The organism is Rathayibacter sp. PhB127, assembly GCF_003751665.1.
Taxonomy (GTDB): domain Bacteria; phylum Actinomycetota; class Actinomycetes; order Actinomycetales; family Microbacteriaceae; genus Rathayibacter; species Rathayibacter festucae.
Genome location: NZ_RKHW01000001.1, coordinates 1,514,390 through 1,571,101, shown reverse-complemented (window position 1 = coordinate 1,571,101; position 56,712 = coordinate 1,514,390). Strand labels below are relative to the sequence as shown.

The window sequence follows — 56,712 nt, the reverse complement described above, 5'->3', positions numbered from 1 at the left end:
TCGAGGCCGTCCGCTCCGGCGAGCTCGTCGTCAGCGAGCCGCCCCGCCGCGCGGGCACCGCCCCCGGCCTCGACTGGCCCGGCCGCCACGAGGGCATCACCGACCGCGAGTCCGAGATCCTCGCCCTGATCACCCAGGGCAAGAGCAACGCCGACGTCGCCGCCCTCACCTACCTCAGCCCCAACACCGTGAAGTCCTACATCCGCAGCGTCTACGGCAAGATCGGCGCCTCCAGCCGCACCCAGGCCGTCCTCTGGGGCGTCGAGCACGGCTTCACCCCCGACCACCACCGCATCGACCACTGGCTCGGCGGCCCGTGACCCAGCGGCCCGACCAGGGCGAGGCGCTGCTGCAGGCGCTCTGCACGACCTCCGAGCTGGACGAGGACGGCGAGGTCGTCGCCGTCGGCGACCGGATCCGGCGGCTCGCCGTCCCGCATCGCGGCGGCTTCTTCGGCGGCGACCTCGACGAGACGCCGTGGATGCTCGACCGCTACGGCGACGCGACAGGAGCCGCCGACACGGTGTGGATCGAGGGCGTCGTGACATCCGTCGCGGCGATCCGGACCCGCATGACCCGGCGCGACGACGGCGTCTGGACGGTCCGGCCCGGCTCCGCGGTGCTCGAGCCGCTGCGCTCCACCGCGGACACGCGCAGGCCGGTCCCCGAGATCGACTGGGGGCCGCACTCGGAGCCCGACGCCGAGGGGCACGCCTACGCGATGGGCTTCGCGCGGCGGAGCGAGGGCGACGAGGAGCTGTCCGGCTGGCTGATCACGGTGCGGCGCGCCTAGGGTGAGCACACCGCAGCACGAGGGGGACGCGATGCCACGGAACCACCCGCACAGAAGAGCCACCGCCGCCGCGATCGCGCTGCTCGCCCTGCCGCTGCTCGCGGGCTGCGCGGGACCGACGCCCTACTCCGACTTCGACCGGACACGGGACGAGCGGGACGTGCTGCCGGATCTCGGCGACGTGAGCGAGCAGATCGAACCGGATTCCGTGCGCTTCGTCGGCAGTGCCGAGGGCGTGGACGTCTATCTCGGCTCGTCGATCCGCGGCGACGACCACTGCGTGATCATCGACGGCGACGACGGGCCCGTGAGCGGCTGCGGCGGAGGCGGCGACCTGGAGGTGTCGCAGCGCACCTCGGTGGTGGTGCAGGTGCATCCCGACGGCGTCGAGCCGGAGGACTCCCCCGGTCTCGACTGGACGGCCCTCGGCCAGAACGTGTCGGTGCGGTCCTACGACTGATCGCTGCGCCGCCTTCGGTAGGTCGCCAGCGCCACTCCGCCGGGCAGCGCGCGCAGGTCGACGGCCTCGAGCGCCACCGGCTGCGGGAGCCCTCCGAAGAGGGGGACCCCCGCGCCCAGCAGCAGCGGCGAGATCTTCACCTGGATCTCGTCGATCTCCTCGATCAGCTGCGCCGCGAGGTCGCCGCCGCCGCAGAGCCAGATGTCGCGCCCCGGCTCCCGCTTGAGCGCCGCGACCTGCGCCCGGACGTCGCCCGCCATCGTCTCCACCCGGTCGGAGGCAGGCAGTTCGCCGTGCGTCACCACGATCTGGCGCAGGTGCGGGTAGGCGCCGTCGACGAGCCCGGCGTCCACCGCGGGAGCGTGCGTGCGGCGGCCGAGCAGCACGGTGTCGAACCGGCGCGGCGACGCGGCGACGCCGAGCGCCGCGCGCAGGTGCGCCGGGCAGGTCTCCGGATAGCGCTCGAAGAGGTCGGCGAGGGTCTCCGGCGCGGTCGGGAACGCGGAGACGTCCCCCTCGGGATCCGCGAGGAAGCCGTCGAGCGAGGTGGCGATGTAGTAGACGAGGTCGCGCATGCCACCGCACGGTACCCCTCGTCGGCGGGGGTCTTCTAGCCTGGAGGGAGAGGAGGCCCCATGTCCGAAGCCAGGGATCGCGCCGCCCGGTACGCCGCGGAGCGCGCGACCGGCGGCCGTTCGGAGACCGGCGACGAGCGCATCGGCTCCCTCCCCGAGAACCCCGAGGACCGTGCCGCGTTCATCGAGACGTCGATCCAGCAGGCGATCCGCCGGGGCGAGTTCGACGGTCTGCCGGGCGCTGGCAAGCCGCTCGAGGGGCTCGGCGAGCACCACGACCCGGACTGGTGGATCCGCCGCAAGATCGAGCGCGAGAACCTCACCGGCATCGGTCCCGCCGCGTTCCTCCTCCGCGCCGAGGACCGGCGGCTGGACGAGCAGCTCGACCGCCTGATCCGCGAGTCCGAGGTGCGCGCGGTGCTCGCCGACTTCAACAAGCGCGTCGTCGAGGCGCGCCGCCAGCTGCTCGGCGGCCCGCCGGTGGTCACGCCGCTCCGCGACATCGACGCGGAGGTCTCCGCCTGGACCGAGCGCCGGAACGCGCGGTTCGCAGCGCCCGAGCCGCAGGAGCCCGCGCGGCCCCGCCGCCGGTGGTGGCGCCGGCGCTGACCGCTCCGCGCACGAGCGCGCCGATCCGCATCACTATGCTGGGAAACTCCGCGAGGGAGGGTCGGATGAAGGTTCCGCGCACCGCGACGACCCGCGTCGTCACCGAGATCAACCGGACGGCGATCGTCGACGCCCTCCGCCTGCACGGCCCCTCCTCCCGCAGCGCCATCGCCCGGCACACCGGCCTCAGCCCCGCCACGGTCGAGCGGCTCTGCTCGGCCCTGCTCGGCGAGGGCGTCATCGTGCTCGACGGCCGCGAGCGCTCCTCCGGCGGCCGGCCGTCCTCGCTCTACCGCTACGCCGGCGACGCCCGCGTGGTCGCCGCGATCGAGGTCTCCGAGACGCAGGCGCACGGCCGCCTCGTCGACTTCGACGGCAAGACCGTGCGCGACGAGGTCCTCGCCTTCGACCTCTCCGGCGACGGCTCCGACGCCGACCGCCGCCTCGCCGGCACCATCGAGATGGTCGACCTGCTGATGGCCGCGTCGAAGCGGATCCGCAAGCCCTGCGCCGGCGTCGGCGTCACCATCCCGGGCATCGTGCACGGTCCGGAGGGCCGGGTCACCAACACGATCGAGCTCGGCTGGAGCGACGTCATGCTCGGCAGCATCCTCCAGGCCCGCGTCGGCGTGCCGGTGCTGGTCGAGAACGATGCGAACGCCATCGGCTTCGGCGAGTGGTCCCGCGGCGCCGGCCGCGGCGCGCAGAGCCTGGCCACCTACGTCCTCGGCGTCGGAGTCGGCGCCGGCATCGTGCACGACGGAGTGCTGCTGCGCGGGTCGCGCTCGGCCGCGGGCGAGATCGGCTACCTGGTCACCGAGCGCTCGCACCTGGAGCGGCCGTACACGACCCAGGGTGACCTGGAGTCGCGGATCGCCGGGATCTCCCGGAGCTACGCGCGGGAGCACGCGGCCGATGCGGCGAACCCGCTCGGCGCCCTGCTCGACGCGGCCGCGGCCGGCGAGGAGTCCGCTCGGGCGCCCGCCGCCGAGGTCTTCGACTACATCGGCCTGTCCTGCATCGCGCTCTGCACCGTGCTGGACCCCGAGCTGATCGTCCTGGCCGGCCACCTCTCACGCCAGCCCGAGTACGCGATCCAGGAGGTGACCCGTCGCCTCGTCGGCCGGATCACCATCCCGCCGCGCATCGCCACCGCCGAGCTGGGCACCGACGCGGCGCTCGTCGGCGTCGCGCAGCTGATCATCGCCCGCTCGCGGACGGCGACCTACCTCAGCTGAGGGGCCGCTCGAACGCCGAGGCCGCCTCGCGGTCGAGCAGCACCGTGACGTCCGGATGGCCCTGCAGCGCCGAGGCCGGGCAGTCGACGTCGACCGGGCCGAGCAGCGCGCGGGCGACGGCGTCCGCCTTGGCCGCGCCCGAGGCGAGGAGCACCAGCGAGCGCGCGGCGAGGATCGTCGCGATCCCCTGCGTGATCGCCGACTCCGGCACCAGCTCGAGACGACCGTCGAAGAAGCGGGCGTTCGCCTCGCGGGTGCTCCGCTCGAGCCTGACGACGTGCGTGCCGACGTCGTGCGGGGTGCCGGGCTCGTTGAAGCCGATGTGGCCGTTGCCGCCGATGCCGAGGATCTGCAGCTCGACGCCGCCGGCCGCGCGGATCGCGGCGTCGTAGTCCCGGCCCGCCTGCTCGCCGTCCGCGCGGGTGCCGTCGGGGACGTGCACGGCGCCCATCCGCAAGGGGACGCGCACCTCGCGGTCGAGGACCGCGCGGTAGCTCTCGGGGTGCCCGGGATCGATGCCGACGTACTCGTCGAGCGCGAAGGCGCTCACCCCGGAGACGTCGATCCGGCCCGCCGCGACCCGGCCGGCGAGCTCGCGGTACAGCAGCGAGGGCGTCGAGCCGGTCGCGACGCCGAGCACCGCCCGCGGGTCGGCGAGGACGCGCTCGGCGACCAGGTCGGCCGCGGCGCGCGAGGCCGCGGCGAAGGAGTCGAAGACGCGGACGGTGGTGCCGGGCGCGAAGGCGGTGCTCCCGCGCGTTCCGGTGAGGCTCACGAGGCCACCTCCGAGAGGGTGCGCTCGGCGGCGGCGAGGGCCCTGGCGTGGGCCATCGCGCCCACCACCGGTGGCCGCCGCACCACGACGAAGGCCAGCTGCGGCGCTTCCTCGGCCAGCCGCTCGCGGATCCGCCGCTCGTAGGCGGGCTGGTTCACGATCACGCCGCCGCCCGCGACGACGAGCGAGCCGATCGCCCCGCGGCGCACCAGCGAGGCGACGCCCGCGGCGAGCGCCCGCGCGGCGTCCTCGACGATCCGACCGGCGAGAGCCGAGCCGGCGGCCGCCTGCTCGAAGACCAGCGGGGCGAACGCGCCCCAGGCCGCGCCGCCGGCGATGCGCGTCGCCTCGGCAGCGAGCGTCGCGGCGTCGCTCGCGCCGAACGCGGTGAGGACGGCGCCGATCAGCGGGTCCGACGCCCCACCGCCGGGGGCGATGCCGCGGTCGCAGGCCACGAGGGTCTCGCGCAGCGCCGTCGACACGAGGTCGTGCGCGCTGCCGCGGTCGCCGAGCGGCCAGCCGTGGCCGTCGACGGTGATCCGGACGCCGTCCGCGGTCGTCCCGCAGATCACGGCGCCGGTGCCGACGATCATCTGGATGCTCGGCTCCTCCTGCTCCGCGAAGCCGAGCAGCTCGGCGTCGTTGACGACCGTCACGGGCCGGCCGAGGCGGAGCGACAGCGTCGCCGTCGCCTCGCGCATCTGCCCCGGGGTGTCGCAGCCGTGCACGCCGAGGACCACCACGGCGTCCTCGGCGAGCGGGCGCAGGCGCAGCAGCACGTCGGCGAGCCGGGGCAGGTTCTTGGGGTCGGCGAAGAGCTCGCCCGTGCGCCAGGCGCTCGAGGGGAGGACCAGGTCCTCCTCCGCCCCGACCGTGTCGAGGAGGCGGACGTGGGTCTTGGTGCCGCCCACGTCGACACCGACGAGATGGGCTGCGGCCTGCGGAGGATTTTGCGTCACAGTGGCATGAAAGCATCTCCGGCCCCGCGGGACAAGGCGGCTGGCGCGGGATGCAGCCCCTCGCACACCTCCGCGTTACGGCGCTGTTTCCGCGAGTTACGGCCCGATCACGACTTCCGGCCCCCGGAAGATTCTTGTTGACCTATATGGGTCGTATTGATAAGAAAGCACTACCGCCTCGACGACGAAGCGCCCGCGCCTCGTCGACTGACAGACACATGAAAGGTGTTCCGTTGAAGAAGACAGCACGCGCCACCCTGGCGCTCCTCGGCACGGGAGTGCTGATCGCTTCTCTCGCCGGGTGCGCGAACGGCTCCTCCGGAGCCGGCGCCTCCGACCCGCTCCAGTTCGTCCTCTCCGGCGACGGGACCCAGGGCGGCGGCTACCAGAAGATGGCCGATCTCTACCAGGAGCAGACCGGTGTCGAGGTCGAGATCGTCGACGTCCCGGGCGACGACCTGACGACCCGCCTGCGCAACAGCGCCCAGGCGAACGACCTGCCGGCCCTCGCCGCCGCCGCGAACGTCGACCCGCTGTGGAAGGACCAGATCCTCGACCTCTCGCAGATCGCGACCGACCAGGACATCCTGCCGCTGCTCGCCGTGCCGGACCCCGAGGACGGCAAGGTCAAGGCGCTGCCCACCAGCCTCACCTCGGTCGGCATGTTCATCAACAAGTCGCTCTTCGACGAGGCGGGCGTCTCGTACCCCACCGACGCGACGCAGAGCTGGACCTGGGACGAGTTCGTCGCCAAGTCCGAGGAGGTCCAGGCGGCCACCGGCGCGCAGTACGGCATGGTGATGGACAACTCCGCGCACCGCCTCCGCTCCTTCCTCTACGAGTTCGGCAGCGAGGGCATCGTCGACGACGGCGGCACCTTCACCGCCAACGCCGAGACGAAGACGGCGCTGGAGTACTTCAAGAAGCTCAACGACGACGGCTTCATGCCCAAGTCGGTCTGGACCGCGGGCGAGGACGCCAGCGCGACCTTCAAGAGCGGCCAGGTCGTCTCCTACTACTCCGGCGTCTGGCAGATCGCGGACTTCCAGTCCAACATCACCGAGTTCGAGTGGGCCTCGGTGCCGACCCCGCAGCAGCCCGTCAAGGCGACCAACTACGGCGCCGCCTCGTGGATCGTCGCCTTCGACGGCACCGGCCAGGAGGAGGAGGCCCAGAAGTTCATCGACTGGCTCTACCAGCCCGAGCAGTACTCCGCGTACTGCGAGATCGCCGGCTGCCTGCCCGCCGTCACCGGCCTCGAGATGAACTACCCGGCCAACCAGGACGCGTTCGCGCTCTACAACGCCGAGATCGCGGCCTCGCCCGCCGTCTCCTCGCTGCAGACCGTCGACCAGCTGATCGGCGGCTACGAGGGCAAGTTCCTCCAGTCGGAGCCGCTCAAGGACGAGACGATCAAGTACCTCAACGACCAGCAGAGCGTCGACGAGACCATCGACAACATCCTGTCGACGACCCAGGCCGCTCTCGGCGAGTAGGTCCCCCCGGCGGTGCGGGGTCCTCTCCCCGCACCGCCCTCCCCCTCGCAGGATCACCCGATCAGGAGAGCATCATGACCGTCCAGCCGCTCGTCACTCCGTCCTCACCACCGGAGACGGTCCTCACGGTCCCCGGCGCAGGTCGCGGATCGAAGGGCTCGCGCAAGCGCCCCGTGCGCCGCCCCCGCTACGTCGTCAGCACCGTGCTGCTGACGGTCGGCGTCGCGATCCTCTTCGCCCTCTTCTTCGTCTGGCCCGGCGCCCTCGGCGTGATGTACTCCTTCACCTCGTACCGGGGCTTCGGCGACATCGAGTTCGTCGGCCTCGACAACTACACGGCGCTCGCGCAGGACCCGGTGTTCTACGCCGCGGTCGGCCGCACGCTCGTCTACGCGCTGTTCTCCGTGCCGTTCGCCTGCGGCCTCTCGCTGCTGATGGCCGTCGCGCTGAACAACGCGCGGGCCAAGGGCAAGATCGGCGCCCGCATCATCTTCTTCCTGCCCTGGCTGGTCTCCCCCATCGTCGCGGGCGTCATCTGGCGCTGGATGTTCGGCGAGAGCTTCGGCTTCGTCAACTTCGCGATCACCTCGCTCGGCGGCGGTGCCGTGCCGTGGTCCTCGAACGCCGACCTCTCGCTCTTCGTCGTGATCCTCGCCTCCGCCTGGGGCGGAGCGGCCTTCAACATGCTGCTGTTCATCGCGGCGCTGAACAACGTGCCGGTCTCGCAGTACGAGGCGGCCGAGCTCGACGGCGCGAACCCCTGGCAGCGCTTCGTCTCGATCACCCTCCCCGGCATCGCGCCGACCACGCTGCTCGTGGTCCTGCTCTCGACGCTCGGGCACATGAAGGAGTTCGCGATGATCCAGGCCCTCAACAACGGCGGCCCGGGCACCGAGAACCAGCTCATCGTCCAGTACATCTTCCAGACCGGATTCGCGCAGTCGAACGTCGGCTACGCCAGCGCCGCCTCGATGGTGCTGCTGGTGATCCTGCTGATCGTCGCCGGAATTCAGCTCGCCATCAGCAAGAGGAGCCAGGCATGGTGACCACGACCCCCGCCCCCGCCCGCACCACCCGCCCGAAGCGCACGCCGGCCGCGCCCGCGCCGATGACCCGGAAGAAGACCGGCGAGTTCCGCCGCTCGATCGGCCCGACCGCGATGCTCTGGGCGATCGCGATCCTCACGCTCTTCCCGCTGCTCTGGTTCCTGCTCAGCTCGTTCAAGGGCGGCGGCGACCTCTTCACCTACCCGCTCTCGCTGCTGCCGCGCGAGTGGACCCTCGACGGCTACCAGCGCGCGCTGGAGCGGGTCGACTTCGTCCGCTACTTCTCGAACACGTTCGTGGTCGCGACGCTGACCACGCTGCTCACCGTCTTCTTCAGCGCGACGACCGGCTACGCCCTGGCGAAGTACAAGTCGCCGTGGCTGAGCGTGCTGGCGCTCTGCATCCTCGCCACCACGATGCTGCCCGGCGAGGTCATCCTCAACCCGGTCTTCACCGTGGTCCGCGACCTCGGCATGTACAACACGCTGATGGGCATCATCATGCCGTCGATCCTCACGCCGACCGGCGTCTTCATGTTCCGGCAGTTCTTCATCACGGTGCCGGACGAGCTGCTCGACGCCGCCCGGATCGACGGGGCGCGCGAACTCTCGATCTTCTTCCGGATCATGCTGCCGCTGTCGAAGCCGATCATCCTGACGCTGTCGATCATCTCGTTCCAGTGGCGCTGGAACGACTACATCTTCCCGCTGATCATCCTCAGCGACCCGAAGAACTTCACCCTGCAGATCGCGCTGCGCCAGCTGATCGGCGCGCAGAACATCGACTGGGCGATCCTGCTCTCGGCCTCGGTGCTCTCGATGCTGCCGCTGGTGGCGATCTACCTGGTGTTCCAGAAGTACATCACCGGGTCCGACATCAATGCGGGGCTGCGCGACTAGAGATGCACCACGACGAGATGCGCCCCGAAGACCTGAAGGCCGCCGCCCGCGTCGACCGCTTCCTCGCCGAGCGCCTCCCCCTCGCGGTGACGGCCGAGCACCTCCCGCTCGCCGTCGCCGCGTGGACGGCGGTCGGCGAGCCGGTCGGCGTCGAGACCGCGACCGACCCGCGGAACACGTACGAGACGATCGAGCCGGGAGCGCCGTGGGGCGCCGCCTGGGACACCACCTGGTTCCGGGTGACCGGGACGGTGCCGGAGAGGTGGGGCCACACGGGCCGGGTCGAGGCGGGCGATCGGTTCCGGATCGAGCTCTCCCTCGACCTCGGCTTCGACCGGGCCAAGCCCGGCTTCCAGTGCGAGGGCCTCGCCCGCGCCGCCGACGGCCGGGTGCTCAAGGGCCTCGAGCCGCGCAACCATCACGTGCCGCTCGACGCGGCTCCCGGCGAGGAGTTCCTCGTCTGGGTGGAGGGCGCCTCGAACCCGGACCTCACCGGCGGGAACGACTTCGCCGGCCCTGGCGGCTTCTCGCCCACCCCGTTCGGCGACCGCGCCACTGCGCCCGTCGAGCCGCTCTACCGGCTCGGCCGCTTCTGCGTCGTGCTGGTCGACACCGTCGCCGAGCGGCTCGGCCTCGAGCTCGGCGTCCTCCGCGGGCTGCACGACGAGCTGCCGGTCACCGAACCGCGGAGGCACGAGATCCTCGCCGGGCTGACCCGGGCCCTGAACGCCCTGGACCCCGACGACCTCGCCGGCACCGTCGCCGACGCGCGCGCGGTGATCGCGCCGCTGCTCGCCGCACCGGCCGCGCACTCCGCGCACCGGATCTCGGCGACCGGCCACGCGCACATCGACTCCGCCTGGCTCTGGCCCACCCGCGAGACCGTCCGCAAGTGCGCGCGCACCTTCTCCAACGTGCTCGATCTGATGGACCGCGACCCGGACGCCGTCTTCACCTGCTCCTCCGCCCAGCAGTTCGCCTGGATGAAGGAGCACCACCCCGGGATCTTCGCCCGCATCGTCGAGCGGGTCCGCGAGGGCCGCTTCGTCCCGGTCGGCAACATGTGGGTCGAGTCCGACGTCACCATGCCCTCCGGCGAGTCGCTGGTGCGCCAGCTGCAGCAGGGCGCGCGGTTCTTCCAGGAGGAGTTCGGCGCGATCAGCGAGGTCGGCTGGCTGCCGGACTCCTTCGGCTACCCGGCCGCGCTGCCGCAGCTGCTGCGGAAGGCGGGCCTGCGCTGGTTCTTCACGCAGAAGATGTGCTGGAACGAGACCAATGCGATGCCGCACCACTCCTTCGTCTGGGAGGGGCTCGACGGCTCGCGGATCTTCACCCACTTCCCGCCCTCGAACACCTACAGCGGCGACCTGCGGCCGACCGAGCTGGCGCGCATCGTCCGCAACTTCCAGGAGCACGGGCGGGCGACTCGCTCGCTGATGCCGTTCGGCTACGGCGACGGCGGCGGCGGGCCGACCCGCGAGATGATGGCGCTCGCCCGGCTGCAGTCCGATCTCGAGGGCTCGCCGCGCCTCGAGTTCTCCTCCGCGCACGACTTCTTCGCGGCCGCCGAGGCCGAGTACGCCGACCCGCCGGTCTGGTCCGGCGAGATGTACCTCGAGTTCCACCGCGGCATCCTCACCTCGCAGGCCCGCACCAAGCAGGGCAACCGGCGCAACGAGCGGCTGCTGGCCGAGGCGGAGCACTGGGCGAGCGTCGCGTTCCTGCGGCACGGCGTGCCGTTCCCGTTCGACGAGCTCGACGCGCTCTGGCGGCGGGTGCTGCTGCTGCAGTTCCACGACATCCTCCCCGGCACCGCGATCGCCTGGGTGCACCGCGAGGCCGAGCGCACGCACGCCGAGGTAACGGCGGCCCTGGAGCGGATGATCGACGAGCGGCTCGCGGTGCTCGTCGGGCCGGGCGAGCGGCGGATCGCGCTGAACGCGGCGCCCGTCGTCGTCGGCGGGGTACCGGCGCGGGGCGGGGCCGCGGTGGAGGCTGTGGTGGCGGCCGCCGAGGGTCTCTCCGTGCGCGCCGAGGGCGAGGGCTTCGTCCTCGAGTCGCCGCGCCTCGTCGTCGTGGTCACCGCCACCGGGCAGCTGTCGAGCATCCTCGACCGCGACTCCGGGCGCGAGCTGCTGCCCGCCGGTCGCGTCGGGAACCTGCTGCAGCTGCACCGTGACGAGCCCAACCAGTGGGACGCCTGGGACCTCGACGCCGCCTACCGCGACACCGTCGTCGACCTCGTCGACGGCACGGTCGAGCTCGACGAGGACGGCGCCGGCGTCGTCGTCCGCCGGAGCTTCGGGCGCGGCGGCAGCACGGCGACCCAGACCATCGCCCTCGATCCGCGCGAGCCCGCGGTCCGGATCCGCACGGTCGTCGACTGGCACGAGCGGCGGAAGCTGCTGAAGCTCGCCTTCCCGCTCGACGTGCACGCCGAGCACTCCTCGGCCGAGACGCAGTTCGGCCACGTCCGCCGCCCGGTGCACACCAACACCAGCTGGGAGGCGGCGAAGTACGAGATCTGCGCGCACCGCTGGCTGCACGTCGGCGAGCCGGGCTTCGGCGTCGCCGTGGCCTCCGACGCGGTCTACGGCTACGACGTGCAGCGCACGATCGACGACGGCCGCGTGAGCACCGTGGTCCGCCAGTCGCTGCTGCGCGCGCCGACCTTCCCCGATCCGGAGGCGGACCAGGGCGAGCACGAGTTCCTCAGCACGCTCACGGTCGCGCCCGGCATCGCCGACGCCGTCCGGGCCGGCTTCGCCGCGAGCACCGCGCCGCGCGTCGTCCTCGGCGGCTCGATCCCGGAGGCGCTCGTCACCGTCGAGGACCCGACCGTGGTCGTCGACACCGTCACCCTCGCCGCCGACCACAGCGGCGACGTGATCGTGCGGCTGCACGAGGCGCTCGGCGGCCGCGTCCGCACGGCGCTGGTCGTCGCGCATCCGCTCAGCGGCGTCCGCGAGGTCGACCTGCTCGACCGCGACGCCGAGGGGACGGCGCTGCTGGGCGTCGACCACGGCCGGATCGCGCTCGAGCTGCGGCCGTTCGAGGTCGTGAGCCTGCGCCTCTCCCCCGCTTCCGTTCCTTCCCCCGCTTCCGATCCTTGCCCCGTGGAGACCCCGTGATCACCGTCGACGACGCCCCCTACGCCGCCCGGCTGATCGCGGACGCCCGCGTGCGCGGCGACGAGTTCGTCGCGCGCGCCCGGCGGCCGCTGACCGGGCTCGGCCCGCGACCCACCATGCGCGCCATCACCTCCCTGGTCGCCCTGGCGATCGCCGAGGGCGACGAGGGTCCGGAATCGCGGGACGCCGCCGAGACGTACCTGCGGCACCTCGCCGCCCAGCAGCTCGACAGCGGCCTGTTCTCGAGCAGCGGCAATCTCGCCTCCCCGCCCGACACGGCGTTCACGATCAACGACCTCTGCGGCTGCGTCGAGCTGCTCGACCGCCACCTGCCCGCCGGTTTCGACGCGGTCCGGGAGGGTCTCGCCGCGATCGCCGTCGCCGCCTCGCCCGCGATGCTGGCCGGCGGCGTGCACACGCCGAACCACCGCTGGGAGCTGGCGAGCGCACTCGCCGCCCTCGCGGTGCACGTGCACGGCGGGCGCTCGGCGGCCGGCGCGTCCGGGGCCCTCGCCGCCGCGCTGCTCGACCGCGCCGACGTCTGGCTGGCCGAGGGCATCGACATCGACGCCGACGGGCAGTACAGCGAGCGCAGCGCCGTCTACGCCACCGAGGTCACGAACGCGAGCCTGCTGACGCTGGCGCACGACCTCGACCGGCCGTCCCTGCTCGAGCCGGTGCGGCGGAACCTCCGCGCGATCGCCGGCCTGGTCGAAGACGACGGCGAGATCGAGTGCGTGCACTCCCGCCGGCAGGACCAGACCATCCCCTACGACGTCGAGAACCTGCTCTCGCCCTACCGCCTGCTCGCACTCGAGGACGGCGACCGCGACGCCGCCCGGATCGTCGGGCAGATCCTCGGTCGCACACTGCGCGAGCCGGAGCGGCACCTCGCCGAGCTGCTGCGCCGCCCGGAGATCGGCGGACTCCTGCCCGAGCCGGCCGCGACGCCCGGCTCGGTCACGCGCAGCTATCCGGTCAGCCGGTTGCTCCGCCGCCGCGAGGGCGCGCTCTCCGTGTCCGTCTCGGCCGGCAGCGACTTCGCGAGCACCGGCCGGATCGGCTCGGGCCTCGCCAACTCCGCGACCCTGCTCCGGGCGCGCGCGCACGGGCTCGTCCTCCGCTCGCTGCGCGTCTCCCCCGCGTTCTTCTCGCTCGGCTGCGCCCGACCGCAGACCCTCGAGCCGACCGAGCGCGGCGCGGTGCTCGTCGAGCGGCGGGTCTCGGGCTACTACGACACGCTCGGCGCCGACGCGCCCGCGGTCACCGCCGTCCCGGACAGCGAGGGCCGCTTCTTCTCGGTGATGGACTTCGCCCGGCGCGAGCGCTTCGACGTCGAGCTGCGGACGGAGGTGGCGGTCGAGGTCGACGAGACGGGCATCGACGTCACGGTCTCCTTCACCGGACTCGAGACGCGCTACGCGCTGGAGCTCGTCGTCGACGGCGACGCACTCGTGTCGGGCGCCGTGGCGCTCGAGGACGGCTGGTGGCTCGACGGAGCCGTCGCGACCGTCGCCACCGACGCCGCCGTGCTCTCGATCGACACCGATCCCGGCGACGGCGTTCCGCCGGTCTTCGACGACGGCGAGATGTTCACGTACGTCGGCGGCGCCGATCGCGTCGCCGGCACCCGGATCCTGCTCGGCGGCTCCACGGCCGAGCCGCGCCGCCTGCGGCTCGCGATCGCGCCCCGATGAGCACCCCGGTGGACACCGACGACGGCTCCGGAGGCTTCCACGGCAGCACCGAGGCCAGGACCTGGGAGACCGGGGTGATGGTCGGCACCGGGACGACGGGCGCGGCGCTGTACGAGGGCCCCGACAGCGAGGGAGACGGCGGCGAGGGAGACGTCGGCGGCGGCGCGGTCGTTTCGCTCTCACACGAGCGGCTCCGCCTGCCGGTCGACCCGCTGGTCGGGCCGCCGCTGCTCGCTCCCCTGCTGCCGGCGATCCGCGCGCTGCTCGACCGGGCGCCCGTGAGCGACGCGGACGCGGAGCGGATCGAGGAGTGGCAGACCCGCGCCTGGGCCGAGGAGGGGCACGACGGCTCGCTCCTCAACGCCGACCCGCTGGTGCCCGCGGGAGTCCTCCGGCTCGAGCTGGCCACCGGGTCGTCCGGCGGCACCCGTGAGCGCTCGGTCGACTACCCGACGGGCACCGCTGCCCTGACCCTTCCGACGGGACTCACGGTCAGCGTCCGCGCCGACCGCGGCGCCGACCGGCTCCTCGTCACGGTGCGCGCCGACTCGCCCTTCTCCGGCCTGCTCCGGCTCGCCCCGGCCGACGAGCCGACCGAGCCGACCGAGCCCGATCTCGGCCCCGACGCCCCGCGCGACCACCGCGAGCACGCCCTCGTCCGCGCGGTCGACGGCGGCGAGACCCTCGCCCTGGAGACCGTGCCCCGCCACCCGCGCCCCACCGGTTTCCGCTCCGCCCTCGTCGTCGCGCGCCTGCTGCGGGGCCAGGAGTCCGCCGTGAGGGAGCGCGACGCGACCTGGCCCGCCTGGCGCGTCTCCGGCGCCCGCGAGCTGGAGCTGGAGCTGCGCGTCTCGGTGACCTCGACCGCGCCCGCACCCGTCACTCCGCCGGTCCTCGCCCGCTACCCCGCCGCGACCACCCCGCACGAGCGGCTCGTCGGCGCCTGCTCCTTCTCCCTCGGCGCCGCGACCCCGCGCAGCATCGAGGAGGTGCGCGCCGACCCCGCGGCGAGCGACGAGCTCGTCGAGCGCGCCTTCGCCGCCGGCCGGCACGCGATCATCGCGGCGACGGGCGAGCTGCCCGCCAGCCTGCAGGGCGTCTGGGCCGGCTCCTGGGCGCCGGCCTGGTCCTCCGATTACACGCTCAACGGGAACGTGCAGAACGGCGGCGTCGCCTCGCTCGGCACGACCGGCACGCCCGAGCTGCTGCGCTCGTTCTTCACCGCCGTCGCCGAGTTCGAGGACGACTACCGCCTCAACGCCGAGCGGATCCTCGGCGCGCCCGGCTTCCTGCTGCCCACCCGCATCTCCGGGCACGGCCGCGCCAACCACTTCACCGCCGAGTACCCGCTGCAGTACTGGCTCGGCGGCGGCGGCTGGATCCTCCGCCTCGCCTGGGACCACTGGTCGAGCACCGGCGACGAGGAGTTCCTGCGCGGCTGGGCCCGGCCCTTCGCCCGCGAGGTCGTCGCCTGCTACCGGCACGCCCTGGTGATCGACGCGGACGGGACGGCGCACGTCTCGCCCGGCTACTCCCCCGAGAACCACCCGGGCGACCAGGAGACGCCGATCACCCGGGACGCCACCTCCGAGGTCGCGATGGTCCGGGACGCGCAGCTGATCGCCGCGCGCATCGAGCGGCTGCTCGGCACGGACGAGGACGCCGCCGAGTGGGAGGCACTCGCCTCCCGGCTCCCCGGCTACCGCGTCAGTCCCGACAGGCAGCTCGCCGAGTGGCAGGACCCCGCGCTCTCCGACCGCCCGGAGCACCGGCACGCCTCGCACCTGTACCCCTGGTGGTACGAGGGCGACCCTGCCGCCGCCGATCCCCTGCTCGGTGCTGCGGCGCTCGAGGCGGTTCGCGCCCGGCTGCGCTGGCGCGCCGAGGAGCCGACCGCCCCGCCCGGCCGGATGGAGATGGCGTTCGGACTCGTGCAGGCCGGCGTCGCCGCCGCGACCCTCGGCGACGCGGACGCCGCGCTGCAGTGCGTCGACTGGCTCGCCCGCCTGCACTGGCGCCCGAACATGATGCCCACCCACGACGCCGACGCGATCGTCAACGTCGACGCCGCGGGCGGACTGCCCGCCCTGGTCGCGCAGATGCTCGCCCGCTCGGACGGCACGACACTGCACCTGCTGCCCGCACTGCCCGACCGCTGGGCGGCGGGACGGATCACCGGCCTGCACCTGCGCGGCGCCCTGCGGGTCGAGTCGCTCTCCTGGAGCCCGGAGTCCGTCGAGTGCCTGCTCCGCAGCCCCCTCGACGCGGCGGCGGCGCGACTGGGCGAGCGCGTGCTCGTGCGGCTGCCGTTCGACGTCGAACTCGAGGAGGGCACGCCCGGAGCGCTCCAGATCGACCCGCGCACGCTGTCGGTGGACCTGCGGGACGGCGCGCCCCTGCACCTCGCCCTGCGGAGGCTCTAGGCCGTCACCACCGGCTCACCCGCGGCCCACACCGCCCGCACCTGCAGGGCGTCGTCCAGCAGGACCACGTCGGCCGCCCGGCCGACCGCGAGCGCGCCGAGCGCGCCCTCGGCGCCCAGCACGCGCGCCGGCGTCGCGCTGACCGCGCCGACCGCGGCCTCGAGCCCCAGACCGACCGACGCGACCGCGCGGCGGAGTGCCGCGTCGAGCGTCAGCGTGGAGCCGGCGAGTGTCTCCGTGCCCTCCAGCCGGGCGACGCCGCCCTGCACGTCGACGCGCAGCCGGCCGATCCGGTGCGCGCCGTCGCCCGCTCCCGCCGCCGCCATCGCGTCGGTGACCAGCGCGATCCGTCCGGGCGCCGACGCGAATGCGATGCGCGCCACGTCCGCGTCCACGTGCTCGCCGTCCAGGATCAGCTCGAGCACCACCCGCTCGTCGGCCAGCGCCACCGGGATCGGCCCCGGCGCGCGGTGCCCGATGCCCGGCATCGCGTTGAAGGCGTGGGTGACCAGCCGCGCCCCGCGCTCGATCGCCGCCCGCGTCGTCGTCGCGTCCGCCTCGGTGTGCCCGACCGCGACGACGACCCCCGCGCCGGTCAGCCGCTCGATCGCCGCGAGGGCTCCCGGCAGCTCGGGAGCGATCGTGATCTGCCGGAGGCTCCCGCACGCTGCGTCGAGCAGCCGCTCGACCGCCTCGGGCGTCGGCGCGATCAGGGCGGCCGGATCGTGCGCCCCGCAGCGCGACGGCGCGAGGAACGGCCCCTCCAGGTGCGCCCCGAGGACGAGCGGATCCTCCGCCGCCAGCGCGGCGACCACGTCGAGCGACGCCTCCAGCTGCGCGAGCGGCGCCGACACCAGGCTCACCAGCGAGCGCGTCGTCCCGTGCGCGCGGTGCAGCGCGAGTCCCGCCCGCATCCCGTCCGCGCCCTCGTCGAAGCTGCGGCCCGCCCCACCGTGCACGTGCAGATCGACGAACCCGGGCGTCGCGGTCAGCCCGGCCGCGTCGTGCACCCGCGCACCCTCCGCCGCCCGCTCCCAGCCGCCCCCGGCCCCGACCTCGACGATCACCCCGTCGTCCGCGACCAGCCAGAAGTCCTCGACCGTCCCGCCCGCGTCGACCTTCCGCGCGCCGTGCAGCACCCGCCTCCCGGTCCGCTCCATGTCCGCTCCTCCTCGTCCCGGGGCCACCGCCCCCTCGGCTCCTGCTGTCCGCCCACCCGCGCAACTCCTGCCCGCCGACCACCGCCGCAGCGGCCCGTCTCATGCTGGTCGAGTAGCCGCGCAGCACGCCCTGCATGCTGGTCGAGTAGCCGCGCAGCGGCGTATCGAGACCCGCCCCGCCAGCACTCAGCCGCCCCGCCCCCAGCTCGCCTCGATCTCCTCCGCACCCAGTACCCGGTCCGCGAGCAGCACCTGCCAGCTCCAGCTCGCCTCCGCCCCCGCGTCCAGCGTCCACGTCGCGCCGAAGAACGGCGCCGCGCACAGCATCGGCGTCCCGCTCGTCCGCACGAACCACGTCGACGGATCGACGGGACTCCCCTCGTCCGCCCGCAGCGCCACCGTCGCGCTCCCGTCCGCCACCGCGAGCCAGCGCGACACCATCCCCATCGGCTCCGCGACAGCCCCGTCCGGCCCGCGCACGACACTCCCCTCGAACGACGGATCCAGCCGCAGGAACAGCCCGCCGTACCCCGCGTCCGGCCGCCCGGCCGTGGTCGGCGAGCCGAAGACGAGCCGCTCCCCGAGCGCGCGCCAGCGGCTCTCGATCCGCAGCACCGTCACGTCCCCGAGCCGCCGCACGCTCAGCCGCCGCCGCTCGTCGAGGAACCGCCGCCCGCGTGCATCGAACCACCCCAGCGCGAGATCGCCCGGATCCGCGCCCTCCGGCCGCTGCGAGCCGTTGTTGTCCACCTGCCGGTAGCCCGTCCCGGTCAGCCAGGTCGGCCCGCCCCACAGGTTCGTGTCGAGCTCGTCCTCGCCGATCGTGATGTTCGACACGGCGAGCGACAGCCCGAGATGCCAGTCGTGGTCCGCGGGCCGCAGATCGCTGACGACGCGCCCGGCGGGCGTCCGCAGCGGATGCAGATACGGCCGCGGCGAGTCCTTCGGCGGCGTGTCCGGATCGACGAGGACGAGGCGCCCGACCCCGTCCGGCAGTTCGACGGAGGTCGGCGAGTCCTGATCCATGCGGCCGACGGTACACGCTTTCCCGGGCTACAGTGCGACGATGCCCCGCACCGGAACCCCGCCCCGATCGCCGCGCCGATGACCGCCGTCCGCTTCGTCTCGATCGGCGACTCCTTCTCGGAGGGCGTCGGCGACGAGCTCCCCGACGGCACCGCCCGCGGCTGGGCCGACCTCACCGCGCAGGGCTGGGCGGATGCGCTCGGCGAGCCGATCGAGTACGCCAATCTCGCCATCCGCGGCCGCCTCATCGACCCGATCGTCGACGAGCAGCTCGAGCCCGCGCTCGCCCTGCGGCCGACCCACCTCTCCTTCAACGGGGGCGGCAACGACATGCTCAGACCGCGCGCCGACATCGAGCGCATCGCGGACCGCTACCTCGAGGTGCTCGCCCGCTGCGACGCCGAGGGCGTCGTTCTGATCGCCCTCTCCGCCCCGGACCCGTCCGCGCGGCTGCCGCTAGGCCGCCTGATCAAGCGTCGCGGCGACGCCCTCACCTCGGCCGTCCTGCGCCGCACGCGGCAGCGCCCGGACATCGTCGTCGCCGACAACTGGACCGACCCGGCCTTCGCCGACCCGTCGCTCTGGTCCGAGGATCGCCTGCACCTCGGCCCGCGCGGTCACCACCGCGTCAGCGCCCGCGTGCTCGGCTCCCTCGGCCTGCCCGTTCCGCCGGCCACCGAGGAGGCGCCCGAGCGGACCGCCGCAGCGAGCGGAGGCTCCGCGCAGTACTACCGCACCCACGTCGCGCCGTGGCTGCGCCGCCGGCTCACCGGCACGTCCTCCGGCGACGGCCGCACGGCCAAGCACCCGGAGCTCGTGCGCATCGCCCCGAGCGCCTAGGCGGGACCGCCGGAGGTCGGCGCCGGCTCAGCGCCAGCCGTACCGCGCCGAGACGACCCGCGCGACCGCGTCGAACCGCGCCCGCTCCAGCGCCGCGCCCTCGCGCCGCATCCCCGCGGGGTGCACGCGGAAGACCCGCTCCGGGTCCGCGAAGCTCGGCCGCCCCTCCGGATCCCAGGGCCCCGCACCGACCGCGAGGTAGCCGTCGTGCTCCTTCGAGCTCAACCGGATCGCCAGCGCCGTGCCGGCCTTCTCGACCGCGAGGACGAGGACGGGGCGGTCCTTGCCGCGGCCGTCGTCCTCCTCGTAGGGCACCCAGGTCCAGACGACCTCGCCCGGATCGGGATCGCCGTCCGGCGTCGGCGCGTAGCCGAGGTGCACGCCGCGCAGCCGGGTCGGGTCGACCTCGGAGGTCCTGCCGATCCCGTTCGCGCCCGGGGTGGGCGCCGTGGTGCTCAGGTACGGCCGCTGCGCGGGGGCGCCGGCGTCGGCGCGCGGAGCGCTCGCGCGGCCGAGCAGTCGGAGGAGCAGGGACACGACCGAGCGTGAGGAGGGCACCTGAAAACCCTAGCCCGGAAACGAGAAGAGCCGGCTCCGAAGAGCCGGCTCCCCCGGGGTGGCGCGTCGAGCGCGGAACCCGTCAGCGAGGACTAGTCCGCGAGGACGTAGCCCGCCTCGCCGTGGATGGCGGTGTCGATGCCGGCGATCTCGTCCTCGTTCTTCACGCGGAAGCCGATCGTCTTCTGGATGACCCAGCCGATCGCGTAGGTGAGGACGAAGGAGTAGATCAGGACGGTGAAGGCCGCGAGGGCCTGCTTGCCGAGCTGGCTGGCGTCACCGGTGAGGAAGAGGCCGACATCGGTGCCGAAGAAGCCGATGTAGAGCGTTCCGATCAGACCGCCGACGAGGTGCACGCCGACCACGTCGAGCGAGTCGTCGTAGCCGAGCTTGTACTTGAGGTCGATCGCCAGGGCGCAGACGGCACCGGTGATCAGGCCGAGCACGATCGCCCAGAAGGGCGAGAGCACGGCGCAGGCCGGGGTGATCGCGACGAGACCCGCGACGGCACCGGAGGCGGCGCCGATCGAGGTGGGCTTGCCGTCCTTGATCTTCTCGATGATCAGCCAGCCGATGATGGCGGCGGCCGGTGCAGCGATGGTGTTGAGGAAGGCGATCGCGGCGATGCCGTCGGCGGCGAGCTCGGAGCCGGCGTTGAAGCCGAACCAGCCGAACCAGAGGAGGCCGGCACCGAGGAGCACGAACGGCGGGTTGTGCGGCTGGTGCGCGCCCTTGGTGAAGTTCACGCGCTTGCCGAGGACCAGAGCGAGGGCGAGGGCCGCCGCACCGGCGTTGATGTGCACCGCGGTGCCGCCGGCGAAGTCGATCGCACCGACGTTGTAGGCGATCCAGCCGCCGTCCGAGGTGGCGCCGGTCTCGGGGTCGAGGGCGAAGTTGAAGACCCACGAGGCGACCGGGAAGTAGACGATGGTCGCCCAGACGCCGGCGAAGACCATCCACGCGCCGAACTTGGCGCGGTCGGCGATCGCACCCGAGATGAGCGCGACGGTGATGATCGCGAAGGTGGCCTGGAAGGCCGCGAAGGCGAGCGTCGGGTACGCGGACTCGATGTCACCGCGGGCCTCGGCGTAGGCACCGGCGAGGCCGAGCTGGCTGAGGTCGATGCCGAGGACGCCGTCGATGCCGACGAAGTCGCCCACACCGGCGTTGGAGAAGGTGATCGCGTAGCCGTAGAGCACCCACAGCACGCCGATCAGGCCCATCGCGCCGAAGCTCAGCATCATCATGCTGATGACGCTCTTCGCTCGGACCAGACCGCCGTAGAAGAAGGCGAGCCCGGGGGTCATGAGCAGGACCAGCGCCGCCGCCAGGAGCAGGAACGCGGTATTGCCTTGATCCATTGTTGAACCTCTCGTGAGTAAGCAGAGTCGTGCAGGAGTCGTGAGTGAGGGCAGTGCAGAGCCCGATGCGGGCCGGCAGTCGCTGCACGACCCCGAAGACACGGCGTCTCGGAGGACGCGGGGTGTCGGGTCACCTCGGGTAGCCGACAGTCTGGCCGCGCGACGTTACGACCCGTGCGGCACGAGGTTTCGCGGATGTTACGAGCACGGCTCCCGTGTGAACAGTGCGTTACAGCGCGCCGCGGATCCCCCGCGCACGAGCCGGGGAGATGCCGCGGAGGACCGACGCCGCGCGCCGTCGCGTCGTCGGGCGCCGGTCCGTCGTCAGCAGCCGGTCCGTCGTCAGGCGAACGGCCGCATCGAGGTCAGCGCGATCAGGCGCGACATCGAGCGGAGGTACTTCTTGCGGTAGCCGCCGCTGAGCATGTCGCCGCCGAAGACCTCGTCGAGCGCGACACCGGAGGCGAGCACCGGGATCTGCGCGTCGTAGACGCGGTCGATGAAGGCGACGAGGCGCAGCGCGTCCGTCTGGTCGGTGAGAGTGGCGACGTCGCGGAGCACGATGGCGTCGACCCCGTCGATCACCTTGATGTAGCGCGAGGGGTGCACGGAGCCGAGGTGGTCGACCGCCGCCCGGAAGGAGTCGTCGGTGACGACGGCGCCGGAGGGAGCCGTGGCGACGAGCTCGTCGATCTCGCTGTCCGAGCGGGTGACCGCGTGGCCCTCGATGTCGCGGCGGCGGTAGTCCGTGCCGTCGATCCGCATGGTCTGGAAGTGCTCCGCCATCGCGTGGATCTCGCGGAGGAAGTCCGCGGCGGCGAAGCGCCCCTCGCCCAGCGCGTTCGGCGGCGTGTTGGAGGTCGCCGCGATGCGGGTGCCGGAGGCGACCAGCTCGCCCAGCAGCCGGGTCATCAGCATCGTGTCGCCCGGGTCGTCCAGCTCGAACTCGTCGATGCAGAGCAGCGCCGAGCCCTTGAGCAGGGACACGGTCGCCGCGTAGCCGAGGGCGCCGACCAGGGCGGTGTACTCGATGAAGGTGCCGAAGTAGGTGCGGCCGGGCACCGCGTGCCAGATCGCCGCGAGCAGGTGGGTCTTGCCGACGCCGAAGCCGCCGTCGAGGTAGACGCCGGGCTTCACCGCGGGCGCCTTCCTCCGGCCGAAGCCGAGGAACCCGCCGCCGCCGCCCTTCGAGCCGCCGCCGGCCGCGAACGCCCGCAGCGCCTCGACGGCCTCCGCCTGCGAGGGGTACTCCGGGTCCGGCCGGTAGCTCTCGAAGGTCGCGCCCTCGAACTGCCGCGGCGGCACCAGGGTCGAGGCGATCTCGTGGCCGCTGATCTGCGGCGAGCGCGCGGTCAGGCTGCTCGTCGAACGGACGTCGTCGGGGGTCACGCGGTCTCGCATCCAGGGTCGCAGTACTGTGTCGAGCCGCACGGCGGCGGACGCCGGCGGCACTGTGTCGAACTCTTACGGGGCCGTCCGTGCACCCGCGCACGAGGGCGCGTACTGTCGCTGAGGGCGGTCTCCAGCGTAGCCCGCCCGCACCGCCGCCCATCCGAGAACCACGTCTGCGCCCCGCGCACCATCCTGGAGGTCCCCCTTGCCCGTTGAACTCGATCCGTCGCCGAAGTTCGCCGCCTACGCGCACCCCGAACGGCTCGTCAGCGGCGAGTGGCTCGAGCAGCGCCTCGGCACCCCCGGCCTCGTGGTCGTGGAGTCCGACGAGGACGTCCTGCTCTACGAGACCGGCCACATCCCCGGCTCGGTCAAGATCGACTGGCACACCGACCTCAACGACCCGGTGCAGCGCGACTACATCGACGGCGCCGCCTTCGCCGCGCTCGTCGGCGCCAAGGGCATCGCCCGCGACAGCACCGTCGTCATCTACGGCGACAAGAACAACTGGTGGGCCGCCTACGCCCTCTGGGTCTTCACCCTCTTCGGCCACGAGGACGTCCGCCTGCTCGACGGCGGCCGCGACAAGTGGATCGCCGACGGCCGGCCGACCACCACCGACGCCTCGAGCCCGGCCACGGCCGAGTACCCGGCGGTCGAGCGCCACGACGGCGACATCCGCGCCTTCAAGGAGGACGTGCTCGCCCACTTCGGCAACCCGCTGATCGACGTCCGCTCCCCCGAGGAGTTCTCCGGCGCCCGCACCACCGCGCCGGCCTACCCGGAGGAGGGCGCCCTGCGCGCCGGCCACATCCCCAGCGCGCAGAACGTGCCGTGGGGCAAGGCCGCGGCGGAGGACGGCACCTTCCGCTCCCTCGACGAGCTGAACGGCATCTACCGCGACGGCGCCGGCCTCGCCGACGGCGACACCGTCATCGCCTACTGCCGGATCGGCGAGCGCTCCTCGCACACCTGGTTCGTGCTCACCCACCTCCTCGGCTTCGAGGGCGTCAAGAACTACGACGGCTCCTGGACCGAGTGGGGCAGCGCCGTCCGCGTCCCGATCGTCCAGGGCGCCGAGCCCGGCGAGGCCCCCGCGCCCCGCTGACCGGCCCGCTCCGACTGTGACCCGAGGGCCCCGTGCACACCTGTGCCGGGGCCCTCGGCGTCCTGCCCCGTCGTCCCCGCGTAGGGAAGAATGGAAGCGATGACCACCGACACCCCCGCCACCGACCTGCTCGGCCCCGCGCTCCGCGAGATCCGCGACGAGTTCCTCGCCCTCGAGAAGCCGGAGCGCCTCCAGCTCCTCCTCGAGTTCTCGAACGACCTCCCCGAACTGCCCGAGCGCTACCGCGATCACCCCGACCTGTTCGAGCGGGTCGAGGAGTGCCAGTCGCCGGTCTTCATCGTCGTCGAGTTCGACGGCGACGTGATCCACCTGCACGCGACCGCGCCGCGCGAGGCGCCGACCACCCGCGGCTTCGCCTCGATCCTCGCCCAGGGCCTCGACGGCCTGACGCCCGAGCAGGTGCTCGCCGTTCCCGACGACTTCCCGCAGACCATCGGCCTGTCCGAGGCCGTCTCGCCGCTGCGGCTCCGCGGGATGAGCGCGCTGCTCGGCCGCACCAAGCGCCAGATCCGCGCCCACCTGGCCGCCTGAGTCCCGCGCGAGAGCCCGGCACCGTGATCCTGCAGCCGCTCGTCCCCGCCGGCGAGCCGATCCGCCTCGGCGAGGACGGCGCGCGAGCGGCGATCGAGGCGGCCTACCTCCCCGGCGCCGCCGTCCGCGTGCGGCTGAACATGATCGCGAGCGTCAACGGCTCGAGCATCGGCTCCGACGGCACGAGCGAGACGCTGACCAACCGCGTCGACCGCACGATCCTCGGCGTCATCCGCGCTCAGGCCGACGTCGTCCTCGTCGGCGCCGCGAGTGTGCGCGCGGAGGGCTACCGCGTGCCCCAGCGCGCGCCGCTCGCCATCGTCTCCTCCTCCGGCGACCTGGCCGGCCACCGCCTCGAGGTGCAGGAGGGCGCCCGCGTGCTCCTGCTGCTGCCGGAGGGGCTGGAGGCTCCGGGCGATCTCCCCCGCGGCGTCGAGGTCGTCCCGGTGCCCGCGACCGGCGGGCGGATGAGCGTCGACGCGATCCTCGCGGCCCTGCGCGCCCTCGGTCTCGAGCGGGTCGTCTGCGAGGGCGGCGCCTCGCTGTCGGGCCAGTTCCTCGCCTCCGGCCGCGTCGACGAGCTCTGCCTGACGACCGCGCCCCGCGTCGTGCTGCCGGGCCTCCCCGTCGCGTCGACCGGCCGGCGGATCGACGACGCCTACTCCCTGACGTCGCTCGCCGCGGACGACGCCGGCTTCACCTACGCGCGCTGGACCCGGACCGGCTGAGCGCCCGCTCCGCCAGCCAGCGCTCGACCGACGCCTCCCAGAGCTCCGGGTCGTCGTTCCAGAGCCGGGTGTGCCCGGCCCCGTGGAAGAGCACGAGCTCGACCAGATCGGGCCGCGCCGCCGCCAGGGCCTCGGAGGGGCCGCTCGGCACGAAGTCGTCGTCGACGCTGTGCAGCAGCAGGACCGGCACGGTCAGCTCGGCGGCCCGCTCGACCAGGTCCATCGCCGCGAGCGGGACGTGACTGCTCTGGCCGGTCAGCGCGGCCGACCACGGCCGCTGCATCGCCGTGAGCGCGAGCGCCGCGATCGGCGCCGGGATCCGGTTCAGCCGCGCCTGCTTCCGCAGGGTCACCCGCCAGTCGATCACCGGCGAGTCGAGCACCAGCCCCGCGATCAGCTCGCGGCGGCTCGAGCGCAGCGCGGTCTGCAGCACGATCGCACCGCCCATCGACCAGCCGACGAGCACGACCCGGCGCGCGCCGCGCCGCTCGGCGAACCGGATCGCGGCGTCGACGTCGCGCCACTCCGTCTCCCCCAGCGCGTAGCGCCGGTCCGGGCTCTCCGGAGCGTCGCCGTCGTTGCGGTACGAAAGGACCAGCGAGGTGACCCCCGCCCGGTGGAACGCCGCGATCCCGCGCAGCGTCTCCTCGCGGGTCGTCGCGCGGCCGTGCACGTGGATCGCCCAGACGCCGCCGTCCTCCTCGGCCGGGAAGAGCCAGGCCGGAGCCGCGCCGAACTGCGTCGGCACCTCCTCCGCCGTGAAGGGCAGCCCGGTCTCGCGCGGCGAGAGCAGCAGCCAGCCGTTCAGCCGGCCGCGGGCGCCGGGCCGCAGCGTCCCGCGATCGACGGCGCCGAGCTCCCGCACGACCCGGCCGCGCCCGGTCGCGAGCAGCCGCCCGATCCGCGCGTGCCCGCGCCCGTGGTCGAACCAGAGGCTGAAGCCGCCGCGGACCGCCGTGTCGACCGACGCCGACAGCTCGATCTCGTGCACGTCCGGCCGCACGGCGAGGACCCGGACGTCCTCCGCGCGCCGGGAGGGCGGAGTGACCACCCCGCGGAGGAAGGCCGTCCCGAGCGCGGCGCCGCCGAGGGCCGTCAGAGCGGCGAGGGCGGGGGCCGCGAGGACCGCGGCGAGGACGACACCGGTGTGCGCGCTCTCCGCGGCGTGCCTGCGGGCTTCGAGCATGCGGGAACTCTAGTCTGCGACCGTGCCCGAATTCCCAGCGCCGTCCCAGCTCCCGGAGGAGTTCCGCGCCGCGGTCGACTCCCTGCGCCGCGCGACGACCCGCTCCGAGCTCACCGTCTCCGAGATCGCGTCGCCCGCCGGACTCGCGCCGTACGCCGTCGCCCTCTCCGGCGACGTCTCGCCGCGCGCCCACGGCCGCGACTCCGAGCTGGGCACCGGGCGGTTCATCCTGCTCTACGACCCCGAGGAGCCGGAGCAGTGGGGCGGCCCGTTCCGCGTCGTCTGCTTCGCCCAGGCCCCGCTCGAGATCGAGATCGGCACCGATCCCTTCCTCGCCGAGGTCGCCTGGTCCTGGCTGATGGACGCCCTCGAGGTCCGCGGCGCCTTCTACACCGCCGCCTCCGGCACCGCGACCAAGGTCCTCTCCACCGGATTCGGCGAGCTCGCCGCCCAGGGAGACGGCGCGCAGATCGAGATCCGGGCCTCCTGGAGCCCCGAGGATGCGCAGCTCGCTCCCCACGTGGAAGGCTGGGGGGAGCTGTTGTGCATGCTCGCGGGCCTCCCGCCCGTATCGGGCGACGGTGTGACCTCGCTCGCCTTCCGACGGAACAACCGTGACTGATTACCGTGTCCTCTCCACCCCCGACGAGTTCCTCGCCGCGGTCGACGCCCTCGCCGCCGGCGAGGGTCCCGTCGCCGTCGACGCCGAGCGCGCCTCCGGCTTCACCTACTCGCAGCGCGCGTACCTGATCCAGGTCTACCGCCGCGGCGCCGGGGCGTTCCTCTTCGACCCGCCCGCGATCGGCCGGATGGACGCCCTCCAGGCCGTGATCGGCGAGGAGGAGTGGATCCTGCACGCCGCCAGCCAGGACCTCGCCTGCCTGCGCGAGGTCGGCCTCGACCCGGTGCGCATCTTCGACACCGAGCTCGCCGCCCGCCTGCTCGGCCTGCCCAAGGTCGGTCTCGGCGCCGTCGTCGAGGACCTGCTCGGCATCCACCTCGCGAAGGAGCACTCGGCCGCCGACTGGTCGACCCGCCCGCTCCCGCAGAGCTGGCTCGTCTACGCCGCGAAGGACGTCGAGCTGCTGCCCGACCTGCGCGACCGGATGGCCGAGATGCTGGTCGAGGCCCGGAAGACCCGGATCGCCCGCGAGGAGTTCGAGGCGACCCTGGCGCGGCAGCCCAAGCCGGTCCCGGCCGAGCCCTGGCGCCGCCTCTCGGGGATGCACGCCCTGCGCGGTCCGCGCGCCCTCGCCATCGCCCGCGAGCTCTGGCTGGCCCGCGACGCCTTCGCGCGCGAGCGCGACATCGCGCCCGGCCGGCTGATCCCCGACTCCTCGATCATCGCCGTCGCTCGCAACGTCCCCACGAGCCTCGGCCAGCTCTCCGGCCGCCGCGACTTCACCGGCCGCGCCAGCCGCGGCGAGGTCGAGCGCTGGTGGGCCGCGATCGAGCGCGGCCAGAGCACCGAGGACCTGCCCGGCCCCGTCCGTCCCGCCGCCGACACCCTGCCGCCGCCGCGCGCCTGGGGCGACCGCAACCCGGCCGCCGACGCCAGGCTGAAGGCCGCCCGCGCCGTCGTCGGCGAGATCGCCGAGCTGCTCTCGCTCCCGGTCGAGAACCTCCTCACGCCCGAGCTGGTCCGGCGCCTCGCCTGGAACCCGCCGGAGCCGCTCGACCGGGACTCCGTCGCCGCCGAGCTGGAGCGCGCCGGTGCCCGCTCCTGGCAGATCGACGCGACCGCCGGCTCGCTCGCCACCGCGTTTGTGGAAGCCGGGCAAGCACCCGTCGAGGGCACGGAACCCGCTTCGTAGGAAGAAGCAAAGGATTCCGGCGCCCGTCGCCGCCTTCCTACGATCGGAAGGACGTCCGGTTTCCGAGAGGGCGTCCCGTTTTCAGGAGGCACTGTGGCCGAGAGATCCGAAGTCGTGTTCGTCGACGGAGTCCGTACTCCGTTCGGGCGAGCCGGTGAGAAGGGCATGTACTGGCAGACCCGGGCCGACGACCTCGTCGTCAAGGCCATGATCGGGCTGCTGGAGCGCAACACCGCCCTGCCCAAGGAGCGCGTGGACGAGGTCGCCATCGCCGCGACCACCCAGCAGGGCGACCAGGGCCTGACCCTCGGCCGCACCGCGGCGCTGCTCGCGGGCCTGCCGAAGTCGGTCCCCGGCTACGCGATCGACCGCATGTGCGCGGGCGCGATGACCTCGGTCACCACGACCGCCGGCGGCATCGCCTTCGGCGCCTACGACGTCGTCATCGCCGGCGGCGTCGAGCATATGGGCCGCCACCCGATGGGCTTCAACGCCGACCCCAACCCGCGCTTCCTCTCCGAGCGCCTGGTCGGCGAGGAGGCACTCAACATGGGCAAGACCGCGGAGAAGATCCACGACCGCTTCCCGCAGCTCACCAAGAGCCGCTCAGACCACTACGCCCTGCGCAGCCAGCAGAAGCTGGCCGAGGCCTACCGCAACGGCGACATCCAGCCCGATCTCGTCCCGGCCGCCACCCGTAGCGCCGCCGGCTGGGGCCTCGCCACCGCCGACGAGGCGCCGCGCCCCGAGACCACGCTCGAGGGGCTGGCCACTCTGCGCACCCCGTTCCGCCCGCACGGCCGCGTCACCGCCGGCAACTCCTCGGGTCTGAACGACGGCGCCGCCGTCTCGCTGCTCGCCAGCGCGGACGCCGCGAAGGAGCTCGGCCTCCCCGAGAAGATGCGGCTCGTCAGCTTCGCCTTCGCCGGAGTCGAGCCGGAGATCATGGGCATCGGCCCGGTCCCCTCGACCGAGAAGGCGCTGAAGAAGGCCGGGCTCGGCATCGAGGACATCGGCCTCTTCGAGCTCAACGAGGCGTTCGCCGTGCAGGTGCTCTCCTTCCTCGACCACTTCGGCATCGACGACGACGACCCCCGGGTCAACGAGTACGGCGGAGCGATCGCGATCGGCCACCCGCTCGCCTCGTCCGGCGTCCGCCTCATGATCCAGCTGGCCCGCCAGTTCGAGGCCCACCCCGAGGTCCGCTACGGCCTGACCGCGATGTGCGTCGGTCTCGGCCAGGGCGGCTCGGTCATCTGGGAGAACCCGCACTTCGACGGCAAGCGCGCACGACGGAAGGGACGCTGACCCATGCTCGAAGGATTCGAGGACTTGCTCGATCTCGCCGAGGGCGAGATCGTCACCCACTCCTACGTCCGCGACGTCCCGCTGCCCAGCGGCCGTGTGCTCGCGCTGATCACGCTCGACAACGACCGCGACCACACCCGGCCGAGCACGTTCGGCCCGGCCGGCCTGTTCGAGCTGGCCGACGTGCTGCTCGCCCAGCAGGCGCGCGCGAAGGCCGGCGAGATCCAGGCGGTGGGAGTGACGGGCAAGCCGTTCATCCTCGCCGCCGGCGCCGACCTCAGCAAGGTCGGCAGCATCCCGAGTCACGAGACCGGCCGCCAGCTCGCTCGCCTAGGGCACACGACCCTCGGCCTGCTCTCCGAGCTCGGCGTCCCCTCGTTCGTCTTCATCAACGGGCTCGCGCTCGGCGGCGGCACCGAGATCGCGCTGAACGCCGACTACCGCACCGTCGACGCCTCGATCCCCGCGCTCGGGCTGCCCGAGGTCTTCCTCGGCATCATCCCCGGCTGGGGCGGCGCCTGGCTGCTGCCGAACCTGATCGGCATCGAGAACGCCCTCAAGGTGATCGTCGAGAACCCGCTGAAGAACAACCGGACCCTCAAGGGCCAGGACGTCTTCGATCTCGGCATCGCCGACGCGATCTTCCCCTCCGCGAGCTTCCTCGAGAACTCGCTGGTCTGGGCCGACGGCGTCCTCGGCGGGACCGTCGAGGTGAAGCGGCCGAACGTCCCCGGGAAGATCGAGCGCCTGGTCAAGTGGGACGCCGCGATCGCGATCGCCCGCAAGCAGCTCGAGTCCAAGATCGGCACCGTCGCCGCGTCGCCCTACCGCGCGCTCGACCTGCTGAAGGCAGCCAAGAGCAGCACCCGCGAGGAGGGCTTCGCCGCCGAGGACGAGGCGCTGGCCGACCTCGTCTCCGGGGATCAGTTCCGCGCGAGCATCTACGCCTTCGACCTGGTGCAGAAGCGGGCGAAGCGCCCCGCCGGCGCCCCGGACAAGAGCCTCGCCAAGCCGGTCACCAAGGTCGGCGTCATCGGCGCGGGCCTCATGGCCACGCAGTTCGCGCTGCTCTTCGTCCGCCGCCTCCAGGTCCCGGTCGTCATCACCGACCTCGACCAGGAGCGCGTCGACCGCGGCGTCGCGAGCATCGTCGGCGAGATCGACACCCTGCTCGCGAAGGGCCGCCTCTCGCCGGACGACGCGAACCGCCTCCGCGGTCTCGTAACCGGCACCACTGACCGCGCCGACTTCGCCGACGCCGACTGGGTGATCGAGGCCGTCTTCGAGGAGCTCTCCGTCAAGCAGGAGGTCTTCGCCGACATCGAGCGCTACGTCTCCCCCACCGCTGTCCTCGCGACCAACACCTCCTCGCTCTCGGTCGAGCGGATCGGCGAGCGGCTGCAGCACCCGGAGCGCCTGGTCGGCTTCCACTTCTTCAACCCGGTGGCCGTGATGCCGCTGATCGAGGTCGTGAACACGCCGCAGACCGACGACGAGACGCTGTCGACGGCGATGGTCACGGCCGCGAAGCTGAAGAAGAACGCGGTCATCACCCGCGACACCCCCGGCTTCGTGGCGAACCGCGTGCTGGCCAAGGTCCTCGGCGAGGCGATGCACGCCGTCGACACCGGCACTCCCTTCGAGGTCGTCGAGGCCTCGCTCGAGCCGTTCGGCCTGCCGATGACGCCGTTCGAGCTGCTCGAGCTCGTCGGCCTCAAGGTCGGCGCGCACGTGCTCGACACCCACCACGCCGCCTTCCCGGACCGCTTCTACGACAGCGCCAACCTGCACCGCCTGGCGGAGCTCGGCCACGTCTTCGAGCGCGACGCCAAGGGCCGGGTGAAGGGCGTGGACAAGCGCGCCGTCGCCATCGTCAAGGGCGGCTCCGACCCGATGACGGCCGAGGAGCTGCGGCTGCGCGTCGAGACCGGCCTCGCCGACGAGGTGAAGCGGATGCTGGACGACGACGTCGTGCACGCCGCGGAGGACATCGACCTCTGCCTCATCCTCGGCGCCGGCTACCCGTTCCAGATGGGCGGCCTGACGCCCTACCTCGACCGCGTCGGCGCGAGCGAGCGCGCCTTCGGCGGCACGTTCCACCAGCCGGCCATCCGCGGGGTCCAGTAGCCGCAGGGACGGCGAGAACGCAGGAGGGCGCCCACCGGTCCGGTGGGCGCCCTCTCCCGTGCGTGGTGCGCGGTCAGTCCTTGCGCGCGTCGTCGTGCGCCGCGACCTCTTCGGGCAGCGGGCGCGCGACCGGGATCTTGCTGCCGAGCACCTGGGCGACGACGTCGCGGGCGATGTGCTGCGGAGTCAGTCCGACGTCCTCGAGGATCTCCTCGCGCTTCGCGTGGTCGAGGAACTGGTCCGGCAGCCCCAGCTCGGTGACGGCCGTGTCGACGCCGGCCTCGCGGAGGTCCTGGCGGATCCGGGTGCCGATGCCGCCGACGCGGACGCCGTCCTCGATCGAGATCACGAGGCGGTGCTCGGCCGCCAGGTCGATGACGCTGCGCGGGACCGGCACGACCCAGCGCGGGTCGACGACGGTGGCGCCGATGCCCTGCGCGGCGAGCCGCTGCGCGACGTCGAGGCCCATCGCGGCCATCGGGCCGACGGTGACGATCAGCACGTCCTGGCGCTCCGAGCGCAGCAGCACGTCCACGCCGTCGTCGAGGCGCTCGAGCGCGTCGATCTCGTCGCCGACGTTGCCCTTGGAGAAGCGCACGACCGTGGGAGCGTCCTTCACGCCGACGGCCTCGCGCAGTTCCTCGCGCAGCCGGACGGAGTCGCGGGGCGCGGCGAGGCGGATGTTCGGGACGACCTGGAGGATCGCGAGGTCCCACATGCCGTGGTGGCTCGGGCCGTCGGGGCCGGTGACCCCGGCGCGGTCGAGCACGAAGGTGACGCCGGCGCGGTGCAGCGCCACGTCCATCAGCACCTGGTCGAAGGCGCGGTTCACGAAGGTCGCGTAGAGCGCGACGACCGGGTGCAGACCGCCGAAGGCGAGTCCGGCGGCCGAGGTCACGGCGTGCTGCTCGGCGATGCCGACGTCGAACACGCGGTCCGGGTACTTCTCGGCCAGGCGGTCGAGGCCGACCGGGCGGAGCATCGCGGCGGTGATGCCGACGATCGTCGGGTCCTCGTCCGCGAGGGTGACGATCTCCTCCGCGAAGACCGAGGTCCAGGAGCGGGCGCCGCTCGCGCTCAGCGGCTCGCCGGTCTCGGGATCGATCTGGCCGACCGCGTGGAACTGGTCGGCGAGGTCCTGGACGGCGGGCTCGAAGCCCTTGCCCTTCTGCGTGATCGCGTGCACGATCACCGGCGTGCCGTAGTCCTTGGCCTGCTGGAGCGCCTCCTCCATCGCGGTGAGGTCGTGTCCGTCGATCGGGCCGAGGTACTTGATGTCGAGGTTGGAGTACAGCGCCTCGTTGTTGATGAAGCGGCTGAGGAAGCCGTGCAGGCCGCCGCGCACCCCGCGGTAGACCGCGGCGGCGGGGCCGCCCAGGCGTTCGGAGACGGCGCGGGAGCCGCGGTGCAGCGTCCGATAGGTGCGCCGGGTGCGGACGCCGTTGAGGAAGCGCGCCATGCCGCCGATGGTCGGGGCGTAGGAGCGGCCGTTGTCGTTGACGACGATGACGAGCCCGCGGGAGTTGTCGTCGCTGATGTTGTTCAGCGCCTCCCAGGTCATCCCGCCGGTGAGCGCGCCGTCGCCGACGACGGCGACCACGTGGCGGTCCGTCTGGCCGGTCATCGTGAAGGCGCGGGAGATGCCGTCCGCCCAGGAGAGCGAGCTCGACGCGTGCGAGCTCTCGACGATGTCGTGCGGCGACTCGGAGCGCTGCGGGTAGCCGGCGAGGCCGCCGCGCTGGCGGAGGCCGGAGAAGTCCTGGCGACCGGTCAGCAGCTTGTGCACGTAGGACTGGTGCCCCGTGTCGAAGATGATCGCGTCGTGCGGCGAGTCGAAGACGCGGTGGATCGCGATGGTCGTCTCGACGACGCCGAGGTTCGGACCGAGGTGGCCGCCGGTCTTGGACACCTCGCGCACGAGGAAGTCGCGGATCTCCAGCGCCAGCGTCTCGAGCTCGGTCCGGGTCAGGCGGTCGAGGTCGCGCGGTCCGGAGATGGTCTCGAGAACAGCCATTCGCGCCGCCTTTCCGGGGGATGTCTGAGGAGTGTGGACGTCTCCCGAGTCTACGCACGGGGTCCGGTGGAACAGGTGCGCGCCTCCCCGGCTTGCAGGGAGGCGCGCAGATCTGTTCGGAATCAGACCAGAGAGCGCAGCACGTACTGCAGGATCCCGCCGTTGCGGTAGTAGTCCGCCTCACCGGGGGTGTCGATGCGGACGACCGCGTCGAACTCGATCGGCTGCTTGCCCTCGGGCGAGTCGGACGTCGGCGTGGCGACGACGTGCACCGTCTTCGGGGTCACGCCCTCGTTCAGCGCCTCGATGCCCGAGATGCTGATCGACTCGGTGCCGTCGAGCCCGAGCGAGGCCCAGGTCTCGCCCTGCGGGAACTGCAGCGGGACGACGCCCATGCCGATCAGGTTCGAGCGGTGGATCCGCTCGAAGCTCTCGACGATGACCGCCTTGACGCCCAGGAGGCTGGTGCCCTTGGCCGCCCAGTCGCGCGACGACCCGGAGCCGTACTCCTTGCCGCCGAGGATCACCAGCGGGGTGCCCTGCGCCTGGTAGTTCTGCGACGCGTCGTAGATGAACGACTGCGGGCCGCCCTCCTGCGTGAAGTCACGGGTGTAGCCGCCCTCGACGTTGTCCAGGAGCTGGTTGCGCAGGCGGATGTTCGCGAACGTGCCGCGGATCATCACCTCGTGGTTGCCGCGGCGCGAGCCGTAGGAGTTGTAGTCCTTGCGGTCCACGCTGTGCTCGGCGAGGTACTGGCCGGCCGGGCTGTCCGCCTTGATCGAGCCGGCGGGGCTGATGTGGTCGGTGGTGACCGAGTCGCCCAGCTTGGCGAGCACCCGGGCGTCGGCGATGTCGGTGACCGGGGTCGTCTCCATCGTCATGCCGTCGAAGTACGGGGGCTTCCGCACGTAGGTGGAGTTCTCGTCCCACTCGAAGATCGAGCCCTCGGGGGTCTGCAGCGAGCGCCAGCGCTCGTCGCCGTCGAACACGCCGGCGTACTGCGTGTCGAACATCGACTTGTCGATCGAGGAGTCGATCGTCGCCTGGACCTCGGCCGCGTCGGGCCAGATGTCCTTGAGGAAGACGTCGTTGCCCTCGGTGTCGGTGCCGAGCGCGTCGACCTCGAAGTCGAAGTTCATCGAGCCGGCGAGCGCGTAGGCGATGACGAGCGGCGGGCTCGCCAGGTAGTTCATCTTCACGTCGGGGTTGATGCGGCCCTCGAAGTTGCGGTTGCCCGAGAGGACGGCCGTGACGGCGAGGTCGTTCTCCTGCACGGCGGTCGAGATCTCCTCGAGCAGCGGGCCGGAGTTGCCGATGCAGGTGGTGCAGCCGTAGCCGACGGTGAAGAAGCCGAGGGCCTCGAGCGACTCGGTGAGCCCGGCCTTCTCGTAGTAGTCGGTGACGACCTTCGAGCCCGGCGCGAGCGTGGTCTTGACCCACGGCTTGGCCTTGAGGCCCTTCTGAGCGGCGTTGCGGGCCAGCAGGCCGGCCGCGAGCATCACCGAGGGGTTCGACGTGTTGGTGCAGGAGGTGATCGCCGCGATCGCGACGGCGCCGTGGTCGATGGTGAAGCTCTCGTGGCCCTCGCCCAGCTCGACGGTGGTCGGCTTCGACGCGGTGGTCGGCGCGTGCGAGCGGTGGGTGTGCGAGTGCGAGCTGTACTCGTCCTGCGGCTGGAGCTCGCCCGGGTCCGACGCGGGGAACGACTCGGCGAGGGTGAGGTCGACGATGTCGTGGGTGACGTCGGTGTAATTGTTGAGGTCCGACTCGAACTGCGTCTTCGCCGAGGTGAGCTCGATGCGGTCCTGCGGGCGCTTCGGCCCGGCGATCGAGGGGACGACCGTGCTGAGGTCCAGCTCGAGGTACTCGCTGAAGACCGGCTCGACCGCGGGGTCGTGCCAGAGCTTCTGCAGCTTGGAGTACTGCTCGACCAGGGCGATCTGCTCGTCGCTGCGGCCGGTGAGGCGCAGGTAGTCGAGGGTCACGTCGTCGATGGGGAACATCGCGGCGGTCGAGCCGAACTCGGGGCTCATGTTGCCGATGGTCGCGCGGTTGGCGAGCGGCACCTGGGCGACGCCGGCGCCGTAGAACTCGACGAACTTGCCGACGACGCCGTGCTTGCGCAGCATCTCGGTGATCGTCAGGACGACGTCGGTGGCGGTCACGCCGGCCGGGATCGCTCCGGAGAGCTTGAAGCCGACGACCTTGGGGATGAGCATCGAGACGGGCTGGCCGAGCATGGCCGCCTCGGCCTCGATGCCGCCGACGCCCCAGCCGAGCACGCCGAGGCCGTTCACCATGGTGGTGTGCGAGTCGGTGCCGACGCAGGTGTCGGGGTAGGCGCGGAGGACGCCGCCGACCTCGCGGGTCATGGTGACGCGCGCCAGGTACTCGATGTTGACCTGGTGGACGATGCCGGTTCCGGGCGGGACGACCTTGAAGTCGTCGAACGCGGTCTGGCCCCAGCGGAGGAACTGGTAGCGCTCGCCGTTCCGCTCGTACTCGAGCTCGACGTTGCGCTCGAGGGCGTCGGGGGTGCCGAAGAGGTCCGCGATGACCGAGTGGTCGATGACCATCTCGGCGGGCGCGAGCGGGTTGATCCTGTTCGCGTCGCCACCGAGGGCCGCGACGGCCTCGCGCATGGTGGCGAGGTCGACGATGCAGGGCACGCCGGTGAAGTCCTGCATCACGACGCGCGCGGGCGTGAACTGGATCTCGGTGTCGGGCTCCGACTCCGGGACCCACTCACCGAGGGCGCGGATGTGATCGGCCGTGATGTTGGCGCCGTCCTCCGTGCGGAGCAGGTTCTCGAGCAGCACCTTCAGGCTGAACGGGAGCTTCTCGTGACCGGGGACCCGGTCGATGCGGAACACCTCGTAGTCGGTCGAGCCGACCTTCAGGTTGTCTTTCGATCCAAAGCTGTCTACCGCGGACACGTCGCCCTCTCCTTCGCTGACGTGGGCTCCGCCGACGGGCGCACCCACATATCCGTCTCCATCTTGGCGACCGCGCACAGCGCCCCGCCACCAAGGAGGACCTAACTATTTATCTTGACGTCGAGACAACTCTACGCGCGTTCGGCGGGCGGAGCCGCCTCGTCCCGCTCCGCCGCGCCGCGGTACTCCGCGCGCACGGCCAGGACGGTGAGCACCAGCAGCGGCGCGTAGAGGGGCAGGCCGAGCACGAGCTTCCAGGTGCCCAGCGCCGTCGCGTCGCCGGCGAGGAAGAGCGGGTACTGCACCGCGAGCCGGACGAAGAACAGCGCCGCCCAGGCGAGCGTCAGCAGCGAGAACAGCCGACGCTTCCGGCGGTCGTCCCGCCAGGCCGTGCCGTCGCCCATCAGGTAGCCGGCCGCGACGCCGATCAGGGGCCAGCGCGCGAGCACCGACACCAGGAAGACGAGGCCGTAGACGAGGTTGGTGATCAGGCCGGGCACGAAGTTGTCGACCGCGCGGCCGGTGATCAGCGCGAGGGCGGCCGAGATCACGACGCCGAGCAGACCGCCGACCGCCTGGATGACCGGGGTGCGCCCGAGGATCCGCGCGACGGTGAACAGCACGGCCATCCCGACCGAGGCGACCAGCGAGAGCACGAGCTCGCCCGTGATCGTGAAGAGGAGGACGAAGGCGACTCCGGGCACGACGGCCTCGAGGATGCCGCGGACGCCGCCCATCGAGCCGAGCAGTGCGCGGCCGTCGAACGGCTCGCCGTCGGCGACGACGCCGAGTCCGGAACGGCGGGCGGCCTTCGCGATGGCCTCGCCGACCTCCGGCTGACCAGCGCGCTCCGGCTGCTCGCGCTGATCATCGCGCTCCGGCTGCGGGTCGCCCTCGGCGCCCATCCCGCTCAGCTCGCGCTCTGCTGGGTCTGGCCGCTGTCCGGCATCTTGAGCGGGATGAGGTCGCGCGGGGGCATCGGACCGGAGCCGCGCACCACGACGACGCTGCGGAAGAGGTCCTCGACGGCGGCCGCGGCCTGCTCGTCGGTGGCCCCCGCGCCGGCGATCACGCCGCGGAGGAACCAGCGCGGACCGTCGACGCCGACGAAGCGCGCGACGCGCACGCCGCCGCCGGCCAGCGGGAGCTGCGCGACGATCTCCGGGCCGAAGACGCCCTCGCGCTCCTCGGTGCTGCCGCCCTGGCGGCCGATCTGCTCCGCGATCTGCCCGCGGATCTCGTGCCAGAGGCCCGAGGAGCGCGGCGCCGCGAACGGCTGCACCTGGAGGGTGGACCCGGCGTAGTCGAGGCCGACGGCGATGACGCGCTTGGTCGCCTCCTCGACCTCGAGGCGGATGTGCATGCCCTCGCGGGGCAGCACCTTCACCCCGCCGAGGTCGATGTAGGGGCGGACCGGGTTGGCCTCGCGCTCGTCGAGCGGGCCGGCCTCGGCGCGGTCGGCGGGCGCGGACTTCTCGAAGTCCTGCGCGGCGGTCTCGACGGCCACGTCCTCGGGACCGGCGGGCTGGATGTCGCTCATGCGTTCTCCTCGTTGGTGCGGACGTCTGCTGGTGCTGCGGCGGCGTAGCCGGTCGAGCCGAAGCCGCCGGTGCCGCGGACGGAGTCCGGCAGCTCCTCGACGGCGGTGAAGCGGGCCCGGACGACGGGCAGGATCACGAGCTGCGCGATCCGGTCGCCCGCGGCGATCCGGTACGGCTCGCGCGCGTCGGTGTTCAGGAGCGCCACGCGGATCTCGCCGCGGTAGCCGGCGTCGATGGTGCCCGGCGCGTTCACGATCGTGAGGCCGTGCTTGAAGGCCAGCCCGCTGCGCGGCACGACGAAGCCGACATGCCCGTCGGGCAGGGCGATCGAGACCCCGGTGCCGACGCTCGCCCGCTCGCCGGGAGCGAGCACGAGCTCCTCCGTGGAGCGCAGATCGGCTCCGGCGTCACCGGGGTGGGCGTAGAACGGGACCTCGTCCGCGCGGATCGGGACGTCGACGGTTTCGTTCACGTGACGAGGGTAGACCAATCGTCTGATGCAATAGGGACATGCCGTCCTACCGAGAGAGGCTGTGGCCCGCGCCCTGGCTCTTCGTCTCCACCGCCCTCGTGATCCCCGCCAGCATCCTGGTCTTCGCGCCGATCAACCTGTCCGTCGGCTTCCTCGTCGCGCTGGTGCTCTACGGCGGCACCGTCGGCACGCTGCTGGCCACGTCGCCGACCATCGAGGTCGTCGACGGCGAGCTGCGGGCCGGCCGCGCGCACATCCCGCTCGAGCTGGTGGGCGACGCGGTCGCCTTCACCGGCGAGCGGGCGTTCGCTCAGCGCGGACCGCGATTGGACGCCAGGGCGTTCCTCGTCATCCGCGGCTGGGTGCGCGACGTCGTCCGGGTCCCGATCGAGGACCCCGCCGACCCCACGCCGTACTGGCTGCTGTCGAGCAGGCGCCCCAACGACGTCGTCGCCGCGATCCGGCAGGGATCACGGCGACGGGGCGCTGGTCTTTCGGAGCCGGGAGAGGCCTAGGCGGCGCACTCCAGGCAGATCGGGCCGAGCTTCTCCTCGTGGTCGATCTGCGAGCGGTGCTTCACCAGGAAGCAGCTGACGCACGTGAACTCGTCCGCCTGCGGCGGAAGGACCACGACGTCCAGATCGAGGTCGGACAGATCGGCACCGGGCAGTTCGAATCCGCCCGGGTTGTCGGCGTCATCGACGTCGACGACACCGGACATCTTGTCGGGGACTCGCTCCTTCAGGGCCTCGATCGACTCGGAGTCGTCATCGGTCTTGCGGGGGGCGTCGTAGTCCGTAGCCATTCCCATCCACTTCTTAAATTCAGTCGTTCAACAAATCGGCGGGGACAGTGTGCATCAAGAAGTATCGATGCGCAAACCGCTTCGAACGCGTCTTGACAGCCGCTGCCGCGCCCTCCTCCGCACCAACTTTCGACCCGCCCGCGGTATTCCCGGGGAACGGCCCGTCGGCGTGCGATCCTGAGCCGGTTCGCGGCAGGCACGGGCTCGTCCGCGGCCAGAAGGAGGTCCAGCACGATGATGGAACTGAAGGTGATCGGCGTCGAGAGCGGATCGCTCGTCCTCGTCTCGGACGGCGGTGAGCGGTTCTCCGTCCGCATCGACGAGACGCTGCAGAGCCAGCTGCGCCCGCGCGTGCACTCGCTGCCCCCGCGAGAGAAGCGCGTGTCCCCCCGCGAGATCCAGTCGCACATCCGCTCGGGCCTCTCCGCCGAGGAGGTCGCCGAGCTCACCGGCGCCGACCTCGACTACGTCGCGCGCTTCGAGGGCCCGGTCACGGCCGAGCGCGAGCACATCGTCGCCTCCGCCCTGGCGGTCCGCGTCTACACCAGCGCCGACCCCGACCCGCTCGAGGAGGGCACGCCCTTCGGCGACGTCATCCGCGAGCGCCTGGGCGCCCTCGGCGCCGACGGCGAGCAGTGGTCGAGCTGGAAGGAGGAGGAGGGCTGGGTCGTCAAGCTGCTCTTCCGCTCCGACGAGATCGACCACGACGCCCGCTGGCGGTTCGACCCCAAGAAGGCGCTCCTCTCCCCCCTCACCGCCGAGGCGACCACGCTCTCGCAGCAGGGCGAGATCCGGCCGACGCTCATCCCGCGCCTGCGCGCCGTCATCCCCGCCGCGGTCGACGAGCTGGCGACCCGCTTCGACACCGACGCCTTCGCGAAGCCCGCGGAGCCGTCGCGCCCCGAGCGCCCGGGCTCCGAGCGAGCGGGCTCCGAGCGCCAGGGGCCCTCGCGCCTCCCGCACTCCCGTCCCGCCGCCTCCCGGCCCTCGGACACCGAGCCGCAGCCGGCCCTCTCGGACACCCAGCGTCCGGTCTCGACGCTCCCCCGCCCGGTGACCAGCACGACCGAGCAGCGCGAGCGCAACCTCAACGACACGGCCGATCTCCTCGACGCGCTCCGGCGCCGGCGCGGCGAGCGCGACCACGCCTCCTCGGCGCGGGTGCGCGAGGAGCCGCAGCCGGAGGCGCCCGCGGTCGTCGCCCCGAAGGCGCCCGAGCCCGAGCGCCCCGCGGCACCCGCTGCCGATCACCCCGCCGCGAGCGGACGCACCTCAATGCGCCGCGGCCGGGCCGCCATCCCCAGCTGGGACGAGATCGTCTTCGGAGCCCGCAGCGACGACTGACCGAGCTGCGGCCGATCGGGCGAGCGCGCTCCCGGGACTCAGATCCCGGAGAGCGCGCCGAAGCCGAGCAGCGGCACCTGGGTCTCCTCGGGGGTGAGCGAGCCGTGCTGGCCGATCATCGACCGGCCGGAGGCGTCCTCCGCGGAGTAGTAGGCGATCGCCTTCCGAGCGGCGACGAAGACGTCGCCCATCCGCTCGGCCGCCGGCGCACCGATCTCGCCGAACCAGCCGCTCGCCGCGACCTCGTCGCGCGTCGCGATCCAGGCCCGGGAGCCCTCCGCCTCGCTCCAGCGCGCCGCGACCGCCGCGGGATCGACCCCGGCCTCGAGGTGCAGCTGCAGGCAGCGCGGTTCCCCGGCCAGGTGGCGGACGCCCTCGAGGAGCGCGGGATCCCGCACGAGGACATGCGACGAGGCGGGCACGTCGAGCACGCCGTGGTCGGCGGTGACGAGCACGCCCTCGCGACCGGAGAGTCCGCGGACGAACTCCGCGACCTCGCCGTCGAGCTGCTCCAGGGCCGTCGTCCACTCCGGCGACTCCCAGCCGCGGGCGTGCGCGGTCATGTCGAGCTCGGGGACGTAGAGGTAGACCAGCTGGCGGCCGCCGCGGTCGAGGAGGTCGCGCGCCGCGGCGAAGCGCTCGGCGACTCCCCCGGCGATCCGGTACTCGGCGCCGCGCAGGATCGCCCGGGTGAGCCCCGAGTGCGCGTAGCGGGCGGCGCCGATGACGCTGGCCGCGACACCCGCCTCGACGGCGCGCTCGAAGACGGTGGGGTGCGGCTGCCACTGCTCGGGGACCATCCGGTCGTCCCAGCCGGAGAGCTGGTTCACCAGGCGGTCGTGCGCCCGGTCGAGCACGCGGTAGCCGACCATCCCGTGCTCCCCCGGGCGCCGGCCCGTGGTGAGGCTCGCGAGGGCCGCCGCGGTCGTCGTCGGGAAGCCGGAGGCGAGGGTCGTGGCCTTCGTGAGCGCGGGCGCGAGCGTCCGGGCGTGGCCGGCGCGCTGCCGCAGGTTGGCCGCTCCGAGCCCGTCGACCAGGACGACGACGATCCGCTCCACGCGCGGCGAGCCGAAGGTCCCCGGGCGGCCGAGGAGGGCGTCGAGAGCGCCGGGGAGGACGTCGGCGAGGCTCCGCCGACCGGCGGGGACGGCCGGTAGCATGGGGGTCATCGCGCTCAGTTTCGCACGCTGCGCCCCTCCGCGGAGCGTGCCCCGCCGTGCCCGCGCCCGCTACCGAAGTGAGACATGAACGCTGCACCCCCTCCCTCCGGATCCTCCCTGACCGAGCGCATCGAGGACGTCGACGTCTCGGCCGAGATGGAGGGGTCGTTCCTCGAGTACGCCTACTCGGTGATCTACTCCCGCGCCCTGCCCGACGCCCGTGACGGTCTGAAGCCCGTGCAGCGCCGCATCCTCTACATGATGAGCGAGATGGGCCTGCGCCCCGATCGCGGCCACGTGAAGTCGGCCCGCGTCGTCGGCGAGGTGATGGGCAAGCTGCACCCGCACGGCGACGCCTCGATCTACGACTCGCTCGTGCGCCTCGCGCAGCCGTTCACGCTCCGGGTCCCGCTCGTCGACGGCCACGGCAACTTCGGCTCGCTCGACGACGGCCCCGCCGCCGCCCGCTACACCGAGGCCCGCCTCGCCGCCGCGGCGACGGCGATGACCGAGCACCTCGACGAGGACGTCGTCGACTTCGTCCCCAACTACGACAACTCGCACGACCAGCCCGAGGTGCTCCCCGCCGCGTTCCCGAACCTCCTGGTCAACGGTGCGAGCGGCATCGCGGTCGGCATGGCCACCAACATGGCCCCGCACAACCTGATCGAGGTGATCGGAGCGGCGCGGCACCTGATCGCGCACCCCGACGCCTCGCTGGACGACCTGATGTCGTTCGTCCCCGGCCCCGACTTCCCCAGCGGCGGCACGATCGTCGGGCTCGCCGGCGTCCGCGACGCCTACGCGACCGGCCGCGGCAGCTTCAAGACCCGCGCGCGCGTCTCGGTCGAGAGCATCACCGCCCGCAAGTCCGGCCTCGTCGTCACCGAGCTGCCCTACCTCGTCGGCGCCGAGAAGGTCATCGACAAGATCAAGGACGGCGTCCAGAACAAGAAGCTCAGCGGCATCGCCGACGTCACCGATCTCACCGACCGCGACAACGGCCTGCGCCTCGTGATCGGGATCAAGACCGGCTTCAGCCCGGAGGCGGTGCTCGAGCAGCTCTACCGCTACACCCCGCTCGAGGACGCCTTCTCGATCAACAACGTCGCCCTCGTCGACGGCCAGCCCCGCACGCTCGGCCTCAAGGAGCTGCTGCAGGTCTACGTCGGGCACCGCCTGACCGTGGTGACCCGCCGCTCCCGCTACCGTCTCCGCAAGCGCCAGGAGCGGCTGCACCTGGTCGAGGGACTGCTGATCGCGATCCTCGACATCGACGAGGTCATCCAGCTGATCCGCGCGAGCGACGACACCGCCGCCGCCCGGGCCCGGCTGATCGAGGTCTTCGACCTCAGCACGATCCAGGCCGACTACATCCTCGAGCTGCAGCTGCGCCGCCTGACGAGGTTCTCCCGGATCGAGCTCGAGACCGAGCGCGACACCCTGCTCGCCGAGATCGCCGAGCTCGAGGCGCTGCTGGCCAGCCGCAGCCGCCTCGAGGCACTCGTGTCCGACGAGCTCGACGACGTCGCGCAGCGCCTCGGCACGCCGCGTCGGACGCTGCTCACCGAGGCGCGCCCCTCCGTCGCCACGACCGGCCGGAAGACCGCCGCCGTGCTCGAGATCGCCGACCTGCCGTGCCGCGTGCTGCTGAGCACCACCGGGCGGATGGTGCGCATCGACCGCGACCCGGAGGCCGCGCCGCACCCCGAGCGCGCGACCCGCCGCAGCAAGCACGACGCGGTGCTCAGCACGATCGACACCACCACGCGCGCCGAGATCGGCGCGGTGACGACCGCGGGCCGCCTGCTGCGCTTCTCCCCCGTCGACGTCCCGTCCGTCCCGTCCTCCTCGGTGCAGCTCGGCGCGGGCGTCCGGATGAGCGACTACCTCAGCCACCTCGCGAAGGACGAGCGCGTCCTCGCCCTGGTCGCCCTCGACGACCCGCGCCCGATCGCGCTGGGCACCCTGCAGGGCACGGTGAAGCGCGTCGCCCCGGGCGACCTGCCCAACCGCCCGGACATCGAGCTGATCGCCCTGCGGCCGAAGGACGCGGTCGTCGGCGCCGCGCCGTCGGCCGACGAGGACGAGCTCGTCTTCGTCACCGGCGAGGCCCAGCTGCTGCGCTTCTCCGCCTCGGCGGTGCGTCCGCAGGGCCGGACCGCGGCGGGCATGGCCGGCGTCAAGATCAGCGAGACCGACGAGGTCGTCTCCTTCGCGGTGGTTCCGGAATCCGAGCGCGACGAGACGGTCGTCGCGACCGTCGCCGTCGACAGCTGGGCACTGACCGGCACCGACACCGGCAGCGCCAAGGTGTCGGCGTTCTCGGAGTTCCCGCCGAAGGGCCGCGCGACCGGCGGCGTCCGCGCCCAGCGCTTCCTCAAGGGCGAGACCGCTCTCGGCGTCGCCTGGGTCGGCCCCGGCCCGGCGCACGCGCTCGAGGCCGACGGCAGCGTCGCCGCGCTGCCCGACTCCGGGATGAAGCGCGACGGCTCCGGCGTCGCCCTCGCGGCCCCGGTCGCCAGCATCGGCGCGGCTCCCGAGCAGTTCTAGACCGTCGTCCCGCGCCGCCCCGGCGCGGGACGGGCCTCAGACGTCGATGCGGTCGCGCGAGAGCGTCTCGGAGCCGCGGACGATGAACTCCTTGCGCGGCGCCACCTCGTTGCCCATCAGCAGCTCGAAGACCCGGCCCGCGTTCTCGGCGTCCGAGACCTTCACGCGCCGCAGCGTCCGCCGCGACCGGTCCATCGTCGTCAGCGCGAGCTGGTCGGCGTCCATCTCGCCGAGTCCCTTGTAGCGCTGGATCGGGTCCTGGTAGCGCCGGTTCGCCTTCGACAGACCGGCGAGGACGCCCTGCAGCTCCTTCTCGGAGTAGGTGTAGATCGTCTCGTTCGGCTTCTTCCCCGAGTTCATCACCACGACCCGGTGCAGCGGCGGCACGGCGGCGAACACCCGGCCGGCCTCGACCAGCGGCCGCATGTAGCGGAAGAACAGGGTGAGCAGCAGCGTGCGGATGTGCGCGCCGTCGACGTCGGCGTCGCTCATCAGGATGATCTTCCCGTAGCGCGCGGCCGGCAGCTCGAACGAGCGGCCCGACCCCGCCCCGATCACCTGGATCATCGAGGCGCACTCGGTGTTCGAGAGCATGTCGGCGATGCTCGCCTTCTGCACGTTGAGGATCTTGCCGCGGATCGGCAGTAGCGCCTGGTACTCGCTGTTGCGGGCGAGCTTCGCGGTGCCCAGCGCCGAGTCGCCCTCGACGATGAACAGCTCGCTGTTCTCGACGTCGTTGCTGCGGCAGTCCACCAGCTTGGCCGGCAGCGAGGAGGACTCGAGCGCGTTCTTACGGCGCTGGGTCTCCTTGTGCGCCCGCGCCGAGATCCGCGACTTCATCTCGGCGACGAGCTTCTCGAGCAGCTGCGACATCTGCGCCTTGTCCTCGCGCTTCGTCGAGGCGAAGACGGCGCCGAGCGTCGAGGTGATCGTCTGCGCGACGATCGCGCGCACGGCCGGCGTGCCGAGGATCTCCTTCGTCTGCCCCTCGAACTGCGGCTCGGGGAGGCGGACGGTCAGCACCGCGGTGAGACCCGCGAGCGCGTCGTCCTTCTCCAGCTTGTCCGAGCCGGCCTTGAGCTTCCGGGCGTTCGCCTCGACCTGCGCACGGAGCAGCTTCAGCAGCCCCTGCTCGAAGCCGGTCTGGTGCGTCCCGCCCTTGGGCGTCGAGATGATGTTGACGAAGCTGCGCAGCACGGTCTCGTAGCCGGTGCCCCAGCGCAGTGCGATGTCGACCTCGCAGGTGCGCTCGACCTCGGTCGGCACCATCGCGCCGCCGGGGGTGAGCACCGGCACGGTCTCGGTGAAGGTGCCGCTGCCGGTGAGCCGCAGCACGTCGGTGACGGCCGCGTCCGGAGCGAGGAACTCGACGAACTCCGAGATGCCGCCGTCGTAGCGGAACATCTCGGCGCGGCGCTCCTCCTCGCGGTCGTCGACGATGTCGATCGTGAGTCCCGGCACCAGGAAGGCGGTCTGCCGGGCGCGGGTGACGAGGTCGTCGGTCTGGAAGGCGGCGCCCTTCGTGAAGATCTGCCGGTCGGCCCAGTAGCGGACCCGCGTCCCGGTGACGCCCTTCTTCACCTTGCCGACGATCTCCAGCTCCGAGCCGTTCTCGAACGGCGAGAACGGGGCGTCCGGGGTCGGCTCGCCCGAGTCCGCGAAGCGGCCGGGCTCGCCGCGGTGGAAGGACATCCGGTAGGTGCGGCCGTCGCGGTCGACCTCGACGTCCAGCCGCTCCGACAGCGCGTTCACGACCGAGGCGCCCACGCCGTGCAGGCCGCCCGAGGCGGCGTACGAGCCGGAGCCGAACTTGCCGCCCGCGTGCAGCTTGGTGAAGACGACCTCGACGCCGGTGAGACCGGTCTTGGGCTCGATGTCGACCGGAATGCCGCGGGCGCGGTCGCGGACCTCGACGCTGTCGTCCTTGTGCAGCACCACGCTGATCTCGGTGCCGTGCCCCGCGAGGGCCTCGTCGACAGAGTTGTCGATGACCTCCCAGAGGCAGTGCATCAGCCCGCGGGAGTCCGTCGAGCCGATGTACATGCCGGGGCGCTTGCGCACCGCCTCGAGGCCCTCGAGGACGGAGAGGTGCCGTGCGGAGTAGTCGGTGGAGGCCATCCGCTCAGTCTAGGTTCGAGGGCCGACACCCCGGCCGCGGCGCGGCGGAGCGCGATCACGGTGCTCAGGGCCTGGGAAGTGCGCCGGGGGACCTACGCGCAGAGCGAAATGCCACGGGATCGACTCTGCCGGGAAACATCCGCGTGCTTTGATGGTTGGACCAAGGGAAGGACGGAGCCGAGAGGCCGAGTCCACCGAAGTCGAAGACCCGAGCGCAGGAGGCCACGTCATGTCGACCACAGCAACCCAGAACGGCGTGGACGAGCTCGCTGGATCGCAGCAGCTCTCCGCGGCAGACCGCTGCGACAGCTGCGGAGCCCAGGCCTACATCCGTGTCGTGGTGAACAGCGGAGAACTGCTGTTCTGCGCGCACCACGGCAAGAAGTACCAGGAGAAGCTCTCCAGCATCGCCCAGAGCTGGCACGACGAGTCGGCGCGCCTCTTCGAGGAGCAGCGCCCCTAGTCAGTCCGCTCACCTCGCCGGTGGGGAGCGGGACTCCCTACCGGCCGACTCCGAGCCGCTTCGCGATCACTTCGCGGGCGGCTCGAGCTGTCTCGTCCGCCGCGCGGATCCGCTCGTCCCGGGTCGAGTAGAGCAGCCCGCGCCGCTCGACCACCCGGTGCAGGATCGCGTCGGCGAGGACGGGGTTCTTCGCCAGCACGGGACCGTGCAGGTGCGTGCCGAGCAACGACCCCGCGGCGTAGCCTTCCACTCCCCCGCCGTCGCCGGTGCCGTGCAGCACCCGGCCGAGGACGTGAGCGGGGTCGATGCCGTCGAATCGCCGGGCGTGGTTCTCGAAGCCGACGAGGATCCCCGCGCTCGACTCGACGACGAGGTCGTCCGTCGACCGCTCGGCGGTCACCGCACGACCCGGCAGCACCCCGATGCCCGCGATGACGGCCTGAGGGGTCGCGAACGACTCGGCGAGCAGCTCCCAGCCCGCGCCGACGGCGACGACCTCGGTCTCGTCGCGCACCCAGCCGTGGACCGTGTCGCCGACGGCGCGGAGGAGGTCGAGCACGGCGGGCAGGTCCTCGTCCGCTCCCGTGCCGGCCACGAGCACGTCGGGCCGCTCGGCGAAGTCGGCCTCCTCGCGCAGCGCCAGGACCCGGGCGTCGAGACCGGCCCAGCCGGCGCGTGCCGCGAGGACGCGGGCGTTCGCCGCGTCGCCGTTGCTGTCCAGGACGTCGGGGGCGAGCACGCCGATCAGCAGGGTGGTCACGCGGTCTCCTCGCGGTTGGAGGCGAGCTGGAGGTGGGCGCGGGTGCGCCGCATCGAGTCGGCGGAGAAGACGATCGTCTTCCGCCCGTGGCTCGGAGCGGGCAGCGCGAGGAAGGCGTCGAGCGCACGACCGAGGTCGTCGTCGACCGCGTCGATCGCGACCCCGTCGTAGCGCAGCTGCAGCGCGGCCTCGTGCGCCTTCGAGCCGGAGACGACCCGGACCCGCCCGAGGCGGGCGGTGTCGACCGGCCAGAAGTAGGACGGGTCGCGGACGTCGGAGCCGATGGCGAGCATGATCTGCTCGGTGCCCTCGGGGATCTCCGCGATGTTCAGGCGGTAGCTCGCCGGGTTCTGCACCAGGACGAACTCGACCTCCTGGCCGCGCACCGTCACGATCTCGCCGCGCCCGAAGACGGGGTCGATCGAGGAGAGCGCCTCCGCGGTGGTCGCGGCGCGGAAGCGGGTGCCGAGGATCGCGCGCGCCGCGGAGACCGCCGAGGCGGCGTCGACCGCGTAGTGCACACCGCGGGCGGGGAGGCGGACATCGAGGACGTCGGCGTCGCTTCGGATCGTCGCGGCGGCACCGGCCGTGGTCTCGACGACGGTCGTCGCTCGACCCTCCTGGCCCTCGGCATCGGCCGCGTAGCCGAGCCCGCCGACAGCCGCGCCGCGGACGGCGGAAGAGGTGCCGTACCAGCGGAGGCGATCGCTCGGCAGGCTCGTCGCGATGTCGGCGACGTGGCGGTCGTCCGCGTTGAGGACGACGGGGCCCGTGGCCCGGGTCGCGATGGTCGCCAGCATCCGGGCTACCATGGCCGGGTCGAAGAAGCGGTCGATCTGGTCGACGACCACGTTGGTGAGCAGCACGACGCGCGGGCTCATCCGCGGCGCGAGCCGGGCGCCGTGGCCCTCGTCCATCTCGAGGATGGCGATGTCGGCGTCGATCCGCCCGCGGAGGTCGGTGCGCTCGAGCAGCGCCGAGGTCAGCCCCTGCGCGATGTTCGCGGTCGAGGGGTTGGTGAAGACGCGCAGCCCGTGGGCACGCAGGACAGCGACGAGCATCTTCGTCGTCGTGGACTTCCCGGCCGAGCCGGTGACGACGACGAGGCCGTCGGTGAAGCCGTCGAGCACGGCCGGGAGGAAGCCCGGCGCGAGGCGGTTCACGACGAGTCCGGGCACGGCGGAGCCTCCGCCGGGCTTGCGGACGCGCGCTGCGAACCGGGCGGCCCTCCCGAGGAGGACCGCCGGTGCGTAGCGGATCACCGGCTTACTCGAGGTAGTCGCGGAGCGACTGCGAGCGGGACGGGTGGCGGAGCTTGGCCATCGTCTTGGACTCGATCTGGCGGATGCGCTCGCGCGTCACGCCGAAGGTATCGCCGATCTGGTCGAGCGTCTTGGGCATGCCGTCGCCCAGGCCGAAGCGCATGCGGATCACGCCGGCCTCGCGCTCGGAGAGGGAGTCGAGCAGCGACTCGAGCTGCTTCTGCAGCATCGTGAAGCCCACCGCGTCGGCCGGCACGACCGCCTCGGTGTCCTCGATGAGGTCGCCGAACTCGCTGTCGCCGTCCTCACCGAGGGGGGTGTGCAGCGAGATCGGCTCGCGGCCGTACTTCTGCACCTCGATGACCTTCTCGGGGGTCATGTCGAGCTCGCGGGAGAGCTCCTCGGGCGTGGGCTCGCGGCCCAGGTCCTGCAGCATCTGGCGCTGGACGCGGGCGAGCTTGTTGATGACCTCGACCATGTGCACCGGGATGCGGATGGTGCGGGCCTGGTCGGCCATCGCGCGGGTGATCGCCTGGCGGATCCACCACGTCGCGTAGGTCGAGAACTTGAAGCCCTTGGTGTAGTCGAACTTCTCGACCGCGCGGATCAGACCGAGGTTGCCCTCCTGGATCAGGTCCAGGAACTGCATGCCGCGGCCGGTGTAGCGCTTGGCGAGGCTGACCACGAGGCGGAGGTTCGCGCCGAGCAGGTGGCTCTTGGCCCGCTGCCCGTCCTTCGCGACCCAGCGCAGCTCGCGGACGAGCTCGGGGCTGAGGTCGCTCGAGTTCGCGAGCTTGTCCTCGGCGAAGAGGCCCGCCTCGATGCGCATCGCGAGCTCGACCTCCTCGGCCGCGTTCAGGAGCGCGACCTTGCCGATCTGCTTCAGGTAGTCCTTGACCGGGTCGGCCGTGGCGCCGGTGATCGCCGTCGAGTAGACGGGGACCTCGTCGTCGTCGCCGCCGAAGGAGAGGACGAGCGCGCCGCTGGGCAGCGGCTCGGCCGGAGCGGCGGCCGCGACGACCGGCGTCTCGGTGTCGTCCTTGGCCTCGGTCTCGGTCTCCTCGACCACGACCGCGGTCTCCTCCTCGGCGTCGGCGTCGCCGTCGACGTCCTCGGGCTCGGTGGGCTCCTCCTCCGTCGCGGCGGGAGCCGCGGCCTTGGTGGTCGCGCGGGCGCGGGTGGTCTTCGCCGCCGGCTTGCGCGCGGCGGGCTTCTTGGTCGTCGTCACGTCGTCGTCGACGGCGTCGAGCGTTGCGGTCTTGGTAGCTCTGGTGGCCATGGCGGCACCTCTCCATCCGTTGCGTCCCGGCTGCGGGCGAGGCCGGGAGGCGTCGTCCGTCGGTGGGCATTACGAGGACCCATGTCAAGTCGAGGGGATCGCACGCCCGACGTGGGCGCCGTGCTCCTCGACCCGAACGGGTCCTATTGACAATTATTGCACGCCTGAGTAGTGCGGCCGTGCGCTCAGGGCTTCGGCACTCCGGGAGGAGTCCGACGCGAGACCATGCGGGGCCTCGCGGGAGGACGGGGAAGGGCGGGTCCGACGGTCAGCGTCCTGCGCGGCCACGACGGAGACGGTCGTTCAATGCAACCCACAGAGGGGCCACCGTTATTCCCTCGTCCTCGGCGAGCCGGCGCCGGGTCCTGCGGCGCGCCGTGATCAGCCCGATCACGCCCGCGCCGACGACGACGTACTGGATGCACCAGGCGAGCCGGAAGTGGTCCATCGAGTAGAGCCGGGCGGAGTCCGCGCCCGGCCCTGCCAGCGAGTCGAGCAGCAGCCCCATCAGGAACATCATCGTGAAGCTCGCGAGGAAGCCGCCGACGTTCACCACGCCGTTCGCGGCGCCGAGGCTCCGGGACGGGTTGAAGGTGCGCGCGAAGTCGAAGCCGATCATCGAGCCCGGCCCGCCGGCGCCGATGACGATCAGCAGCAGGACGATCAGCCAGTACGGCGGCACGCCGGGCCAGAGCAGGACGACGGTCCAGGCCACCGCCATCGCCGAGACGATGCCGAGCACGAGGTTGCTCCGCCGCATCGGGTGCCGGGCGGTGAGGACGCCGAGGATCGGGCCGACGACGATGCCGGCGACCACGACGATCGTCAGCGTCGGAGCGGCGACGCCCGGCTCGAGGCCGATGGCGTACACGAGGAACGGGTAGCCCCAGAGCAGTGTGAACACGGTGCCGGAGGACTGCGTCACGAAGTGCGACCAGAAGCCGAGCTGCGTGCCCGGCCGGCGCAGGCTCACGCCCAGTTGCGTGATCGTCGCGCGGAGCGTCGGCGGCACCAGGACGATCGGCTCGGTCCGCGGCGGGACGTCGGTGATCAGCAGGAGCACGCCGAGGAACGCGACGGCGCCGATCCCGGCGACGGAGAGGAAGGCCGGCGTCCAGCCCGCCGCGTGCAGGATCGCGGCGAACGGCAGGGCGGAGAGGATCTGCCCGACCTGGCCGATGTTGCCGATCCACTGCGCGAGCTGCGGGACGATCGGTCCGCTGAACCAGGTCACGGTCAGCCGGATCACCGAGGTGAAGATCGCCGCGTCGCCCGCACCCACCAGGATCCGGCCGACGATCGCGACGCCGAGGGACGGCGCGAAGGCCAGGACGATCTGGCCGACCATCATCAGCGCGGTGCCGCTGAGGATCAGCGTCTTCGGGCCGAAGCGGTCGATCAGGATGCCGACCGGGATCTGCATGCCGGCGTAGACGATGAGCTGGACGACGGCGAGCGAGGAGAGCATCGCGGCCGAGATGCCGAACCGCTCCGCCGCGTCGACCCCCGCTACTCCGAGCGTCGTGCGGTCGAGGACGGCCACCAGGTACGCGAAGGCACCGGCACCGAAGACGAACCAGGCTCGACGAGATCGCACTCGGCAGAGACTACCAAGCACCGCCCGCCTGCTACGGAGCGGTGGGCTCCTCGCCCGGGCGCTTGATCGCGAGGAACTTCTCCAGCTCGGCCGCGAGCGCGTCGGCGGTCGGGACGAAGCCGTCCTCGTCGGTGAGCGGCGAGCGCAGGCTCGTCCCCTCCATGTATGTGTCGTGGCGCGACTCGAGCGCCGCGACCAGCTTCTGCAGCTCCTCGTTCGAGCCGACCTGCTCGTCGACCTTCGAGAGGAACTCGCGGCCGCTCTCGCGGAGGCTGTCGGTCGGGAAGATCAGCCCGGTCGACGCCGAGATGCTCTCGAGCGCGGCGACCGCCGCCTGGGGGTAGGCGGTGTCGGAGAGGTAGTGCGGGATCAGCAGGGCGAAGCCGACGGCCGGGAGCGCCCGGTCGTAGAGGCGGAGCTCGAGCAGGTGCAGGACGTTCGCGGGCACCTGGGTGACCGGCTTCCAGACCGACATGGCCTCGATCAGGTCCTCGCGGTTGCCGCTGACGGTCACGCCGACCGGTCGGGTGTGCGGGACGGGCATCGGGATCGCGTGCACCCAGGTGGTGCTCGCGACCTCGAGCCGGTCGATGAGCTCGAGCACGGCCCGGGTGAAACGCTCCCACTGGTAGTCCGGCTCGAAGCCGGTGAGCAGGAGGAACGGCTGGTGCAGCTCGTCGTGCGCGAGCGAGAGGCGGAGGCTCGCCGGGGTGTAGTCGGTGAGGTGGTCCTGATCGAAGGTGATGATCGGCCGGCGTGCGCGGTAGTCGAGCAGCTGGTCGGGATCGAACTCGACGACGGTCCGGTGCTCGAGCGTCCCGTGCAGGTGCTCGGCGAGCTGGCCGACCGCACCTCCGGCATCGGCGAACCCGGTGAGGCCGGCCACGAGGTGGAGGCCCCGCGGGACGTCGGAGAGGTCGCCCTCGATCGCGAAGAGGTCTGCAGGATCCGGCATGCGATCCAGCCTAGACGGCCCACCCGGGCGGCTCCCCGGCGGCGCTGAGCCCTGAGCGAACAGCCGCGACGGGGCGGCCGAGCGCCGTCCCGGCCGCGCCTAGCATTGCGCTCATGCCCCTCTCCTCTCTCGAGTACACGACCGTCCCCGCCTCCGATCTCGACACCGGCGCTCTCGTCCTCGGCGTCGCGCCCGGACCGGACGGCCCCCGTTTCGTCGGGGTCGACGGCTTCGACGACCTGGTCGCCGCGCTCCCCGCGCTCGGGGTCACCGGCTCCGCGGAGTCGCTGACGCGGGTCCCCTCCTCCGTCCGCGCCGGCGTGGTCGTCCTCGTCGGCCTGGGCTCCGCGGAGCCGAGCGCCACCGTGCTGCGCACCGCCGCCGGACTCGCGGTCCGCAGCCTCGCCGGCACCGCCTCGGTCGCCCTCGCCCTGCCCACCGGAGACGAGGACGCGCTCGCGGCCGTCGCCGAGGGAGCCGCGCTCGGCTCCTACAGCTACACCGCCTTCCGGCACAGCACCCTCGACGCCTCGAAGGCTCCCGTCGAGCGCGTGCTCCTCGTGACCTCCGACGAGTCCGCCGACGCGGCCGTCCTCGAGCGCGCCCTGGTCGTCGGTCGCGCCGTGTCCGCCGTGAAGGACCTGGTCAACGCCCCGCCGTCGCACCTCTACCCGCAGACCCTGGCCGAGGCCGTGCAGGAGGGCGTCGAAGGGCTCCCCCTCGAGGTCACGGTCTGGGACGAGTCGGCGCTCGAGCGCGACGGCTTCGGCGGCATCCTCGGCGTCGGCAGCGGCTCGTCCCGCCCGCCGCGCCTCGTCAAGATCGCCTACACGCCCGAGAGGACGCCGGAGTCGGCGACGGCGAAGCACCTCGCGCTGGTCGGCAAGGGCATCACCTTCGACAGCGGTGGACTCTCCCTCAAGCCGCCGGCCTCGATGATCGGCATGAAGGACGACATGACCGGCGCGGCGACGGTCTACGCGGTCGTGCGCGCGGTCGCCGAGCTCCGCCTGCCGGTGCGGGTCACCGCCTGGCTCTGCATCGCCGAGAACATGCCCTCCGGCACGGCCATCCGCCCGAACGACGTGCTCACGATCCGCGGCGGGAAGACCGTCGAGGTCCTCAACACGGACGCCGAGGGCCGCCTCGTGCTCGCCGACGGCCTCGTCGCCGCGAGCGAGGAGCAGCCCGACGCGATCGTCGACGTCGCGACGCTGACCGGCGCCGCCGTCGTCGCGCTCGGCAACCGCTACACGGGCGTGTTCGGCGACGACGAGCTGGTCGCCTCCGTGCTGGAGTCGGCGCGCAGCACGGGCGAGCTCTTCTGGCACATGCCGCTCCCCGCGGAGCTCCGCCCGCTGCTCAACTCCGAGATCGCCGACATCGCCAACATCAAGCCGGGCAACACCGCCGGCGGCATGCTGATCGCCGCGCACTTCCTCCAGGAGTTCGTCGGCACCCGTGGCGAGGGCCCGGACGCGGCGCGCATCCCCTGGGTGCACCTCGACATCGCCGGCCCGGCGAACAACGGCGGCGGCGGGTACGGCTTCACCGGCACCGGCCCCACCGGGGTCTCGGTCCGCGCCCTGCTCGCCCTGGCCGAGGGCCTGGCGAGCGCGTAGTAGGGTCGACGGGGCGGGATCTCCCGCCTCGTCCCCCCTCCGACCGGCCCGCGCACAGGCGTGGAGATCCGCGGAGGCGAGGGGAACCGCACGTCGCAAGGGAGTCACTGGGTGTCGGAAGAGCGCTACGACCTGGTCGTGCTCGGAGGTGGCAGCGGCGGGTACGCGGCGGCTCTGCGCGCGACCCAGCTCGGGATGAGCGTGGCGATCGTCGAGCGCGACAAGCTCGGCGGCACCTGCCTGCACCGCGGCTGCGTCCCGACCAAGGCCCTCCTGCACGCCGCCGAGCTCGCCGACGGCGCCCGGGACGCGCAGAAGTACGGCGTCCTCGCCGGCTTCCAGGGCATCGACGTCCCCGGGGTCACGCGCTACCGCGAGGGCGTCGTCGCCGGCAAGTACAAGGGACTGCAGAGCCTCGTCTCCGCCCGCGGCATCACCGTCGTCTCCGGCGAGGGCCGGCTGACCGGGCCGACGACGGTCACGGTCGGCGAGCACGTGCTGCACGGCGGCTCGATCGTCGTCGCGACCGGCTCCGCCTCGCGCACGCTCCCGGGCATCGAGATCGGCGGCCGGGTGATCACCAGCGACCAGGCCCTCGAGCTGGATCACGTGCCGGAACGGGTCGTCGTGCTCGGCGGCGGTGTCATCGGCGTCGAGTTCGCCAGCGTCTGGCGCTCCTTCGGCGCCGAGGTGTCGATCGTCGAGGCGCTCCCCCACCTCGTGCCGAACGAGGACGAGAGCGTCAGCAAGCAGTTCGAGCGCGCCTTCCGAAAGCGCGGCATCTCCTTCACCCTCGGCTCGCGCGTCACCGGCGTCGTGCAGACCGACGACGGCGTCTCGGTCTCGCTCGAGAGCGGGGCGAGCGTCGAGGGCGACCTGCTCCTCGTCGCGGTCGGCCGCGGCCCGGTCACCGCGGGGCTCGGCCTCGAGGAGATCGGCGTCACGCTCGACCGCGGCTACGTGATCACCGACGAGCGCCTGCAGACCTCGGTTCCCGGCGTCTACGCCGTCGGCGACATCGTCCCCGGCCTGCAGCTCGCGCACCGCAGCTTCCAGCAGGGGATCTTCGTCGCCGAGGAGATCGCGGGCCTGAAGCCGCAGACGGTGGCCGACCTCAACATCCCGAAGGTCACCTACAGCGACCCCGAGGTGGCGTCCGTCGGTCTGACCGAGGCGCGGGCCGTCGCCGAGTACGGCGCCGAGCGTGTCGCGAGCTACGACTACGGTCTGGGCGGCAACGCGAAGAGCACGATCATCGGCACCGCCGGCTCCGTCAAGGTCGTCCGCGTCGTCGACGGGCCCGTCGTCGGCGTGCACATGATCGGCGCCCGCGTCGGCGAGCTGATCGGCGAGGCCCAGCTCATCGTGAACTGGGAGGCGCACCCCGAGGACGTCGCCCCCTTCGTGCACGCGCACCCGACCCAGAACGAGGCGCTCGGCGAGGCGCACCTCGCGCTGGCGGGGAAGCCGCTGCACGCCCTCTAGGACCATCGCGGGACGGCGACCGGCCGTTCCCGCCTCACTAAACTGAAACCACGTACACAAGCGTCTTAAGGAGACAGGCTCATGAGCGAATCCGTCAGCCTCCCGGCACTCGGAGAGAGTGTCACGGAAGGAACGGTCACCCGCTGGCTGAAGAACGTCGGCGACCGCGTCGAGGTCGACGAGCCGCTGCTCGAGGTCTCGACCGACAAGGTCGACACCGAGATCCCTTCGCCCGTCGCCGGTGTCATCGAGGAGATCCTCGTCCAGGAGGACGAGACCGTCGAGGTCGGCGCCGAGCTGGTGCGCATCGGCGACGGCTCCGGAGCCGCGTCCGCGCCCGAGGCCCCCGCCGAGGAGCCGGCCGCCGAGGAGTCGCCCGAGGCCGAGGCCGCCGAGACCGAGCCGACCGACGAGGTCACCCCGTCCGTCGACGCGGAGACCGAGGAGGAGGCTCCGGCCCCCGCCGAGCCCGAGCCGGCCCCCGCCGCCGAGAAGCCCGCCGCTCCGGAGGCGTCCGCCCCCGCTCCGTCGGTCCCGGCTCCCGCCTCCCCGGCCCCCGCTGCCGCCGCGCCCACGCCGGCCGCGACCCCCGAGCCCACCGACTCGAACCCCGGCTACGTCACCCCGCTGGTGCGCAAGCTCGCCGGCGAGAACGGCATCGACCTCTCCACCCTCACCGGCACCGGTGTCGGCGGGCGCATCCGCAAGCAGGACGTGCTCGACGCCGTCGAGGCCGCCAAGTCGGCTCCCGCGCCGGTCTCGGCTCCGGCCGCCGCCGCCGCGAAGGCCGCTCGCACGCCGCTCGAGACCTCGCCTCTGCGCGGCACGACGCAGCCGATGACCCGCCTGCGCAAGGTGCTCGCGCAGCGCGCCGTCGAGTCGATGCAGTCGACCGCCCAGCTCACCTCGGTCGTCGAGGTCGACGTCACCGCCGTCGCCCGCTTCCGCGACTCGGTCAAGAAGACCTTCAACGAGAAGACCGGCGCCAAGCTGTCCTTCCTGCCGTTCTTCGCCCTCGCGGCCGCCGAGGCCCTCAAGGCCTACCCGGTGATCAACTCGACTCTCGACGGCGACTCGATCGTCTA

48 protein-coding genes (2 of these 48 only partly in view) are annotated in these 56,712 nt (G+C 72.6%); 26 read left to right on the top strand and 22 right to left on the bottom strand.

What is annotated here, in order from left to right; genetic code table 11:
• The 3 genes in view from EDF22_RS07515 to EDF22_RS07505 are tightly spaced (at most 31 nt apart) and all read left to right on the top strand, a layout consistent with a single transcriptional unit that may run on beyond the window.
• Positions 1 to 320, top strand: partial view of a response regulator transcription factor gene (locus EDF22_RS07515; protein WP_123703629.1) — the end only. Its footprint begins 337 nt before the window's first position; only the last 320 of its 657 coding nucleotides appear in the window; its start codon lies beyond the left edge, outside the window; it ends in the stop codon at positions 318 to 320.
• Positions 317 to 793: a hypothetical protein gene (locus EDF22_RS07510; protein WP_123703627.1), complete on the top strand. Its 477-nt coding sequence runs from the start codon at positions 317 to 319 to the stop codon at positions 791 to 793. The genes EDF22_RS07515 and EDF22_RS07510 overlap by 4 nt, the downstream gene beginning before the upstream one ends.
• Positions 794 to 824: 31 nt before the next feature.
• Positions 825 to 1,253, top strand: a complete 429-nt coding sequence (locus EDF22_RS07505; protein ID WP_123703625.1) for a hypothetical protein — start codon at positions 825 to 827, stop codon at positions 1,251 to 1,253.
• Here the strand turns inward: EDF22_RS07505 and EDF22_RS07500 are convergent.
• Entirely contained in the window at positions 1,244 to 1,828 is a 585-nt protein-coding gene (locus EDF22_RS07500; RefSeq protein WP_123703623.1) for a dihydrofolate reductase family protein, read from the bottom strand. The two genes, EDF22_RS07505 and EDF22_RS07500, sit on opposite strands and share 10 nt — an antisense overlap.
• A gap of 60 nt (positions 1,829 to 1,888) precedes the next feature.
• Here EDF22_RS07500 and EDF22_RS07495 point away from each other — a divergent pair, with 60 nt between their 5' ends.
• Complete coding sequence (locus EDF22_RS07495) at positions 1,889 to 2,437, top strand: DUF1992 domain-containing protein (RefSeq protein ID WP_123703621.1); 549 nt, start codon at positions 1,889 to 1,891, stop codon at positions 2,435 to 2,437.
• A gap of 65 nt (positions 2,438 to 2,502) precedes the next feature.
• Positions 2,503 to 3,675 carry an ROK family transcriptional regulator gene (locus EDF22_RS07490; RefSeq protein WP_166674067.1) on the top strand — a complete coding sequence of 391 codons (1,173 nt, stop codon included), beginning with the start codon at positions 2,503 to 2,505 and terminating at the stop codon, positions 3,673 to 3,675.
• On the opposite strand, the gene EDF22_RS07485 is transcribed toward EDF22_RS07490, so the two are convergent.
• Both EDF22_RS07485 and EDF22_RS07480 read right to left on the bottom strand, forming a co-directional pair.
• Entirely contained in the window at positions 3,668 to 4,450 is a 783-nt protein-coding gene (locus tag EDF22_RS07485) for a glucosamine-6-phosphate deaminase (RefSeq protein ID WP_260303337.1), read from the bottom strand. The two genes, EDF22_RS07490 and EDF22_RS07485, sit on opposite strands and share 8 nt — an antisense overlap.
• Positions 4,447 to 5,409 (bottom strand): BadF/BadG/BcrA/BcrD ATPase family protein, encoded by a 963-nt coding sequence (locus EDF22_RS07480; protein ID WP_185020384.1) that lies wholly within the window; start codon positions 5,407 to 5,409, stop codon positions 4,447 to 4,449. Before EDF22_RS07480 ends, EDF22_RS07485 begins: the two co-directional genes overlap by 4 nt.
• A gap of 233 nt (positions 5,410 to 5,642) precedes the next feature.
• On the opposite strand from EDF22_RS07480, the gene EDF22_RS07475 reads away from it, so the two are divergent.
• The 6 genes from EDF22_RS07475 to EDF22_RS07450 all read left to right on the top strand — a co-directional run bounded on the left by EDF22_RS07475 (position 5,643) and on the right by EDF22_RS07450 (position 16,101).
• Positions 5,643 to 6,905 carry an ABC transporter substrate-binding protein gene (locus EDF22_RS07475; RefSeq protein ID WP_243839919.1) on the top strand — a complete coding sequence of 421 codons (1,263 nt, stop codon included), beginning with the start codon at positions 5,643 to 5,645 and terminating at the stop codon, positions 6,903 to 6,905.
• A 74-nt stretch (positions 6,906 to 6,979) separates the two neighbouring features.
• On the top strand, positions 6,980 to 7,951 hold the full coding sequence (locus EDF22_RS07470; RefSeq protein ID WP_123703613.1) for a carbohydrate ABC transporter permease: 972 nt from the start codon (positions 6,980 to 6,982) through the stop codon (positions 7,949 to 7,951).
• Positions 7,945 to 8,850 (top strand): carbohydrate ABC transporter permease, encoded by a 906-nt coding sequence (locus EDF22_RS07465; protein WP_243839918.1) that lies wholly within the window; start codon positions 7,945 to 7,947, stop codon positions 8,848 to 8,850. The genes EDF22_RS07470 and EDF22_RS07465 overlap by 7 nt, the downstream gene beginning before the upstream one ends.
• 17 nt (positions 8,851 to 8,867) lie before the next feature.
• On the top strand, positions 8,868 to 11,981 hold the full coding sequence (locus EDF22_RS07460; RefSeq protein ID WP_123704795.1) for a glycoside hydrolase family 38 C-terminal domain-containing protein: 3,114 nt from the start codon (positions 8,868 to 8,870) through the stop codon (positions 11,979 to 11,981).
• Positions 11,978 to 13,678, top strand: coding sequence for a hypothetical protein (locus tag EDF22_RS07455; RefSeq protein ID WP_123703611.1), 1,701 nt, complete (start codon positions 11,978 to 11,980; stop codon positions 13,676 to 13,678). Before EDF22_RS07460 ends, EDF22_RS07455 begins: the two co-directional genes overlap by 4 nt.
• Positions 13,675 to 16,101 (top strand): glycosyl hydrolase family 95 catalytic domain-containing protein, encoded by a 2,427-nt coding sequence (locus tag EDF22_RS07450; RefSeq protein ID WP_123703609.1) that lies wholly within the window; start codon positions 13,675 to 13,677, stop codon positions 16,099 to 16,101. Before EDF22_RS07455 ends, EDF22_RS07450 begins: the two co-directional genes overlap by 4 nt.
• Here the strand turns inward: EDF22_RS07450 and EDF22_RS07445 are convergent.
• On the bottom strand, positions 16,098 to 17,261 hold the full coding sequence (locus EDF22_RS07445; protein WP_123703607.1) for an N-acetylglucosamine-6-phosphate deacetylase: 1,164 nt from the start codon (positions 17,259 to 17,261) through the stop codon (positions 16,098 to 16,100). The genes EDF22_RS07450 and EDF22_RS07445 overlap by 4 nt on opposite strands.
• Before the next feature lie 186 nt (positions 17,262 to 17,447).
• Entirely contained in the window at positions 17,448 to 18,287 is an 840-nt protein-coding gene (locus EDF22_RS07440) for a DUF6807 family protein (RefSeq protein ID WP_123703605.1), read from the bottom strand.
• Positions 18,288 to 18,365: 78 nt separating this feature from the next.
• On the opposite strand from EDF22_RS07440, the gene EDF22_RS07435 reads away from it, so the two are divergent.
• Positions 18,366 to 19,127 carry an SGNH/GDSL hydrolase family protein gene (locus tag EDF22_RS07435; RefSeq protein ID WP_123703603.1) on the top strand — a complete coding sequence of 254 codons (762 nt, stop codon included), beginning with the start codon at positions 18,366 to 18,368 and terminating at the stop codon, positions 19,125 to 19,127.
• A gap of 27 nt (positions 19,128 to 19,154) precedes the next feature.
• Here the strand turns inward: EDF22_RS07435 and EDF22_RS07430 are convergent, their stop codons facing one another.
• The 3 genes from EDF22_RS07430 to zapE form a co-directional block, all read right to left on the bottom strand.
• Entirely contained in the window at positions 19,155 to 19,685 is a 531-nt protein-coding gene (locus EDF22_RS07430; protein WP_166649619.1) for a type II toxin-antitoxin system PemK/MazF family toxin, read from the bottom strand.
• Between the two features lie 92 nt (positions 19,686 to 19,777).
• On the bottom strand, positions 19,778 to 21,046 hold the full coding sequence (locus EDF22_RS07425) for an ammonium transporter (protein WP_123445871.1): 1,269 nt from the start codon (positions 21,044 to 21,046) through the stop codon (positions 19,778 to 19,780).
• Positions 21,047 to 21,388: 342 nt separating this feature from the next.
• A complete protein-coding gene (zapE, locus tag EDF22_RS07420; protein ID WP_260303335.1) occupies positions 21,389 to 22,435 on the bottom strand; it encodes a cell division protein ZapE in 1,047 nt (348 codons plus the stop codon).
• 208 nt (positions 22,436 to 22,643) lie between these two features.
• Between zapE and EDF22_RS07415 the strand changes: the two genes are divergently transcribed.
• The 3 genes from EDF22_RS07415 to EDF22_RS07405 all read left to right on the top strand — a co-directional run bounded on the left by EDF22_RS07415 (position 22,644) and on the right by EDF22_RS07405 (position 24,826).
• The gene (locus tag EDF22_RS07415; protein WP_123703598.1) at positions 22,644 to 23,546 is read left to right on the top strand and encodes a sulfurtransferase; all 903 of its coding nucleotides are present in this window, start codon (positions 22,644 to 22,646) and stop codon (positions 23,544 to 23,546) included.
• A gap of 99 nt (positions 23,547 to 23,645) precedes the next feature.
• Positions 23,646 to 24,098, top strand: coding sequence for a SufE family protein (locus EDF22_RS07410; RefSeq protein ID WP_123445868.1), 453 nt, complete (start codon positions 23,646 to 23,648; stop codon positions 24,096 to 24,098).
• 23 nt (positions 24,099 to 24,121) lie between these two features.
• Positions 24,122 to 24,826, top strand: coding sequence for a dihydrofolate reductase family protein (locus tag EDF22_RS07405; RefSeq protein WP_123703596.1), 705 nt, complete (start codon positions 24,122 to 24,124; stop codon positions 24,824 to 24,826).
• On the opposite strand, the gene EDF22_RS07400 is transcribed toward EDF22_RS07405, so the two are convergent.
• Positions 24,795 to 26,012, bottom strand: coding sequence for a S9 family peptidase (locus EDF22_RS07400; protein WP_123703591.1), 1,218 nt, complete (start codon positions 26,010 to 26,012; stop codon positions 24,795 to 24,797). The genes EDF22_RS07405 and EDF22_RS07400 overlap by 32 nt on opposite strands.
• A 22-nt stretch (positions 26,013 to 26,034) precedes the next feature.
• Between EDF22_RS07400 and EDF22_RS07395 the strand changes: the two genes are divergently transcribed.
• The 4 genes from EDF22_RS07395 to EDF22_RS07380 all read left to right on the top strand — a co-directional run bounded on the left by EDF22_RS07395 (position 26,035) and on the right by EDF22_RS07380 (position 31,261).
• Entirely contained in the window at positions 26,035 to 26,634 is a 600-nt protein-coding gene (locus EDF22_RS07395) for a DUF3000 domain-containing protein (protein WP_123445865.1), read from the top strand.
• Positions 26,627 to 27,826 carry a ribonuclease D gene (locus EDF22_RS07390; protein ID WP_123703589.1) on the top strand — a complete coding sequence of 400 codons (1,200 nt, stop codon included), beginning with the start codon at positions 26,627 to 26,629 and terminating at the stop codon, positions 27,824 to 27,826. The genes EDF22_RS07395 and EDF22_RS07390 overlap by 8 nt, the downstream gene beginning before the upstream one ends.
• 93 nt (positions 27,827 to 27,919) lie before the next feature.
• Positions 27,920 to 29,134, top strand: a complete 1,215-nt coding sequence (locus EDF22_RS07385; protein ID WP_123703587.1) for a thiolase family protein — start codon at positions 27,920 to 27,922, stop codon at positions 29,132 to 29,134.
• A gap of 3 nt (positions 29,135 to 29,137) precedes the next feature.
• Positions 29,138 to 31,261 (top strand): 3-hydroxyacyl-CoA dehydrogenase NAD-binding domain-containing protein, encoded by a 2,124-nt coding sequence (locus EDF22_RS07380; protein WP_123703585.1) that lies wholly within the window; start codon positions 29,138 to 29,140, stop codon positions 31,259 to 31,261.
• 73 nt (positions 31,262 to 31,334) lie between these two features.
• Here the strand turns inward: EDF22_RS07380 and dxs are convergent, their stop codons facing one another.
• From dxs to dut, 5 genes are all read right to left on the bottom strand, one after another.
• Positions 31,335 to 33,275, bottom strand: coding sequence for a 1-deoxy-D-xylulose-5-phosphate synthase (dxs, locus tag EDF22_RS07375; RefSeq protein WP_123703583.1), 1,941 nt, complete (start codon positions 33,273 to 33,275; stop codon positions 31,335 to 31,337).
• 122 nt (positions 33,276 to 33,397) lie between these two features.
• Positions 33,398 to 36,211, bottom strand: a complete 2,814-nt coding sequence (gene acnA, locus EDF22_RS07370) for an aconitate hydratase AcnA (protein ID WP_123703581.1) — start codon at positions 36,209 to 36,211, stop codon at positions 33,398 to 33,400.
• Between the two features lie 131 nt (positions 36,212 to 36,342).
• Positions 36,343 to 37,116, bottom strand: coding sequence for a DUF3159 domain-containing protein (locus EDF22_RS07365; protein ID WP_123703579.1), 774 nt, complete (start codon positions 37,114 to 37,116; stop codon positions 36,343 to 36,345).
• 5 nt (positions 37,117 to 37,121) lie between these two features.
• Positions 37,122 to 37,751: a DUF3710 domain-containing protein gene (locus EDF22_RS07360; RefSeq protein ID WP_123703577.1), complete on the bottom strand. Its 630-nt coding sequence runs from the start codon at positions 37,749 to 37,751 to the stop codon at positions 37,122 to 37,124.
• Complete coding sequence (dut, locus tag EDF22_RS07355) at positions 37,748 to 38,224, bottom strand: dUTP diphosphatase (RefSeq protein WP_123703575.1); 477 nt, start codon at positions 38,222 to 38,224, stop codon at positions 37,748 to 37,750. The genes EDF22_RS07360 and dut overlap by 4 nt, the downstream gene beginning before the upstream one ends.
• A gap of 38 nt (positions 38,225 to 38,262) precedes the next feature.
• Here dut and EDF22_RS07350 point away from each other — a divergent pair, with 38 nt between their 5' ends.
• Positions 38,263 to 38,739 carry a DUF3093 domain-containing protein gene (locus EDF22_RS07350; RefSeq protein ID WP_123703573.1) on the top strand — a complete coding sequence of 159 codons (477 nt, stop codon included), beginning with the start codon at positions 38,263 to 38,265 and terminating at the stop codon, positions 38,737 to 38,739.
• Here EDF22_RS07350 and EDF22_RS07345 read toward each other — a convergent pair.
• Positions 38,736 to 39,029, bottom strand: coding sequence for a DUF4193 domain-containing protein (locus tag EDF22_RS07345; protein ID WP_055792269.1), 294 nt, complete (start codon positions 39,027 to 39,029; stop codon positions 38,736 to 38,738). The two genes, EDF22_RS07350 and EDF22_RS07345, sit on opposite strands and share 4 nt — an antisense overlap.
• Before the next feature lie 234 nt (positions 39,030 to 39,263).
• Between EDF22_RS07345 and sepH the strand changes: the two genes are divergently transcribed.
• The gene (sepH, locus tag EDF22_RS07340; RefSeq protein ID WP_123703571.1) at positions 39,264 to 40,373 is read left to right on the top strand and encodes a septation protein SepH; all 1,110 of its coding nucleotides are present in this window, start codon (positions 39,264 to 39,266) and stop codon (positions 40,371 to 40,373) included.
• Positions 40,374 to 40,411: 38 nt separating this feature from the next.
• On the opposite strand, the gene EDF22_RS07335 is transcribed toward sepH, so the two are convergent.
• A complete protein-coding gene (locus EDF22_RS07335; protein WP_185038791.1) occupies positions 40,412 to 41,542 on the bottom strand; it encodes an alkaline phosphatase family protein in 1,131 nt (376 codons plus the stop codon).
• 75 nt (positions 41,543 to 41,617) lie between these two features.
• On the opposite strand from EDF22_RS07335, the gene EDF22_RS07330 reads away from it, so the two are divergent.
• Positions 41,618 to 44,086 carry a DNA topoisomerase (ATP-hydrolyzing) subunit A gene (locus EDF22_RS07330; RefSeq protein ID WP_123703567.1) on the top strand — a complete coding sequence of 823 codons (2,469 nt, stop codon included), beginning with the start codon at positions 41,618 to 41,620 and terminating at the stop codon, positions 44,084 to 44,086.
• Between the two features lie 36 nt (positions 44,087 to 44,122).
• On the opposite strand, the gene EDF22_RS07325 is transcribed toward EDF22_RS07330, so the two are convergent.
• Positions 44,123 to 46,204 carry a type IIA DNA topoisomerase subunit B gene (locus EDF22_RS07325; protein ID WP_123703565.1) on the bottom strand — a complete coding sequence of 694 codons (2,082 nt, stop codon included), beginning with the start codon at positions 46,202 to 46,204 and terminating at the stop codon, positions 44,123 to 44,125.
• 229 nt (positions 46,205 to 46,433) lie between these two features.
• Between EDF22_RS07325 and EDF22_RS07320 the strand changes: the two genes are divergently transcribed.
• Complete coding sequence (locus tag EDF22_RS07320; RefSeq protein ID WP_123445851.1) at positions 46,434 to 46,667, top strand: hypothetical protein; 234 nt, start codon at positions 46,434 to 46,436, stop codon at positions 46,665 to 46,667.
• A 37-nt stretch (positions 46,668 to 46,704) separates the two neighbouring features.
• Here EDF22_RS07320 and EDF22_RS07315 read toward each other — a convergent pair whose 3' ends face one another.
• The 5 genes from EDF22_RS07315 to EDF22_RS07295 all read right to left on the bottom strand — a co-directional run bounded on the left by EDF22_RS07315 (position 46,705) and on the right by EDF22_RS07295 (position 52,520).
• Entirely contained in the window at positions 46,705 to 47,427 is a 723-nt protein-coding gene (locus tag EDF22_RS07315; protein ID WP_123703563.1) for a cobyric acid synthase, read from the bottom strand.
• Positions 47,424 to 48,689, bottom strand: a complete 1,266-nt coding sequence (locus EDF22_RS07310; RefSeq protein ID WP_123703561.1) for a Mur ligase family protein — start codon at positions 48,687 to 48,689, stop codon at positions 47,424 to 47,426. Before EDF22_RS07310 ends, EDF22_RS07315 begins: the two co-directional genes overlap by 4 nt.
• A 4-nt stretch (positions 48,690 to 48,693) precedes the next feature.
• Complete coding sequence (locus EDF22_RS07305) at positions 48,694 to 49,968, bottom strand: RNA polymerase sigma factor (RefSeq protein WP_123703559.1); 1,275 nt, start codon at positions 49,966 to 49,968, stop codon at positions 48,694 to 48,696.
• Positions 49,969 to 50,236: 268 nt separating this feature from the next.
• A complete protein-coding gene (locus EDF22_RS07300) occupies positions 50,237 to 51,565 on the bottom strand; it encodes a nitrate/nitrite transporter (RefSeq protein ID WP_123703558.1) in 1,329 nt (442 codons plus the stop codon).
• Between the two features lie 31 nt (positions 51,566 to 51,596).
• Positions 51,597 to 52,520: a proteasome assembly chaperone family protein gene (locus EDF22_RS07295; RefSeq protein WP_123703555.1), complete on the bottom strand. Its 924-nt coding sequence runs from the start codon at positions 52,518 to 52,520 to the stop codon at positions 51,597 to 51,599.
• Between the two features lie 113 nt (positions 52,521 to 52,633).
• Here EDF22_RS07295 and EDF22_RS07290 point away from each other — a divergent pair, with 113 nt between their 5' ends.
• From EDF22_RS07290 to sucB, 3 genes are all read left to right on the top strand, one after another.
• Positions 52,634 to 54,142 carry a leucyl aminopeptidase gene (locus tag EDF22_RS07290; protein ID WP_123703553.1) on the top strand — a complete coding sequence of 503 codons (1,509 nt, stop codon included), beginning with the start codon at positions 52,634 to 52,636 and terminating at the stop codon, positions 54,140 to 54,142.
• Between the two features lie 111 nt (positions 54,143 to 54,253).
• Positions 54,254 to 55,627, top strand: a complete 1,374-nt coding sequence (gene lpdA, locus EDF22_RS07285; RefSeq protein ID WP_123703551.1) for a dihydrolipoyl dehydrogenase — start codon at positions 54,254 to 54,256, stop codon at positions 55,625 to 55,627.
• 81 nt (positions 55,628 to 55,708) lie between these two features.
• A protein-coding gene (sucB, locus tag EDF22_RS07280) for a 2-oxoglutarate dehydrogenase, E2 component, dihydrolipoamide succinyltransferase (protein WP_123703549.1) crosses the window boundary here: on the top strand, positions 55,709 to 56,712 show its 5' portion. 445 nt of this gene lie beyond the right edge of the window; the window shows 1,004 of its 1,449 coding nt (coding positions 1-1,004); it begins with the start codon at positions 55,709 to 55,711; the stop codon falls past the right edge of the window.

What these genes read in the sequence shown, in the direction of transcription:
- EDF22_RS07505 (WP_123703625.1), top strand. Translation starts at nt 825, where the DNA reads ATGCCACGGAACCACCCGCACAGAAGAGCCACCGCCGCCGCGATCGCG.
- EDF22_RS07500 (WP_123703623.1), bottom strand. Translation starts at nt 1,828, where the DNA reads ATGCGCGACCTCGTCTACTACATCGCCACCTCGCTCGACGGCTTCCTC.
- EDF22_RS07495 (WP_123703621.1), top strand. Translation starts at nt 1,889, where the DNA reads ATGTCCGAAGCCAGGGATCGCGCCGCCCGGTACGCCGCGGAGCGCGCG.
- EDF22_RS07490 (WP_166674067.1), top strand. Translation starts at nt 2,503, where the DNA reads ATGAAGGTTCCGCGCACCGCGACGACCCGCGTCGTCACCGAGATCAAC.
- EDF22_RS07470 (WP_123703613.1), top strand. Translation starts at nt 6,980, where the DNA reads ATGACCGTCCAGCCGCTCGTCACTCCGTCCTCACCACCGGAGACGGTC.
- EDF22_RS07465 (WP_243839918.1), top strand. Translation starts at nt 7,945, where the DNA reads ATGGTGACCACGACCCCCGCCCCCGCCCGCACCACCCGCCCGAAGCGC.
- EDF22_RS07460 (WP_123704795.1), top strand. Translation starts at nt 8,868, where the DNA reads ATGCGCCCCGAAGACCTGAAGGCCGCCGCCCGCGTCGACCGCTTCCTC.
- EDF22_RS07450 (WP_123703609.1), top strand. Translation starts at nt 13,675, where the DNA reads ATGAGCACCCCGGTGGACACCGACGACGGCTCCGGAGGCTTCCACGGC.
- EDF22_RS07445 (WP_123703607.1), bottom strand. Translation starts at nt 17,261, where the DNA reads ATGGAGCGGACCGGGAGGCGGGTGCTGCACGGCGCGCGGAAGGTCGAC.
- EDF22_RS07440 (WP_123703605.1), bottom strand. Translation starts at nt 18,287, where the DNA reads ATGGATCAGGACTCGCCGACCTCCGTCGAACTGCCGGACGGGGTCGGG.
- EDF22_RS07435 (WP_123703603.1), top strand. Translation starts at nt 18,366, where the DNA reads ATGACCGCCGTCCGCTTCGTCTCGATCGGCGACTCCTTCTCGGAGGGC.
- EDF22_RS07425 (WP_123445871.1), bottom strand. Translation starts at nt 21,046, where the DNA reads ATGGATCAAGGCAATACCGCGTTCCTGCTCCTGGCGGCGGCGCTGGTC.
- EDF22_RS07410 (WP_123445868.1), top strand. Translation starts at nt 23,646, where the DNA reads ATGACCACCGACACCCCCGCCACCGACCTGCTCGGCCCCGCGCTCCGC.
- EDF22_RS07400 (WP_123703591.1), bottom strand. Translation starts at nt 26,012, where the DNA reads ATGCTCGAAGCCCGCAGGCACGCCGCGGAGAGCGCGCACACCGGTGTC.
- EDF22_RS07380 (WP_123703585.1), top strand. Translation starts at nt 29,138, where the DNA reads ATGCTCGAAGGATTCGAGGACTTGCTCGATCTCGCCGAGGGCGAGATC.
- dxs (WP_123703583.1), bottom strand. Translation starts at nt 33,275, where the DNA reads ATGGCTGTTCTCGAGACCATCTCCGGACCGCGCGACCTCGACCGCCTG.
- EDF22_RS07365 (WP_123703579.1), bottom strand. Translation starts at nt 37,116, where the DNA reads ATGGGCGCCGAGGGCGACCCGCAGCCGGAGCGCGATGATCAGCGCGAG.
- EDF22_RS07360 (WP_123703577.1), bottom strand. Translation starts at nt 37,751, where the DNA reads ATGAGCGACATCCAGCCCGCCGGTCCCGAGGACGTGGCCGTCGAGACC.
- EDF22_RS07350 (WP_123703573.1), top strand. Translation starts at nt 38,263, where the DNA reads ATGCCGTCCTACCGAGAGAGGCTGTGGCCCGCGCCCTGGCTCTTCGTC.
- EDF22_RS07345 (WP_055792269.1), bottom strand. Translation starts at nt 39,029, where the DNA reads ATGGCTACGGACTACGACGCCCCCCGCAAGACCGATGACGACTCCGAG.
- sepH (WP_123703571.1), top strand. Translation starts at nt 39,264, where the DNA reads ATGATGGAACTGAAGGTGATCGGCGTCGAGAGCGGATCGCTCGTCCTC.
- EDF22_RS07335 (WP_185038791.1), bottom strand. Translation starts at nt 41,542, where the DNA reads ATGACCCCCATGCTACCGGCCGTCCCCGCCGGTCGGCGGAGCCTCGCC.
- EDF22_RS07330 (WP_123703567.1), top strand. Translation starts at nt 41,618, where the DNA reads ATGAACGCTGCACCCCCTCCCTCCGGATCCTCCCTGACCGAGCGCATC.
- EDF22_RS07325 (WP_123703565.1), bottom strand. Translation starts at nt 46,204, where the DNA reads ATGGCCTCCACCGACTACTCCGCACGGCACCTCTCCGTCCTCGAGGGC.
- EDF22_RS07320 (WP_123445851.1), top strand. Translation starts at nt 46,434, where the DNA reads ATGTCGACCACAGCAACCCAGAACGGCGTGGACGAGCTCGCTGGATCG.
- EDF22_RS07305 (WP_123703559.1), bottom strand. Translation starts at nt 49,968, where the DNA reads ATGGCCACCAGAGCTACCAAGACCGCAACGCTCGACGCCGTCGACGAC.
- EDF22_RS07295 (WP_123703555.1), bottom strand. Translation starts at nt 52,520, where the DNA reads ATGCCGGATCCTGCAGACCTCTTCGCGATCGAGGGCGACCTCTCCGAC.
- EDF22_RS07290 (WP_123703553.1), top strand. Translation starts at nt 52,634, where the DNA reads ATGCCCCTCTCCTCTCTCGAGTACACGACCGTCCCCGCCTCCGATCTC.